At 60.7% G+C, this 48,405-nt stretch carries 48 protein-coding genes and 1 pseudogene (1 of these 49 cut by a window edge); 29 read left to right on the top strand and 20 right to left on the bottom strand.

Translation table 11 applies throughout. The features are described from left to right. The 6 genes and pseudogenes from C8K58_RS27820 to gspG all read right to left on the bottom strand — a co-directional run. Window positions 1-344, bottom strand: a pseudogene (locus C8K58_RS27820) (type II secretion system protein GspE); the annotation flags it as partial. Between the two features lie 157 nt (window positions 345-501). After that, window positions 502-2,832 (bottom strand): type II secretion system secretin GspD, encoded by a 2,331-nt coding sequence (gene gspD / locus C8K58_RS27815; protein ID WP_108574711.1) that lies wholly within the window; start codon window positions 2,830-2,832, stop codon window positions 502-504. After that, a complete protein-coding gene (gene gspM, locus C8K58_RS27810) occupies window positions 2,829-3,338 on the bottom strand; it encodes a type II secretion system protein GspM (protein ID WP_098479878.1) in 510 nt (169 codons plus the stop codon). The genes gspD and gspM overlap by 4 nt, the downstream gene beginning before the upstream one ends. Further along, window positions 3,331-4,470 carry a type II secretion system protein GspL gene (gene gspL, locus C8K58_RS27805; RefSeq protein WP_108574710.1) on the bottom strand — a complete coding sequence of 380 codons (1,140 nt, stop codon included), beginning with the start codon at window positions 4,468-4,470 and terminating at the stop codon, window positions 3,331-3,333. Before gspL ends, gspM begins: the two co-directional genes overlap by 8 nt. Further along, entirely contained in the window at window positions 4,467-5,390 is a 924-nt protein-coding gene (gspK, locus tag C8K58_RS27800; protein ID WP_027603443.1) for a type II secretion system minor pseudopilin GspK, read from the bottom strand. Before gspK ends, gspL begins: the two co-directional genes overlap by 4 nt. Before the next feature lie 8 nt (window positions 5,391-5,398). Further along, window positions 5,399-5,848: a type II secretion system major pseudopilin GspG gene (gspG, locus tag C8K58_RS27795; RefSeq protein ID WP_108574709.1), complete on the bottom strand. Its 450-nt coding sequence runs from the start codon at window positions 5,846-5,848 to the stop codon at window positions 5,399-5,401. Window positions 5,849-5,985: 137 nt separating this feature from the next. Between gspG and gspI the strand changes: the two genes are divergently transcribed. Next, a complete protein-coding gene (gene gspI / locus C8K58_RS27790; RefSeq protein ID WP_027603441.1) occupies window positions 5,986-6,372 on the top strand; it encodes a type II secretion system minor pseudopilin GspI in 387 nt (128 codons plus the stop codon). A gap of 4 nt (window positions 6,373-6,376) precedes the next feature. Here gspI and C8K58_RS27785 read toward each other — a convergent pair whose 3' ends face one another. Next, window positions 6,377-6,808, bottom strand: coding sequence for a type II secretion system protein N (locus C8K58_RS27785; RefSeq protein WP_027603440.1), 432 nt, complete (start codon window positions 6,806-6,808; stop codon window positions 6,377-6,379). Window positions 6,809-6,876: 68 nt separating this feature from the next. Here C8K58_RS27785 and gspH point away from each other — a divergent pair, with 68 nt between their 5' ends. Then, on the top strand, window positions 6,877-7,338 hold the full coding sequence (gspH, locus tag C8K58_RS27780; protein ID WP_027603439.1) for a type II secretion system minor pseudopilin GspH: 462 nt from the start codon (window positions 6,877-6,879) through the stop codon (window positions 7,336-7,338). Continuing rightward, window positions 7,335-7,940: a type II secretion system minor pseudopilin GspJ gene (gene gspJ / locus C8K58_RS27775; protein ID WP_027603438.1), complete on the top strand. Its 606-nt coding sequence runs from the start codon at window positions 7,335-7,337 to the stop codon at window positions 7,938-7,940. Before gspH ends, gspJ begins: the two co-directional genes overlap by 4 nt. A gap of 63 nt (window positions 7,941-8,003) precedes the next feature. Here the strand turns inward: gspJ and C8K58_RS27770 are convergent, their stop codons facing one another. Together C8K58_RS27770 and C8K58_RS27765 are read right to left on the bottom strand one after the other, a co-directional pair. Continuing rightward, window positions 8,004-8,747, bottom strand: coding sequence for a YkgJ family cysteine cluster protein (locus C8K58_RS27770; RefSeq protein ID WP_108574716.1), 744 nt, complete (start codon window positions 8,745-8,747; stop codon window positions 8,004-8,006). A gap of 274 nt (window positions 8,748-9,021) precedes the next feature. Further along, the gene (locus tag C8K58_RS27765; protein WP_108574708.1) at window positions 9,022-10,140 is read right to left on the bottom strand and encodes an NADH:flavin oxidoreductase; all 1,119 of its coding nucleotides are present in this window, start codon (window positions 10,138-10,140) and stop codon (window positions 9,022-9,024) included. 102 nt (window positions 10,141-10,242) lie between these two features. Between C8K58_RS27765 and C8K58_RS27760 the strand changes: the two genes are divergently transcribed. Next, complete coding sequence (locus C8K58_RS27760; RefSeq protein ID WP_027603435.1) at window positions 10,243-10,626, top strand: helix-turn-helix domain-containing protein; 384 nt, start codon at window positions 10,243-10,245, stop codon at window positions 10,624-10,626. A 254-nt stretch (window positions 10,627-10,880) separates the two neighbouring features. Next, complete coding sequence (locus C8K58_RS27755; RefSeq protein WP_108574715.1) at window positions 10,881-12,308, top strand: aldehyde dehydrogenase family protein; 1,428 nt, start codon at window positions 10,881-10,883, stop codon at window positions 12,306-12,308. A 221-nt stretch (window positions 12,309-12,529) separates the two neighbouring features. Here the strand turns inward: C8K58_RS27755 and C8K58_RS27750 are convergent, their stop codons facing one another. Continuing rightward, a complete protein-coding gene (locus C8K58_RS27750; protein WP_108574707.1) occupies window positions 12,530-13,138 on the bottom strand; it encodes a TetR/AcrR family transcriptional regulator in 609 nt (202 codons plus the stop codon). Between the two features lie 78 nt (window positions 13,139-13,216). Between C8K58_RS27750 and C8K58_RS27745 the strand changes: the two genes are divergently transcribed. After that, window positions 13,217-14,101, top strand: coding sequence for an NmrA family NAD(P)-binding protein (locus C8K58_RS27745; RefSeq protein ID WP_027603432.1), 885 nt, complete (start codon window positions 13,217-13,219; stop codon window positions 14,099-14,101). A 198-nt stretch (window positions 14,102-14,299) separates the two neighbouring features. Here the strand turns inward: C8K58_RS27745 and C8K58_RS27735 are convergent, their stop codons facing one another. Next, window positions 14,300-15,217: a LysR substrate-binding domain-containing protein gene (locus C8K58_RS27735; protein ID WP_027603431.1), complete on the bottom strand. Its 918-nt coding sequence runs from the start codon at window positions 15,215-15,217 to the stop codon at window positions 14,300-14,302. A gap of 187 nt (window positions 15,218-15,404) precedes the next feature. Here C8K58_RS27735 and C8K58_RS27730 point away from each other — a divergent pair, with 187 nt between their 5' ends. The 7 genes from C8K58_RS27730 (at window position 15,405) to C8K58_RS27700 (ending at window position 23,443) form a co-directional block, all read left to right on the top strand. Then, window positions 15,405-16,925 (top strand): ABC transporter substrate-binding protein, encoded by a 1,521-nt coding sequence (locus C8K58_RS27730; RefSeq protein WP_027603430.1) that lies wholly within the window; start codon window positions 15,405-15,407, stop codon window positions 16,923-16,925. An 81-nt stretch (window positions 16,926-17,006) separates the two neighbouring features. After that, entirely contained in the window at window positions 17,007-17,924 is a 918-nt protein-coding gene (locus C8K58_RS27725; RefSeq protein ID WP_027603429.1) for an ABC transporter permease, read from the top strand. A 9-nt stretch (window positions 17,925-17,933) separates the two neighbouring features. Continuing rightward, window positions 17,934-18,836, top strand: coding sequence for an ABC transporter permease (locus tag C8K58_RS27720; RefSeq protein WP_065926124.1), 903 nt, complete (start codon window positions 17,934-17,936; stop codon window positions 18,834-18,836). Window positions 18,837-18,868: 32 nt separating this feature from the next. Further along, window positions 18,869-19,885, top strand: a complete 1,017-nt coding sequence (locus tag C8K58_RS27715; protein ID WP_108574706.1) for an ABC transporter ATP-binding protein — start codon at window positions 18,869-18,871, stop codon at window positions 19,883-19,885. Then, entirely contained in the window at window positions 19,882-20,871 is a 990-nt protein-coding gene (locus tag C8K58_RS27710; RefSeq protein WP_108574705.1) for an ABC transporter ATP-binding protein, read from the top strand. The genes C8K58_RS27715 and C8K58_RS27710 overlap by 4 nt, the downstream gene beginning before the upstream one ends. Then, complete coding sequence (locus C8K58_RS27705) at window positions 20,868-22,292, top strand: M20 family metallopeptidase (RefSeq protein WP_108574704.1); 1,425 nt, start codon at window positions 20,868-20,870, stop codon at window positions 22,290-22,292. The genes C8K58_RS27710 and C8K58_RS27705 overlap by 4 nt, the downstream gene beginning before the upstream one ends. After that, window positions 22,289-23,443, top strand: coding sequence for a M20 family metallopeptidase (locus C8K58_RS27700; protein WP_108574703.1), 1,155 nt, complete (start codon window positions 22,289-22,291; stop codon window positions 23,441-23,443). The genes C8K58_RS27705 and C8K58_RS27700 overlap by 4 nt, the downstream gene beginning before the upstream one ends. A gap of 46 nt (window positions 23,444-23,489) precedes the next feature. Here C8K58_RS27700 and C8K58_RS27695 read toward each other — a convergent pair whose 3' ends face one another. The 3 genes from C8K58_RS27695 to C8K58_RS27685 all read right to left on the bottom strand — a co-directional run bounded on the left by C8K58_RS27695 (window position 23,490) and on the right by C8K58_RS27685 (window position 25,569). Continuing rightward, entirely contained in the window at window positions 23,490-23,912 is a 423-nt protein-coding gene (locus tag C8K58_RS27695) for a hypothetical protein (protein WP_108574702.1), read from the bottom strand. A 47-nt stretch (window positions 23,913-23,959) separates the two neighbouring features. Then, window positions 23,960-24,424, bottom strand: a complete 465-nt coding sequence (locus C8K58_RS27690; RefSeq protein ID WP_027603422.1) for a hypothetical protein — start codon at window positions 24,422-24,424, stop codon at window positions 23,960-23,962. Window positions 24,425-24,552: 128 nt separating this feature from the next. Further along, a complete protein-coding gene (locus C8K58_RS27685; RefSeq protein WP_027603421.1) occupies window positions 24,553-25,569 on the bottom strand; it encodes a 1-aminocyclopropane-1-carboxylate deaminase in 1,017 nt (338 codons plus the stop codon). Between the two features lie 198 nt (window positions 25,570-25,767). Between C8K58_RS27685 and C8K58_RS27680 the strand changes: the two genes are divergently transcribed. After that, entirely contained in the window at window positions 25,768-26,277 is a 510-nt protein-coding gene (locus C8K58_RS27680; RefSeq protein ID WP_108574701.1) for an Lrp/AsnC family transcriptional regulator, read from the top strand. Between the two features lie 7 nt (window positions 26,278-26,284). Here the strand turns inward: C8K58_RS27680 and C8K58_RS27675 are convergent, their stop codons facing one another. Then, window positions 26,285-27,265, bottom strand: a complete 981-nt coding sequence (locus C8K58_RS27675; protein ID WP_166655332.1) for an AraC family transcriptional regulator — start codon at window positions 27,263-27,265, stop codon at window positions 26,285-26,287. Between the two features lie 188 nt (window positions 27,266-27,453). On the opposite strand from C8K58_RS27675, the gene C8K58_RS27670 reads away from it, so the two are divergent. Beyond that, the gene (locus C8K58_RS27670; protein ID WP_108574700.1) at window positions 27,454-28,632 is read left to right on the top strand and encodes an aldo/keto reductase; all 1,179 of its coding nucleotides are present in this window, start codon (window positions 27,454-27,456) and stop codon (window positions 28,630-28,632) included. A 178-nt stretch (window positions 28,633-28,810) separates the two neighbouring features. After that, a complete protein-coding gene (locus tag C8K58_RS27665; protein ID WP_178087842.1) occupies window positions 28,811-29,521 on the top strand; it encodes a hypothetical protein in 711 nt (236 codons plus the stop codon). Between the two features lie 106 nt (window positions 29,522-29,627). Here C8K58_RS27665 and C8K58_RS27660 read toward each other — a convergent pair whose 3' ends face one another. Further along, on the bottom strand, window positions 29,628-30,038 hold the full coding sequence (locus C8K58_RS27660) for a helix-turn-helix domain-containing protein (protein WP_108574699.1): 411 nt from the start codon (window positions 30,036-30,038) through the stop codon (window positions 29,628-29,630). Window positions 30,039-30,126: 88 nt separating this feature from the next. Between C8K58_RS27660 and C8K58_RS27655 the strand changes: the two genes are divergently transcribed. Beyond that, the gene (locus C8K58_RS27655) at window positions 30,127-30,975 is read left to right on the top strand and encodes an SDR family oxidoreductase (RefSeq protein ID WP_108574698.1); all 849 of its coding nucleotides are present in this window, start codon (window positions 30,127-30,129) and stop codon (window positions 30,973-30,975) included. Window positions 30,976-31,140: 165 nt separating this feature from the next. Here the strand turns inward: C8K58_RS27655 and C8K58_RS27650 are convergent, their stop codons facing one another. Next, window positions 31,141-33,339: a TonB-dependent siderophore receptor gene (locus C8K58_RS27650; protein WP_108574697.1), complete on the bottom strand. Its 2,199-nt coding sequence runs from the start codon at window positions 33,337-33,339 to the stop codon at window positions 31,141-31,143. Window positions 33,340-33,514: 175 nt separating this feature from the next. On the opposite strand from C8K58_RS27650, the gene C8K58_RS27645 reads away from it, so the two are divergent. The 7 genes from C8K58_RS27645 to C8K58_RS27615 all read left to right on the top strand — a co-directional run bounded on the left by C8K58_RS27645 (window position 33,515) and on the right by C8K58_RS27615 (window position 41,912). Continuing rightward, window positions 33,515-34,744 carry an MFS transporter gene (locus C8K58_RS27645; protein WP_092359191.1) on the top strand — a complete coding sequence of 410 codons (1,230 nt, stop codon included), beginning with the start codon at window positions 33,515-33,517 and terminating at the stop codon, window positions 34,742-34,744. Between the two features lie 117 nt (window positions 34,745-34,861). Continuing rightward, the gene (locus tag C8K58_RS27640) at window positions 34,862-35,377 is read left to right on the top strand and encodes a sigma-70 family RNA polymerase sigma factor (protein ID WP_027603406.1); all 516 of its coding nucleotides are present in this window, start codon (window positions 34,862-34,864) and stop codon (window positions 35,375-35,377) included. Next, window positions 35,378-36,355 carry a FecR domain-containing protein gene (locus C8K58_RS27635; protein WP_092359193.1) on the top strand — a complete coding sequence of 326 codons (978 nt, stop codon included), beginning with the start codon at window positions 35,378-35,380 and terminating at the stop codon, window positions 36,353-36,355. A 101-nt stretch (window positions 36,356-36,456) separates the two neighbouring features. Further along, a complete protein-coding gene (locus C8K58_RS27630; RefSeq protein ID WP_108574696.1) occupies window positions 36,457-38,871 on the top strand; it encodes a TonB-dependent receptor in 2,415 nt (804 codons plus the stop codon). Between the two features lie 64 nt (window positions 38,872-38,935). Continuing rightward, window positions 38,936-40,090 (top strand): ABC transporter substrate-binding protein, encoded by a 1,155-nt coding sequence (locus C8K58_RS27625; RefSeq protein ID WP_092359198.1) that lies wholly within the window; start codon window positions 38,936-38,938, stop codon window positions 40,088-40,090. Beyond that, on the top strand, window positions 40,087-41,133 hold the full coding sequence (locus tag C8K58_RS27620) for an iron ABC transporter permease (RefSeq protein ID WP_108574695.1): 1,047 nt from the start codon (window positions 40,087-40,089) through the stop codon (window positions 41,131-41,133). The genes C8K58_RS27625 and C8K58_RS27620 overlap by 4 nt, the downstream gene beginning before the upstream one ends. Next, entirely contained in the window at window positions 41,127-41,912 is a 786-nt protein-coding gene (locus tag C8K58_RS27615; RefSeq protein WP_098479897.1) for an ABC transporter ATP-binding protein, read from the top strand. Before C8K58_RS27620 ends, C8K58_RS27615 begins: the two co-directional genes overlap by 7 nt. Before the next feature lie 31 nt (window positions 41,913-41,943). Here C8K58_RS27615 and C8K58_RS27610 read toward each other — a convergent pair whose 3' ends face one another. Further along, on the bottom strand, window positions 41,944-42,951 hold the full coding sequence (locus C8K58_RS27610; protein WP_027603400.1) for an aldo/keto reductase: 1,008 nt from the start codon (window positions 42,949-42,951) through the stop codon (window positions 41,944-41,946). 273 nt (window positions 42,952-43,224) lie between these two features. Between C8K58_RS27610 and C8K58_RS32830 the strand changes: the two genes are divergently transcribed. Both C8K58_RS32830 and C8K58_RS27605 read left to right on the top strand, forming a co-directional pair. Then, a complete protein-coding gene (locus C8K58_RS32830; RefSeq protein WP_256592558.1) occupies window positions 43,225-43,359 on the top strand; it encodes a hypothetical protein in 135 nt (44 codons plus the stop codon). 35 nt (window positions 43,360-43,394) lie between these two features. After that, window positions 43,395-44,381 carry an MDR family oxidoreductase gene (locus tag C8K58_RS27605; protein WP_108574694.1) on the top strand — a complete coding sequence of 329 codons (987 nt, stop codon included), beginning with the start codon at window positions 43,395-43,397 and terminating at the stop codon, window positions 44,379-44,381. A gap of 149 nt (window positions 44,382-44,530) precedes the next feature. Here C8K58_RS27605 and C8K58_RS27595 read toward each other — a convergent pair whose 3' ends face one another. Further along, complete coding sequence (locus tag C8K58_RS27595) at window positions 44,531-45,118, bottom strand: TetR/AcrR family transcriptional regulator (RefSeq protein WP_027603397.1); 588 nt, start codon at window positions 45,116-45,118, stop codon at window positions 44,531-44,533. A gap of 147 nt (window positions 45,119-45,265) precedes the next feature. On the opposite strand from C8K58_RS27595, the gene C8K58_RS27590 reads away from it, so the two are divergent. The 3 genes from C8K58_RS27590 to C8K58_RS27580 all read left to right on the top strand — a co-directional run bounded on the left by C8K58_RS27590 (window position 45,266) and on the right by C8K58_RS27580 (window position 48,239). Then, entirely contained in the window at window positions 45,266-46,366 is a 1,101-nt protein-coding gene (locus tag C8K58_RS27590; protein WP_108574693.1) for an alkene reductase, read from the top strand. Window positions 46,367-46,909: 543 nt separating this feature from the next. After that, window positions 46,910-47,755 carry an alpha/beta fold hydrolase gene (locus C8K58_RS27585; protein ID WP_108574692.1) on the top strand — a complete coding sequence of 282 codons (846 nt, stop codon included), beginning with the start codon at window positions 46,910-46,912 and terminating at the stop codon, window positions 47,753-47,755. Between the two features lie 22 nt (window positions 47,756-47,777). Beyond that, complete coding sequence (locus C8K58_RS27580; RefSeq protein ID WP_256592557.1) at window positions 47,778-48,239, top strand: SCP2 sterol-binding domain-containing protein; 462 nt, start codon at window positions 47,778-47,780, stop codon at window positions 48,237-48,239. Here the strand turns inward: C8K58_RS27580 and C8K58_RS27575 are convergent. Beyond that, window positions 48,139-48,405, bottom strand: the 3' portion of a protein-coding gene (locus tag C8K58_RS27575; protein WP_065926085.1) for an NAD(P)-dependent oxidoreductase. It continues 102 nt past the right edge of the window; the window shows 267 of its 369 coding nt (coding positions 103-369); its start codon lies off the right edge, out of view — the gene reads right to left on this strand; it ends in the stop codon at window positions 48,139-48,141. The genes C8K58_RS27580 and C8K58_RS27575 overlap by 101 nt on opposite strands.

Below are 48,405 nucleotides of genomic sequence, written 5' to 3'. Positions count from 1 at the left end.
TGGGTGAGCAAGGCGTTGATCATACGGATCACCGGCGCGCCGTCCTGGGTGTCGAGCAGGTCGGTGATCTCGGGCATGTCCTGCATCAGGCGGTCGAGGTCGACCTCGTTCTCTGCCGCGCCCACCACAGCGGCGGCGCTGCCCGTATCGGCGTAGGCACTGGCGAGGAGGCCGTCGAGTTCATCGTCGCGTACCTGCTCGAGATGGGCCTGGCCGAACTGGCGCCGTACTTCGCTGATGGACCAGCCGGGGGTGGAGGGGCAGACGGTCAGCAGCATGCCGTCGTCGCCGGGACGCAGGAGGATGCGTTGGGATTTGGCCCAGGCGTAAGGGAGAAGGCTCACAAGACATCTTCCTGACCGAGCGCGGTCCAAATGTGGGAGGGGGCTTGCCCCCGATAGCGGTGGGTCAGTTTGTACATCTGTGGCTGACACACCCTCATCGGGGGCAAGTCGAATCGTCGCACCGCCCCTCCCACATTTGGTCCTGCGTACAACAGGCTCACGGTCGTGCACCTACAGGCACCGCCCGAATCACCGCCCTCGGCCCCTGCTGCTGCCCGCCCGGAATCCCCTTCTCCACCACCGGCAACTGCGGCGCCTGCACATCCGGCATCGCCCAGCTGTGTTCCGGCTGGGAATGGCCCTGGGCACGGCGCATGTAGTCATAGCGGTTCAGGGTGATCGCGCGTCCGGCACCACTGTCGCGGATGATATACGGGCGCAGGAACACCATCAGGTTGGTCTTGGTGACCGCCCGGCGCTCATTGCGAAACAGCACACCCAGCCCCGGAATGCTCGACAGCCACGGCACGGCTTCATTGCTCTGGCTGTAACCGTCCTGGAGCAGGCCACCGAGGACCATGATCTGCCCGTCGTCGAGCAAAATACTGGTGTCGATCGCGCGCTTGTTGGTGACGATGCCGGCCGACACGGCGCTGCTGGACGCGCGCTCATCGATGCTGCTGACTTCCTGGTAAATATCGAGTTTGACCGTGCCACCCTCGGAGATTTGTGGGCGCACATTCAGCTTCAAGCCGACCTCTTCACGGGTGACCGTCTGGAACGGATTATTGCTGGTACCGCCGCCACCGGTCACGTAGCTGCCACTGACAAACGGAATAGTCTGGCCCACAAAAATACTGGCCGCCTCGTTATCCAGGGTCAGCAGGTTCGGCGTCGACAGGACGTTGCTGCCGCCTTTGCTTTTAAGCGCGCGGGCCAACACCTTGAGGTCCATGACCTTGCCAATGCCGGGCACATCCACAGTACCGTTGATGAAGCCGAGGCTGAGCCCGCCAGGCAGCACATCAACGCTGGTCTTGCCATTCAGGTTGAACCCCGCACCACCCAGGTTAGTCCCGCCGATCACGCCTTTGCCGGCCAGGTCGCCGCTCTGCCACTGCACGCCGAACTCATTGGCATCGTCCTCGCCGACTTCAACGATAAGGCTTTCAATCACCACTTGGGCGCGGCGCTGGTCGAGCATGTCGATGACTTCACGCAGGTTGCGGTACAGCGGCTCCGGGGCAGAAATCAGCAAGGTGTTGGTGGTCGAGTCGGCCTGGAGGGTCACGCCACCGGCGGTGAAGGCGACGTTTTGCTCACTCGTTTGCCCGCCGGGCTGGCTGCTCGAGCTGCCGGTCGTCTGCGCCGACTCATTGGCGCTGGTGGTACTGCCTTGGCCACTGCCCTGCCCGGTCTGGCTGCCGGAGATATTGGCACCCATTGTGCTGAGGGCCGACCGCGCATTGTCACCGCCACCGCTGTCGCTTTCACCGGTCAGCAAACCGCGTAACGACTGCGCCAGTTTCGCGGCCTGGGCGTTGCGCAGGTACACCACGTGCAAATTGCTTGGGTTGGCTTGGGCGTTATCCAGCTTGTAGATCAGGTTACGCGCCAACTCGGTCCGCTCCGGGCTGCCGGCACGAATCACGATCGCGTTGGAGCGCGGGTCGCCCACCACCGTGATTTTCTGCGTCGGATCGCTGCCCGGCTGCTCCAGCAGTTGCGAGACCATCTCGGCGATATCCACGGCGATCCCGTTTTGAACCTGCACCACGTCGGTGTCGATGGCGCTCGGGGTATCGATACCGTCGATAAGCTGCGCCACCCGCGCCAGGTTCTCGGCGTAGTCGGTGACAACGATGGTGTTGTTGCCCGGATAGGCGTTGATCGGGTTGTTCGGCGAAACGATCGGGCGCAGCACCGGGATCAGATTCACCGCGTTTTCGTATTGCAGGCGGAAGGTGCGCGTGAGCATGCCGCTGCCGCCCGGCTTGTCAGCACTGTAGATCGGCCCGCCGAGCAGCTTGGCATCGGCCTCGGGCACCACGTGCGCGATACCTCCTACATCCACCACGCTGAAGCCCTGCATGCGCAGTGCCGCCAGCAGCATGTCGTAGGCCTGATGCGCCGGCACCTGCCCTTCGGAAACCAGCGTGAGGGAGCCCTTGACGCGCGGGTCGACCAGGAACTGCTGCCCCGTCGCACGGGACAACGCCCGCACCACGGCTTGAATGTCGGCTTCGACGAAATTCAGCGTGACCGGTTGATCGCCCAAGGGTTTGTTCGGCGCCACGCCGCTGTGACCGGCACCGCCGCCACGTCCGGGATTGGTAACCTTGTGCAAGGGCCGCGACTGCCGTTCGATTTGCACTTGCGCACGCTGCCGGTCTACCAGTGCGTCGCCGCTGCGCTGGGTGGTGGCCAGGGGCAGGCCGAGCTCACTGTCCTGGGGTAAATCCGCCGTAGGCTGCGCGCTGCACGCACTCAGTGCGAGCAACAGAAACGGCGCAGCCGTGCGTACATAATGGGAACCTGACCACTTCATGATGCTTCCTTAGCGCCGTGCATCCGATCCATACGGACGGTTCCTGTGAGAGTGCCTGCCGTGTTGTCGGCCGAGGCTTCGCCGGCGCGTTGCAAACGGGCCTCCACCACGTCCAGCGAAAATTGCCTCGGGTCACTCAATAACCAGCCGAGCACCGCATCGGCGGGGGCCGCGTCCAGTGTCAGTTGCCAGGACAGATCCTGGGCCTGCAACCGGTAGTGTCCCGCCAGGCCGGCGGCGTCGAGGGATTGCCGCAATGAGTGCTCAAGGTCCAGCCCGACAGGCGTGGTGACCTCGCGAAGCAACAGCGCCAGTGCCTGGCTCTGGGCGCGCAGCTTCGGGGTTTCGACTTGCCAATAGTCAATGTTCTTGAGCGCTGGCTGGATCAGCGACAGCCAGACCAACAGGCTGGCAAGAAACACCGCCGCGCCGCTGAGCATGGTTTTTTCCCGCGGGGCCAGCGCTTTCCAGCGCCCTTTGAAGGCCATCAGCCGCGGATTATTCATCGTCGTTTTCCACGCTGGAATCACCCTCTCCCGACGCGGGTTCGGCCAGCGCGCTCAGCGTCCAGATACGCTCGTTGCGGTGGGCGGAAAGGCCCGCCTGGCTCAGCGCAGCCTGTACAGCGCCGTCGGCAGCGGGAGTGGCTTCGGCGGTCATCTGCAGCTGCAACTGGCGCTCGCTGAAGGTCAGCTGCTGGACGCTGCCAGCCATGAACGGCAGCGCCATGGCGGCTTGCTGCACCAGGTAAGCAAAGTCGTGATTGAGCTGCGCGGGCCCGCCCCCTTGCCGGATCGCCAACTGCTGGCGGGCCTGTTGCAGAGGGTTGAGAATCACCGGCAGCTCGGGAAATGCGTGCTTCACGCGCTGGCTCATCTGCTGCTTGAGCTGCTGCCCTTGCGCAACCTCGCGGGCGGCGTAAAGGTTGAGCCCGGCCACCCAGACACCCACGGCCAACGCACAACAGCCCAACGCCCGCCCCCAACCGGCCGCCGGTACAGTGCGCCGGCCGACCCCGGCGTGCAATCCCCAGCCAGGGGCAGCGCCGTTCCAGCGCTGGTGGTCCACGGGCCACAGCACACTTTCGCCGCTGGCGGCGAGCGCTTCCAGACGGTCCTCAACCAACGGTTCCACCGCCCCATGGGCGAGGCTGAAACGCAGCAGCAACTGGCCCTCTACCACACACCCATTGACCTGCCCGGCCGCTGGCACGGCTAAGCGGTAAGGCGCCGGATACAGGCCGCCCAGCTTCAATCCGTGCAGGCCAAGCAACTGACCGAGGCGATCCAGTACAGCCTTGGGCAGCCAGCTCAGGTGCACCTGTCCATCGGTATCGCGAGCGCTGTGCGCCACATGCATCTGCTCGCTGGGCCCCAGGATCAACGCCTGCGCAGCGCAGGTAACGGCCGCATCGATACGGGACGCTGACAGCGGCGGTAGCTCGATGCGAGTAAGTACCGTGTCCATGGGGTGAAGGAAACACTCGACAGCCTGAGACTTGGCCTGTTGTCCCAGCTGGCCAAGGGTGCTGATGCCGGTATGGCTGACGCGGCCCTTGCGGTCCAGTTGCGCGAACTCAAGCTCGGTGTCCGACGTCAAGGACTCCAGCGGCGGCAAGGCAAGGCGCAGGCGCGTCATACGCCCAGCCTCGACCAGATCACCCTGGGCATTGCGTCTTCCGGACGATGCAGCAGCGCAGCCAGGTGCACACGGCGCTGATTGCGGCGGGCCTGCCCCTGGAGCAGGAACCACTCACTGGTGATCCCGACGTTGAGGTGATCCACGTTCAAGTTGGGCAATCGCGCACGGTTAACGAAGTCGCCGCGGTTGATAAACCACTGGCCGCGATCGCGCTCGGCGACCAACGCCTTGGCCTGCGCCCAGGACAAACCCGGCACCACCGCGGCCAGCACCTCAGCGCTGGCCGTATTGCCGTTGACCCAGGTGTTGACCGGAAGAATGCTGACGTAACGCTCGAGCCGCGCCAGGACCCGCTCATTGAGGCCTTCGATACCGCGTAATTGATCAAGACTGCGCAGCATCGGCTGGGTGGCGGGTAATGGCGGGGGTGGCTGCCCCACTGTTGAGGCAACCGGCCTATGTGGGTAGGCTGCAATCACGCGTTGGCTGATGCGCTGCGCCAGGCGGGCCTCGACACCGATCATCTCGCACAACCGCTCAAAGCTGCGCATCTGCCCGAGATCAACAGACTCTTGGGCGATTAAATTGCGCAGGTTGAACTTGCCTTGCAGGTCCTCAAGGCGGCCTTCGAATTCGCCGTCCTGAGCGGTGTTGATCGGCCGGGCCCATGGCTGGTCAAGCCGCGTCAGCACATCCTGCTCACGGGCGTCCCGGAGCAATCGCCGGCTGACTTCCAGGCCGCCCAGCAGTGAGGCACTGCCCTGCACTCGCGCCTGCTCGGCCTCAAGCGAACGGGTAAAAACGCTCTGGCGGGTGAGCATGCCGGCGGCGAACACAGCGACCACCGCCGCGATCAGCATCGCGCTGATAATCGCCATGCCGCGCTGTTTCGCCCCGGTGGGCGAGTGTGATTTCATGGCCGCGCTTAGAGCTGCCAGGATCCGATATCGGCATTCACACCGTCGCCATCAGGCTGTGCGTCGGCACCGAGGGAGAAGATGTCGACTTCGCCGTTCGCGCCGGGATTCAAGTAATGGTAAGGACGGCCCCAGGGGTCGTTGGGCAGGCGCTCCAGGTAAGAACGCCAGTTGGTATTTTTTGCATCTGCCGGGCGCTCGACCAGTACCTTGAGGCCCTGGTTCATGTTGGGATAGGTGCCGTGGTCGAGGCGATAAAGCTTGAGCGCCTGCATCAGGCCGGCGACGTCCTGCTTGGCCGCAATCGCCCTGGCCTGGTCCGGACGGTCCAGCACTTTAGGCACGACAATCGCCGCCAGAATGCCGAGGATGACCACCACCACCATGATCTCGATCAGCGTGAACCCTTGCTGAGCGTGGCGGGCGCGAGGCCCATATTTGATGCGCGCGAAATCCATATCCACCATCCTTGGCTCGATCCTAATTCGGCGCGCAGTGTAACAAAACTAACTATCTGGATAGCAAAAATAATTGGCCGCTGCCCGCGGCTCCCTGAGTGCTACTCTACGGCGTGTTTTTACGCCAAGAGTGACCCATGGAGCTGTCGCGCAAGGAGCAGGGTTTTACATTGATCGAGGTGCTCGTGGCCTTGGCGATCATTGCCGTGGCGATGGCGGCGGCGGTCCGCGTTGCAGGCTTGATGACCCAGAGCAATGGGTTGCTGCGCGACCGCTCGATGGCGCTGCTGTCGGCCCAGGGCAGGCTCGCCGAACTGCGCCTGGAGGGACGCCTGCCCAGGGGGCACAAAGCGTTTGACTGTGATCAGGGCCGCTTGCTGTTGCGTTGCGAACAGAGCATCGCACCGAGCGCCGATGGACGCCTGATGCGCGTCACCCTGCTGGTGTCGGAGCGCAAGCGCGAGGCGCCGCCGCTGGCGCGGGTGGAAACGCTGCTCAACCCGCCGAAGGCAACGCCCCAATGAGCGTTCAGGGTCGGGTCAATCGCGGTAGCACCACCGAGTCCGGCAGCGTGCTGACCTTGATGCGGGTGTGCTGCGTGCCCCGCTCAATCACTACTGCATCGCCCTCGATCGCCGCCAGGCGCACCCCTTGGGCCAATGACTCGCCCACCCGAAAACTGCGCGGCGGCCCCTCGTTCAGGCTCAGGATCGCCACCGCCCCGCGCGCGCCCGCCATCAGGCCGGAGACCTTGATGTCCACCACCGCCGGCTGGTTGGAAAACCACTGCAACGCCGGTGTATCCGGGCGAGCGGCCAAAACCGGCGGCTCGACCGGCGGCACCTGGGACTCGGCCGATGTCAGCAACACGGAGGACCAGACCAGCACCCCCGCGAGCGCCGTGGCCAATGCCACTGCCTGCACCACTCGCGGCGCGGTCAAACGAAAAATAGCGACCAAGACAAAACCTCCTTGTTGTCCTGCCGGGCAGTCTACAGGAGAGACCCACGACGAAGGAGCGTTGTGTCATGACCAAGGCCAATCAACAAGGCTTCACCCTGATCGAATTAATGGTGGTGCTGGTGATCATCGGCATCGCCTCGGCGGCGATCAGCCTGAGCATCAAACCCGACCCGTTGCAATTGCTGCGCAAGGACGCCAACCGCGTGGTCCAGATGCTGCAGATCGCCCAGGCCGAAGCCCGGGCCGACGGCCGCCCCATCACGTGGCGGGCCGACACTAAAGGGTTTCGCTTCAGTCGGCGCCACGAGTCTGGCCAGGGCTGGGATCACTTCATGAGCGACCCGCAACTGCGTCCCCGTGCCTGGGAAACCCCCTCGATGAGCGTGCGGGTAACCCCCAGGCAATCGGTGGTGCTGAATGCCGAATGGTTTGCCTCGCCCTTGCAACTGCAGCTTTCGGATGGCCAGCACCGCCTCGACATTCAACGCACGGCGACCGGCCAGATACGCGTGGCAAATGCACCATGAAAACTCACCAGCGCGGCTTTACCCTCATCGAAGTCATGGTGGCGATCATGCTGATGGCCATTGTCAGCCTGATTGCCTGGCGCGGCCTCGACAGCGTGAGCCGTGCCGACAGCCATCTGCAGGCCAGCACTGAACAAACCGAAGCGTTGTTGCGCACACTCAACCAGCTGGACCGCGACCTGGCCCTGCGCGCCAGCGTTGAACTGAGAACGCCAGCCTTGAACGATGACGAACAGCCCGACGGTCTCGCCGCAATCAGCGTTCGCAGCTCCGACCAGCATGATTTTCAACTGAACGTGATTCGTAACGCAGCCCTTCCCGAAAACGGTCTGCAACGGGTGCGCTGGTGGCTGGAGGGTGACACGCTGTACCGCGCCACATCCGCAGCCAGTGATCGATACCCGTTACCTGCGCCCAAAAAAGCAGTGGCCGTCTTATCCGGTGTCAGCGACCTGCAAGTGCGCATCTGGGAACCGGGCCAAGGCTGGCGTCAGCTGGCCGGCAACCGTAAAGCCGATCCCATCGGCCTGGAAATCAGCCTGACCCGCCAGACACCACAGGGGGAAGAACGTTATCGGCAAGTGGTGGGGCCGCTGCAATAAGCGAGTCAGCGACGACCAAGGTATCCCCACGCCCTGGAGCGGGCAAAGCACTGAGCTCTCCGACTAAAGCGAGTGAAAGATGTATTCAGTCTGTGCACGAAGATCCAGTTCAACACCTGCCCCCTGCAGACGAGTGTGAAGGTCTGCATCATCGACGCGGACTTTCCAGGACACATTGGCCGGTACGTCGCCTCCCGCGCGAACGAGACTGATGGCCTGCTGCAACTGCGCACGGTCGGCTAAGTAAACAGCCAGCGCGTTGCCTTTCCAAGCGGCAACACTTATCCCCAGCGCCGCGCAGACTGAAACTTTTGCCTTGGCATCGTCGCGGTCAGCCTGCCGGGAGCGTTGAATCTGATCCTCCAGGACAGGATCAACTACACGGTCAGACCATAGTACCTCTCCCGACTCCCAGACTTCCGGCGGGCAGACCTTTTCTTCGGGGCGTAGGGTCAGAAATGGATTGATTTCCATCGGGTAGATTCGACAGACCAGCGGTCGATCTTCGTAGATCGTGCAGTGGTTATCCTCGCCTAAACTTGGACACTGGGTCAGTGCGTTACCCGCAAAAATGGCAATGACCTGAATACGTGCCTCTCCACTGGCCACATCGACCGCGCGTTGCACGCTGTGGTTGTAGTGCCCTGGCAACGGGAAGACTGATGTGTCGAAAGCTTCGAGTATGACTGCGACGTTACCACCGCGATTTAACCATTCCTCGGCCTCTTGAAGCGTCAGAGGGATAAGACGTTCTTTACAGCAAGTTCCACACCCATTGCAGGTAAACCGCGTGACGTTGTTTTTCATGGGCGTCACTGATTGGCTTATAGGTGTCATGATCAATCCTGTTTCTCGCTTCCAAACTTCCAGTAGAGGCGATGGTTAAAGAAACCAATGATATAGGCTGTATACCTGGCTTCAATCAGGCACTGAATCCCTACCTGGTATACTTGAACACCCCTTCCCATGACAGGTCGCCACCGCTTGCCAGAACGCTCGGCATCATCCGTGGCGACGCCGTATCACCCGGATTCCGGGCCTCTACGACTCGCACGTAGATGCCCTGAATCCGGTCCAAGGCTTAAACCAATTCGGCTAAAGAGGCCGGATTGAAGCCCTTCAGATCTGCGTAATCGCCTTTTTCCACTTTGGCGACCCAATCCTTGTCACTCAGCAGAACACGCCCTACTGCGATCAGATCAAACTCTTCGCGCTCCATTCGCTCGACGAGCCGATCCAGGCTCGCAGGGGTCGATCCCTTGCCGGCGAATGCGTGAGTAACATCATTATCCAGCCCGACCGAACCGACGCTGATGGTCGTGGCGCCAGTGACTTTCTTCGCCCAGCCCGCGCAGTTCAGCCCGTTCTCACCATCAATTTCGGGGAACTCAGGGTCCCAGAAGCGTCGCTGCGAGCAATGCAGAACATCCACACCCGCTTCAACCAGCGGCAGCAGCCAGTCTTCCATCAGTGCAGGCGTCTCGGCGAGGCGCACCCCGAAGTCCTGCTGCTTCCATTGACTGACGCGCATGATGATGGGGAATTCGGGCCCGACCGCATGACGCACAGCAGACACGATCTCAGCGGCAAAACGGGAGCGCTCTTTGATCGTCGCTCCGCCATAACGATCGGTGCGCAGATTGGTGCCGGCCCAGAAGAACTGATCGATCAAATAACCATGCGCCCCATGGATCTCAACGGTGTCGAAACCCAGGCGCCTGGCATCCGCCGCCGCCTGGGCGAACGCAGCAACTGCGTCTGCAATATCCTCCTCGCTCATCGCCACACCGCGAGGGACGTTTGGCGAATCGAGGCCAGACGGGCTTTCAACCGGCGCATCAGGCTCCCAGCCGCTGACGTCACGCACTGCGCCGGTGTGCCAGAGTTGCGGCCCCATACGGCCCCCGGCAGCGTGAACAGAATCGATCACGTTCTTCCATCCGGCCAGCGCTGCTTCACCGTGAAAAAAAGGAATACCGGGACCGTTACGTGAAGCGGGACGATTAATGACGGTGCCTTCTGACAAAATCAATCCGACTCGACCCTCAGCCCGCCGCCGGTAGTAGGCAGCGCTACCTTCACCAGGGATGCCCTCTGGGGAAAATTGCCTGGTCATCGGCGACATGACAATCCGGTTTTTCAGTTCAAGCGAGCGGATGGAAAGAGGACGAAATAAAACGCTGGTATCTGGGTTTGACATTGGATGGACTCCATTTGCTTTTGGAAACCATATAAGTATATTTTGTAAACTAAATGTCAATTAGGCACCTAGAATCGCCTAGGTATACATGAGGAAACTTCGATGCTGGAATTAAAGCCGCAATGTTTTTCGTCGGAGTGCCCAAGCCGGGCGCTGTTCGACCAAATCGCAGACAAGTGGTCGATGATGGTTCTGGCGGTACTTGATGACGGGCCGCATCGCTTTAACGCCATCAAGCGTCGCCTCGAGGGCGTCACTCAGAAGGCCCTGACACAGTGCCTGCGGCGACTGGAACGAAATGGTCTTGTCTCGCGCCAGGTCATCTCGTTTTCGCCCGTGGCAGTCCAGTATGAGATCACCCAACTGGGTCGAACACTGCAGCAGCCATTTCGCGAATTGCATAAATGGACGCTCGACAAATTGCCTGAGGTTGAAACGGCCCGGTTGAAGTTTGACGAGGCCGCGCAGGTAAGCCTGGCGGAGTGAATGCCTTCGCAGGTTTGCCCGCGGTATCCCTGAACCTACCAACGCTACTTTAAGTGCCTAATTGACTCCAGGTTTATCGCGTATACCTTGTAAGGGTCGCCCAAGATGGCCGCATTTCGATGCCTTATTGCGACCTTTGATCAACGCCTCTCTGCGACTCTCGACGATTGGCCAAGCGCCTTCGATATCGACGCGGCAGCGCTGATCCCAACGGCCTGACCTGTTTTGGAAAGCCCAATATGACGAGGACTAAAATGCGCGAAAATCTTCAGTTTTACATCGATGGCTCGTGGGTGGAGCCCGCTGGCAATATCGTAATGGATGTCATTAATCCGGCTGACGAAACGGTTGCCGGCCAGGTTGCGCTCGGCGGCCCCCTCGATGTCGATAAAGCGGTCGCGGCGGCAAGAGCCGCCTTCCAGACGTTCTCGCAAATATCGGTTGAGGAGCGTCTTGCACTCTTTGATCGAATCATCGCGGCCTACCAGTTGCGCGCACAGGATCTTGCGACAGCAGTGTCCGACGAAATGGGCGCACCGCTATGGCTTGCCGAGCAATTGCAAGTCACGGCCGGCCTGGCCCACATTCAAATCGCTCGCGCCGCGTTAGCCAAATACAGCTTCGAACACGAGATGGGCACCACTGAGATCGTACGCGAGCCGATTGGCGTTTGTGCGTTGATCACGCCATGGAATTGGCCGCTCAACCAGTTGACCTGCAAGGTGGCCGCAGCGTTGGCGACAGGCTGCACGATGGTGGTGAAGCCTTCTGAAGTGTCGCCCTTCTCGGCGACGATCTTTACCGAAATCATGCATGATGCCGGTGTACCAGCCGGTGTTTTTAATCTGGTACATGGAGACGGCAAAGGTGTTGGCGACGCACTGACGGGCCATCCTGAAGTCGATCTCGTCTCGTTTACTGGATCCACCCCCGCCGGCATCCAGGTAGCGCGCAATGCTGCACTGACGGTGAAACGCGTACACCAGGAACTGGGCGGAAAGTCGCCGAACATCCTTTTGCCGAGTGCCGATTTTCCGTCAGCCGTGGCGGCAGGCGTGGCTCAAATGATGCTCAACAGCGGTCAATCATGTAATGCGCCGTCACGGATGCTTGTTCCATTTACACGAATGGATGAGGTAGCCAATCTCGCGCGCACGGTGGCAGCGCAGTGGGTTGTCGGACACCCGGCAAGTAACGCGAAAATGGGTCCGGTCGCCTCCGAGGCACAGTGGCGCAAGATCCAGAACCTGATCCAGGTCGGCATCGAAGAAGGTGCAACGCTGATAACAGGTGGTCTCGGCCGACCCGAAGGGCTCGACACCGGTTTCTATGTGCAGCCGACCGTCTTCTCCAACGTGACGAATGACATGACTATCGCCCGCGAGGAGATCTTCGGCCCGGTGCTTGTCATCATCGGTTATGCCGATGAAGCCGACGCCGTGGCGATCGCCAATGACACCGTATTCGGCCTTGCCGCTTATGTTCAAGGCGAACATGCAGCCGCCGAGGCAGTGGCGCGTAAACTTCGGGCCGGACAAGTCACGCTCAATTATGCCGACATGGATTTGGCGGCCCCGTTCGGGGGATACAAGCAGTCGGGTAACGGTCGTGAATGGGGAGAAGTTGCGTTCGGCGATTTTCTCGAAACCAAAGCGATCGTCGGCTTTCGCCGGGCGGTGTGACATGCCTGCTGCTGGCCATGCGGCCATGGGCAGAGTAACCGTCAAACACCAACCAACCATGCCAGGACATTCGGTTACGCTTTATAAATCGGCACCTATGGCTTAGATGACGTAGCGGTATGATCACGTACCGCTACTCACCGTTATTGAGCACGGGGCAGACTTATCAGATGCCCAGGCGCGACTGCGGAAAAGATACCCCTACCATCGGGGTTACTCACTCATATCGTCTCAATACCCGAACTATCTTGGCTCTCAGGCCATGCTGACATCGCGACATCAATGAGGCCGCCAAGTACCTGGTTAGTCGCCCCGACTGAAGGCAGATTTACCACAGCCTGCAGTATTCCGAAGTAATACCAAGCCAGTAGATCCAAATCGACATGCTGCCCTATCTCACCCTCCAACCGGCCATGAGTCAAAATATCCACAAAAATCTGTCGCTGCTGACAAGCCGCAAAATTCGCGGTTTTCTTTCCTGTGGCAGTGAGGTCTTCTTGCTCAGCGTTACTGCGAGATATCAGGCAACCAGGCGGACGCTCCACGCCAAATTCCTTCGGAAGAAACTCTCGTAGCAGCGCGTCTATGCTCGCCCTGGAGGTCTGTGCCCGGGTCGATCTCATTCGCGTTAATACACGGTCGGTATATAGCTGAAGCGTCTCGTTGAAGAGCCCATCCTTATCATGGAACCGCTGGTACAGGCTTGATCGAGACAACCCCGTTGCCTCAGTCAGATCGCTGACCGATGCGTTTGCGTACCCATGCCGCCAGAAAACAGCCGTCGCCGCCTTCAGGACTGCACGTTCGTCATATTGCGGTTTACCGCTCATAAATCCTCCGTTGACAACATGGAACGATCAGACCAGGATACTTGGACTGATCGTTCCACCATATAGGAAGATTTCATCATGCTCAATCAATCGACCAAACGGACGCAATCACTGAGCATCGCCGTTGCTGGCGCGACAGGCCGCGTAGGCAGGCGATTGATCAGTCAGTTAGCGCAAGACCCAGTCACCCTGCTGGCGCTCACACGGCAAAAATCATCCACCGCTTTTGCCCCAGGGGTGGTCGCTGCCGAGTTGGATTTTGATCAGCCGGCAACGCTCAGAAAAGCGCTTGCCGGTGTCGAGAAACTGTTCATTGCTCACGGCACTTCACCCCAACAAGTCGCCAACGAGATTGCCCTTATTGACGCTGCCGTAGAAATGGGCGTGCAGCACATCGTAAAGCTTTCGGTCATGGGACCATCGACCCCTATCAATCCATTTGCCTGGCATTCATTGATAGAAGCCCACCTGGGTCAACAACCTATCGCCTCTACCGTATTGAGACCTACCACGTTCATGGACGTGCTCAAGCGTGCTGGCAACGCTGTTGCAACGGGCACTTGGGCCGGCGCCGCAGGCCATGGAAGTGTGAACCTGATAGACACTCGAGATGTAGCGGACTCGGCGCGCATAGCATTACTGGAGGAGGTAGCAGAAGGCTCACAACGTGCGTATCACCTGACAGGGCCGCGAAACTGGACAATGCCGCAAGTTGCCGAGGAATTATCCAGTCTGTTAGGCCACACAGTCGCCTATACCCATCGGTCTCCAGCCGCACAGCATTCAGCGCTAGTTGCCGATGGACTCTCCCCGTTTGTAGCCGAGATTCTCGTGGGGCTTGATCGCATCTTCCATGATTCCATACTGACAGAACGAACCTTTACGGTTGAAGACCTCACGGGTACCCCACCCCGTTCGCTGTCCGCCTGGCTCCGTGAAAACCTTGAGGCCTTCAAGAAATAGGAACTACCGAGCATTAGAACTCGATAGCAGACGCACACCTTTTAAATCTCAAACTAGAGGTTGCTGTTCATGAGGGCATTCAAACATCCGGAAGCCAGGGAGTTCATCCTTGAGCGTGTTCTCTATGCGTTAAGCATCAGTCAGCACAGAAAAACTCGCTGATCTTCCAAGGCGGAAGATGGGAGTAACCTCATCTTTTCAAAGCCGCTTCGCCTTCGCCAGCTCAGCGATCAGAAAATCCCTGAACGCCGAAACCGCCGCCGGTAGATTGCGCCCAGCCATGCTTTGCAGTTCGATGCGCCGCGCCTGCATGCCTTCATCAAGGATCGGCAAGCATTGCAACTGCTTGTCCGCCACCTGTTGGTGCAAGGTCATTTCGCTGGCCAGGCTGATGCCTCCCTCTTCACGGACGAAACTGTAGAGCGCGGCAACGTAATTGGTGGTCAATACCGGGTCGAACAACAACCCCTGGACGCCGCAACAGATGTCGAAGAGTTGCCGTATCGTAGTGTCGGCCTTGGGTAACGCAATGGGCCAGGGTTGCAACTCGGCGAGGTTGACAGACTCCCGCCCGGCCAAGGGATGGGCATTGGAGACCACGGCAAAAATCGCCCCGCTCAGGACATGCTCGACCTTGATTTCCTTTTGCGGCGTCAGGCTGAACGTCATCGCCAGGTCGGCTTCACCGGAGCGAACCTTCTCGGTCGCTTCAGCGGGCGCACAGACCTCCAACGTAAAATGAATGCCCTGATACTCACGCCTGAACGCGCTGATGCTCCTGGGCATGTATTCCAAGGCAAATCCTTCCGAACAGGCAACATGCACATGACCGCGCTGCAAGCCATGCAACTCGGTAATTTCCAGCACCACCTGCTCGGCCTCAAGCTGCGACTTGCGCGCATAAGCCGCCAGTCGCGCCCCCGCCTCGCTGAGCACCATGCCGCGGGCACGACGCTCAAACAGGCTGGCATCCAGGGCCAACTCAAGCTTGGAAATTTGTCGACTCACCGCTGATGCCGCCACATTCAGCCGCATTGAGGCCTCGCTGATCGATCCGCATCGCGCGACCTCAAGAAAATAGCGCAGTGCCGTGGACTGCACGCCATACAGCTGCATCGGAGCCTCCAAGGATTGCCTTTTCGGCAAAGGAAGTATCGAAATATTGTGCTTGTGGCATTGATAGCCCTTCCCTACATTCGTGTCCAGACCAAAAAAAACAGCGCCCGACCTTTTCCTCCTCCTTCTACGCATTTGCGATTCGCTGCCCTTTGATTCAACCACTCTCGCCAACGGAGACGACGGCATGGGCATCAAAGGTTTCGCCTGCAGTATCGCGCTGATGGGCCTTATCAGCAGCTTTCCGGCACATGCCGGCAAAGCCAACGACACCCTGGTTTACGCTTCCGACAGCGAGCCTGAAAACATCAGCCCCTATCACAACGATTTACGCGAAGGCGTGATTCTCGGCCGGCTGATCTGGGACAACCTGATCTACCGCGATCCCAAAAGCGGCGAATACAAACCCATGCTGGCCACCAGCTGGAAGCAGGTCGACGACACCACCCTCGACTTTGAGCTGCGCAAGGGCGTCAAATTTCACAACGGCGACGCCTTCACCGCCGACGACGTGGTGTTCACCCTCAACTACGTGGTGTCGCCCGAAGCGAAAGTCGTTACCGTGCAAAACGTAGACTGGATCAAGGGCGCCGAAAAAACCGGTGACTACAGCGTCCGCTTGTATTTGAAGAAGCCTTTCCCGCCGGCACTGGAATACCTGTCCAACGCCGTTCCGATGTTTCCCAAGCAGTACTTCGAGAAGGTCGGCCTGGCCGAATTCAGTCGCAAGCCCATTGGCACCGGGCCGTATAAAGCCGTGTCGGTGGTGGCCGGCGAAGGCGTGACCATGGAGATCAACAAGGACTACTTCCCGGACAGCCCACAAGGCAAGCCCCATATCAGCCACCTCAAGTTCCGCGTGATCCCGGATGCAGAAACCCGTCTGGCCGAGTTGATGACCGACGGTGTCGACTGGACCTGGCGTGTGACCTCGGATCAGGCGGTCGACCTCAAGGGTATGCCGAACCTGACCGTGACCAGTGGCGAAACCATGCGCATCGGTTTCCTGATTCTTGATGCACGGGGCACCTCCACTGAAAACTCACCGATGAAGAACCTCAAGGTGCGCCAGGCCATCAACCATGCGATCAACCGCAATGCGCTGGCCACGCAATTGGTGGGGGGCGAAGCCAAGCCCTTGCAGGTTGCCTGTTATCCCGGTCAGTTCGGTTGCGATACCACTGCGGCCACGGTCTACGACTATGACCCCGCCAAGGCCAAGGCGCTGCTCGCCGAAGCCGGTTACCCAAATGGCTTCGAGACAGAAATCTTCGCTTATCGCGACCGTGATTACGTCGAAGCCATCATCGGCAACCTGCGCGCAGTGGGCATCAACGCCAAGCTGCGCTACTTGAAGTACGCCGCCCTGCGCGATCAGCAACGTGGCGGCAAGGTGCCCATGTCGTTTCAGGCCTGGGGCTCGTTCTCGATCCTCGACACCTCGGCGTCGGCCGGTACCTGGTTCAAGGGCAATCCGGACGACAATATCAAGGACCCACAAGTCCAGGGCTGGTTGCAGACCGCCGACAATGCCCTCGACCCGCAAGTGCGCAAGGACAACTACCGCAAGGCCTTGCAGCGCATCAGCGAGCAGGCCTACTGGGCGCCGCTGTTCAACTACTCGATGAACTACGCCTACACCTCGGAACTCGCGTTCACACCGTACCCGGATGAGCTGCCGCGTTTCGTCGAGTCCACGTGGAAGTAATACGTAACCGGGCGCACGGAATCTCGTGCGCCACGGACACGTCCTCACACTTGTCATTCATTGGATATGAGGAAACTTGCCATGCTTGGATTCCTTCTGCGCCGCCTGGGCATCGCCATTTGCGTTGCCATTACCGTGTCGGTGATCAGCTTTTCTCTTTTGCACCTGTCCGGCGACCTCGCTACTGCCATTGGCGGACCGGAAGCCACCAGCGAACAGATCGAACAGATTCGCGTGCAGTACGGCTTGAACAAACCGCTGCCGACCCAGTACTTCAACTGGCTGGGCGATTTGCTGCGGCTGGACCTGGGCAACTCGTTTTTCTTTCAGGAATCGGTCTACAACCTCGTCGCCAGCCGCTTGCCGATTACCCTGGGGCTGGGTGCCATGGCGCTGGGGATCGCCTTGCTGGTGGCCATTCCACTGGGCGTGCTGGCCGCGGTCAAACGCGACACCTGGGTTGACCGGCTGGCCTTGAGCATCGCGGTGCTGGGTCAGGCGATGCCAAGTTTCTGGTTTGCGCTGATGCTGATCGTGGTGTTCGCGGTGACGCTCAAGTGGCTGCCGGTGTCCGGCAATGCGACCCTGCTGCACTTCGTCATGCCGGCCATTGCCCTGGGCTACTACGCGACGCCGGCAATCATGCGCCTGACCCGCGCCGGCATGCTTGATGTGCTCAGTTCCGATTACATCCGCACCGCCCGCGCCAAGGGCCTGCGCCCTGCCCGCGTGCTGTTCAAGCATGCGCTGCGCAACGCGCTGATTCCGGTCGTCGCGCTGGCGGCGGTGGAGTTCGGCTTCATGCTCGGCGGCTCGGTGGTGATCGAAACCGTATTCTCCCTGCAAGGCATCGGGCAACTTGCCTGGGACGCCATCGCCCGTGACGACTTTCCGGTGGTACAGGCCGTGGTCCTGTTGATTGCGGTGATCTACATCATCCTCACGTTGCTGGCCGATGTGCTCAACGCACTGCTCGACCCGCGTATTCGCGTGCGCTAGGAGGCCTACATGAGCACCCCCACTACCCTCGCGATCAATGACTACCTGCCACCACCGAGCAGCCTGAGCCGAGTGCTTGGCAAGAGCTTGCGGCATCGGGGTTTCGCCATCGGCGCGGTGTTGTTGCTGATTATCTTCGCAGGTGCACTGTTCGCGCCGTGGCTGGCACCTTACGACCCTTATGCGCAAGACGTGATGCTGCGCATGAAACCACCGGTATGGATGGCCAACGGCACCTGGGAATACGTGCTCGGCACCGACAAGCTGGGCCGTGACTACCTGTCGAGGCTGCTCTACGGCGCACGTATTTCGCTGTTCATCGGCATTGCAGCAGCGCTGATTTCCGGCTTTATCGGCACGCTCATGGGGCTGTTGGCGGGCTACTACGGCGGCAAGGTCGATGGGTTTATCAGCTACCTGATCACCACCCGGCTGGCGATGCCGGTGGTGATGGTCGCGCTGGCCTCGGCCTCGCTGATGGGCGGCTCACTGAAAGTGGTGATCGTGCTGCTCGGCTGCCTGTTATGGGATCGCTTCGCGGTGGTGGTCAGGGCCTCGGTGCAACAGATTCGCGATGCTGAATATGTGGCATCGGCCCAGGCGCTCGGCTGCTCGACCCTGCGCATTCTGGTCAGTGAAATCCTGCCCAATCTGGTCGGCGCACTGATCGTTGTCGCGACGCTGGAAATGGCCCACGCGATCCTGCTGGAGTCAGCACTGTCGTTCCTCGGGGTTGGCGTGCAGCCACCGACGCCGTCCTGGGGCCTGATGATCGCGGAAGGCAAGCCCTACATGTTCTTTTCCCCGTGGGTCATCGCCATTCCCGGCGTCGCCCTGATGATTCTGGTGCTGGGCATCAACCTCGTCGGCGATGGCCTGCGCGATCTGATCCTGCCCGACGGCCGTAACTGATAGACCGCCGTAACTGATAGAGGGAACCGAACATGGCACTACTCCATGTGGAAAACCTGCGCGTGGACATCCCCATGGGCAACAGCCCGACGCCGGATGACATGCTGCATGCCGTACGCGGCCTGAGTTTTGAAGTCGAGCGCGGTGAAATGCTGTGCATCGTCGGGGAATCCGGCTGCGGCAAATCCCTGACCTCGCTGGCGTTGATGGACCTGTTGCCACGCAAGGCCAAACGCACCGCGTCCCGGCTGACGCTGGACGGCATCGACATGCTCGGCCAGAGCGAGCGGCGCATGTGCGACCTGCGCGGCAACCGCCTGGCGATGATCTTCCAGGAGCCGATGACCTCGCTGAACCCGGCCTACAGCATTGGCGATCAACTCAGCGAGGTACTGACCCAGCATCGCAAGGTCTCAAGCAAGGAGGCCCTGGGGCGCGCCGCGCAGATGCTGGAGAAGGTCGGGATCAGCAATGCCACCGAGCGCCTGCGCCAGTATCCGCATCAACTTTCCGGCGGGCTGCGCCAGCGGGTGATCATCGCCATGGCGTTGATGTGCGAACCGGACCTGATCATCGCTGATGAGCCCACCACGGCGCTGGACGTGACCATTCAAGCGCAGATCCTGCGCTTGATCCGCGACATCCAGAAAGAACTCGGCCTGGCGGTGATCTTCATCACCCACGACCTTGGGCTGGTGGCACGGATCGCCGACCGGGTCGCCGTGATGTATGCCGGGGAAATCGTCGAAACCGCCCCTGCCCTGCAACTGTTCGAGAATCCGCAGCATCCGTACACCCGGGGGCTGCTGGCGAGTATTCCAATCCCTGGCCGGACCAAACCGGGTGAGGCGCTGGGTTCGATTCCAGGCCTGGTGCCGAGCCTGGTCGGCGAACAGCAAGGGTGTGCGTTCCGCAATCGTTGCGGTCAGGCGATCCCGGCCTGCGCGCAACACATCCCCGAAGTCGAACAGGACGGGCACATGGCGCGCTGCCTGTTCGCCGCACCGGCCCCGGCACCGATTCGCCTTCAGGAGCGTGCAAGGTCATGAAAAAAGACATCGCTTTGGAGCTGTGTGACATCCGCCGTGAGTTTCGGATCAACCAGGGCTTTTTCAAACCCGCCGCCACCCTGAAGGCCGTGGATGGTGTTTCCCTGCGCCTGATGCGTGGCGAGACCCTCGGTCTGGTGGGCGAGTCCGGTTGCGGCAAAAGTACCCTGGCCAAGATGCTGCTCGGCCTGTTGCCGCCCACCAGCGGCGACGTGTTGGTCAATGGCAAACACCTGGCGACGACTGATCGCAAGGAAATGTCCCGGCATATCCAGCCGATTTTCCAGGACCCGTATTCCTCGCTGAATCCACGCAAGACCCTGCGCGAAATCGTTACCCTGCCGCTGATCGTGCATGACATCGGCAGTACCGCCGAGCGCCGCAGGAAGACCGAAGCGATGCTTGATGTGGTCGGCCTGCCCAAGCGGGTGATCGACAGCTATCCGAGCCAGCTGTCCGGCGGGCAACGCCAGCGGGTGGCGATTGCCCGGGCGCTGATCATGCGCCCTGACGTGTTGATCTGCGACGAGCCCACCTCAGCGCTGGATGTGTCGGTGCAGGCGCAGATTCTCAACCTGCTGCAGGACCTCAAGCGCGAATTCGGCCTGACCTATCTGCTGATCAGCCATAACCTGGCGGTCATCGAACACCTCGCCGACCGGGTCGCCGTGATGTACCTGGGGCGCATCGTCGAAGAACGCACGCGCGAATCGTTGTTCGCTCAACCCGGTCACCCTTATACCCGTGCCTTGCTGGATTCGGTGCTCACGCCCGATCCGCGCCTGGGCATTCCCGAGATCGGCCTGCACGGCACCTTCCCCAACCCCATGTCACCGCCGCCCGGTTGCGCCTTCCACCCGCGCTGCCCGAGCTGCTTCGCCCCCTGCAAAACGGCCTACCCGGCCAATGGTCCGCTTATCGGCGGCAACGTGCGTTGCCACCTTCACGACACTTCTGCCCAAACACTGGAGCTTGTCCACTCATGAGTCGTTCACTGGCTATCAGCAACACCACAGCGCAATTCGACAATGGCGAATTCTTCAATCTGCTCCAACGCAGCGTCGCCCTGCACACCGAAAGCCAGGCAGCGGACAGCCAGCCCGAGCTGTATCGCTACCTCAATGAGTTCATCACCCCGCATGTCGAGGCGATGGGTTTCAGCGTCAAGATCTATGACAACCCGGTGGCCGAGCGCGGCCCCTTCATGATCGCCACGCGCATTGAACACCCGGACCTGCCGACCGTGCTCAGCTACGGCCACGGTGATGTGGTGCGCGGCTATGAGGCGCAATGGCGCGAAGGCCTGTCGCCGTGGCACGTCATTGCCGAAGGCGATCGCTGGTACGGCCGCGGCACGGCGGATAACAAAGGCCAGCACCTGATCAACCTGACCGCCCTGGAACAAACGCTCAAGGCGCGCGATGGCCAGCTGGGTTTCAACGTCAAGCTGTTGCTGGAAATGGGCGAAGAAGAAGGCTCGCCGGGCTTGAACGCATTCTGTGCCGCCCACAGCAAAGAGCTTGCGGCGGATATCTTCATCGCCTCGGACGGCCCACGCCTGGCGGCATCACGCCCGACGATTTTTCTTGGCTCGCGCGGGGTCTTCAATTTCGAGCTGGTGGTCGATTTACGTGAAGGCGCCCACCACTCCGGCAACTGGGGCGGGTTGCTGGCCAATCCCGGCATCATCCTGGCCAATGCCATCGCGAGCATGGTCGATGAACACGGTCGGGTGAAAGTGGCGGGCCTGATGCCCGAGACACTGCCGGAGCCGGTTCGGCAGGCGCTGGCCGATATTGCCGTGGGTGGCGGACCGGGCGATCCGGACATCGACGCCAATTGGGGTAACCCGCAGCTCTCGCTGAGCGAAAAGGTGTTCGGCTGGAACACCCTCGACGTCATCGCCTTCAAGACCGGCAACCCAGACGCCCCGGTGCATGCGATTCCCGGCAAGGCTAACGCCCACTGCCATATCCGCTTCGTGGTCGACAGCGACTACACGACCTTTATCCCGGCGGTACGTACCCACCTGGATGCGCATGGCTTCAGCAATGTCGAGGTCAAGCAAAGCCGCATCGATGTGATGCATGCCACTCGGCTGGACCCGCAGAGCCCTTGGGTCGATTGGGCGCTCGGCTCCCTGGCACAGACCACCGGCAAAAAACCTGCGCTGCTGCCAAACCTCGGTGGTTCGCTGCCCAACGATGTGTTCGCGGACGTGCTGGGCCTGCCGACATTGTGGGTACCGCACTCGTACCCGGCCTGTTCACAGCATGCACCGAACGAACACTTGCTGGCGCCGGTGGTCAAGGAAAGCCTGCAAATCATGGCCGGGCTGTTCTGGGACCTGGGCAACGACGCGGCACGCCTGACCCGGGAACATCAGTTACGGGAGCAGGCGCAATGAGCGCCACGCCACAACAGGCCCTGGACTGGCTTGCCGACCAGCGCCCAGCCATGGAGGCGCTGCTGCGGCGCATCGTCGACACCGACTCCAACAGCTATGACAAGGCGGGTGTCGATGCGGTGGGCGCGCTGCTCGCGGCTGAACTGGAGGCCGACGGCATCCTGCTCAAGCGCATACCGGTCGAGGGTTTTGGTGACGTACTGCTCGCCGAAGTGCCAGGCGATCCTGGAAAACCGGTGCTGTTGCTGGGCCATCGCGACACGGTCTTTCCCAAGGGCACCACCACGACTCGCGGCTACAGCCGCGACGCCAACCTCGCCTACGGCCCCGGCGTCGCCGACATGAAAGGCGGCCTGGTGCTCAATTGCTTCGCGCTCAAAGCACTCAAGCGCGCCGGCCGGTTGCCCTATCCGGTGCAGGTCCTGTACACCGGCGACGAAGAAATCGGCTCCGGCAGCGCCAGGCCCCATATCGAAAACGCCGCCCGTGCCGCCCGTGCCGTGCTCAACACCGAACCTGGCCGGGCCAGCGGCAACGTGGTCAGCGCACGCAAAGGCGGGGCCACGCTGATCATCGAAGTCAGCGGCCGCGCGGCGCATGCCGGGGTCAACCATGCCGACGGGGCCAGTGCCATCGAGGCCCTGGCACGCAAGATCGTCAAGCTGCATGCCTTGACCGATTACCCGGCCGGCATCACCACTAACGTTGGGCTGATATCCGGTGGTACGTCGAGCAATACCGTCGCGCCCAGCGCCTGCGCGCGGCTGGACGTGCGCTTCATCGAACTCAAGCACTGGGATCGGATCTTCAGCGCAATCCAGGCCATCGTCGCCGAAGAAGAACTGATCGGCACCCGCGCCGTCCTCAAGGAAGCGACGACCTTTCTACCGATGGAAGCACGCCACAGCGAACGACTGCTGCACCTCTACCAACAAAAAGCACGGGCATTGGGTTTCAGCGTCGAAGGCGAATTCACCGGCGGTTGCGCCGACTCCGGCTTTACCGCCAGCCTGGGCGTTCCAACCCTGTGCGGGCTCGGCCCGGTGGGTGGCAAGGTCCACACCGATCGTGAATACCTGGAGTTGGACACCCTGGTACCTCGCGCCCTGGCCCTGGTGGCGACCATTCTGGCGGTCGGCGACAGCGTTTGAGGTCATGGGTTTCTACGCGTCGCCGAGGTGAGGGTATCCGACAGGTTCACAGGCAGCTCCTGGCGCTGTCGGGTATCGTTTCAAGGTGACGGGAATGGCTCACTCGGGCGAAGTTTTTGACCTGTTCTACTGCTGCAATCACCGAGCATTCGGCCGACCCGTCTGGTGCTATGGAGTAAAGGCATCGCTTACCCATGGAAAAGCTATGCAATACACGTTCATCCAGTTCACCGAGCACGACAAAAGAACAGTCACTCCTGGCCACTTGCACATCAACATGCTTGCCAGGCACGGTGTCCACCGCATCGACATGGAGCAGCGCAACATTGTCAAAACAGCTGAACCCTTGATGAATCAAGTCAATATGAGCGCTATCAAGTCCGCACACGATGACCACGATGCGCGTGCAACTTGATGGCTCGCGCATCCACTTCATAGCGTTGGGACGACAATCGACAGTTTGGCTCATAAGCGATGCCTTTATGGTTCCAACCGGCGAATGGACCAGGTCATTGGTTAAATGACGCCGCGTGCCTGCAACACGCTTTTCGCCAGGCTTCGGGTCGCCGCTAACACCGCCTCCACCTGTTGATCCATCTGTGCAGTGGAGGAGGCTACTTCTCCAAGCTCGACCACGCGCAGCGGATGACCAAAGACGGACCCCAGCCACGTCATGCCGCAATTCGTGCCAGTTTCGACATCCAGTAAAAAGCTGCCGTGGGAGACGCCGCGCAACAGTTGGCTGGCATGGCACGCGTAGGCCCCGTCGGACGGCTCCGGGCTGGACCCGACCTGCAACCAATCGAGCCTCAACGCCTCGGACTGTTTGACGGCTAGATAAGCCACCTGGTCCCACTCATCTATCGCCACATGCAGCTTGTCGATCATGTACGGGGGCAACGCGGCGCTGGTAACGATCACCACTCCGGCATCCGCCGAAGGCTCCTTGATCCAGACTGCGGATTGCGTTATCGCATGCATGGCGGTACTCCCGGCGGTTGGATAGGAGCAACGTGCTCCGGGTGGCGATTCGACGATGGGATCGTGACATTCAATATTGATGCCGACTCACCCATCGCGTCGTGAGCTCCCTGGTTTTTTGGCGTTAATCAGCCGTTGCGAAACAGGAAGCTGTAGGCATTCAGCGCAGGCGCCCCACCCAAGTGCGCATACAGCACTTTGGAGCCTTCGGGGAACTCACCACGGCGGACCATTTCAATCATCCCGTGCATGGATTTGCCCTCGTACACCGGATCGGTCAGCACGCCTTCCAGGCTCCCGCACAAACGAATGGCTTCCAGCGTGCCTTCGTTGGGCAAACCGTATTCCGGGTAGGCAAAACGTGTATCGAGCACCACGTCGTCTTCGGTGATCTCACGGCCCAGTTCCACCAACTCTGCGGTGTGCCGGGCGATACGCAGGATCTGCGCCTTGGTTTGCTCCGGCTTGGCCGAGGCATCAATGCCGATAACGTTCTTCGAACGGCCGTCCGCGGCGAAACCGACGACCATGCCGGCCTGGGTACTGCCGGTCACAGAGCAGACCACGATGTAGTCGAACGTGAACCCCAGTTGTTTTTCCTGCTCACGCACTTCTTCGGCAAAGCCGACGAACCCAAGGCCGCCGTAGGGGTGTTCGGAACACCCGGCAGGGATTGGAAACGGTTTGCCACCCCGCTCCACCACATCGTCCATGGCCTTCTGCCAACTGGGCCGGATGCCAATGTCGAACCCGGCGGCGTCCAGTCGTACGTCGGCGCCCATGATGCGCGACATCTCGATATTGCCAACGCGGTCATACACCGCATCGGAGTAGTTCACCCAGTTTTCCTGCACCAGCACACACTTCATGCCCAGGTGAGCGGCAACGGCGGCCACCTGGCGGGTCTGGTTCGACTGGATACCGCCAATGGAAACCAAGGTATCGCAGCCTTGCTCGAGCGCTTCGGGAATCAAGTATTCGAGCTTGCGCGTTTTGTTCCCGCCGAAGGCCAGGCCACTGTTGCAGTCTTCACGTTTGGCATACAGCTCGACCTTGCCACCCAGGTGTTCACTGAGGCGCTTCAAGGGCGTGATGGGAGAAGGACCGAAGGTCAACGGATAACGTTTAAAACGATTCAGGTTCATGACGCTGCTCCTTGATTACTGGACATCAAAGCGCCAGACCGAAAGGCAAAGGTTGCCTTCCAGGTTCTTTCAGTCGGGCTTCGATGAGTTCAATATTAAGAAGTTTTCCAAAAAGATGTGTTGCAAACTTCTAGCACTTAAAGAACTATAATTTCTCGCTATAAATATCTAACATACTTTAATTGCGAATAAACAGTCATGAACGCAACAAACACTCGCAAGAAGCCAAGCGTATCAGCCCCGGTGCCGCAGCCGCTGGATCGAACCGACCGCGCCATTCTCAAGGCCCTGCAACGAGATGCCTCCATCTCCAATGTGGCGCTGGCAGAGAAGGTGAAATTGAGTGCACCGGCGTGCCTCAGGCGCGTCGAGCGGCTCAAGCAGGTCGGCCTGATCAAAGGCATAGTCGCGCTGCTCGACAATGTCGCGCTGGATGCGGGGATGGTGGTGTTGATCGGCGTGGTGCTGGACCGCTCCACACCGGAATCCTTCGCCGCATTCGAGGCAGCCGCACAAAAAGTGTCCGGCTGCATGGAGTGCCATGTGGTGACGGGGGAGTTCGACTACTTCATGTTGATACGAACCAAGGACAGCAACAGTTTCAACCGGCTCCACGCGGAACAGTTGCTTTACCTGCCTGGGGTTCGCCAGATTCGATCGTTCATGGGCTTGCGTCAGGTCGTGTCGACCACCCACATTCCCCTTTGAAGCGTCGCTAGTCGAGCAGTCCGCCCTGCTCCCGTACGTGCTTGATGTCTCTCGAGGGCGGGGCTCCGAAACGCCGGGCATATTCACGGCTGAATTGAGCGACACTTTCATAGCCGACGCGCAACGCGGCGGTGTTCACGTCAACACGATCGGTCAACATCAGGCTGCGTGCGGCTTGCAGCCGTAACGCCTTTTGATACTGAACGGGGCTGGTGCCTGTCAGCTTGCGAAAACTGTGATGCAGCGTAGAGCTGGCCATTCCTGATCGTTCGGCGAGATCGGCCACGTGCAGCGGTTTGTCGTAGTGATGTTTCAGCCATTCAATGGCTCTCACGATGCCCTTGTCTCGGTAACCGTCGCGGGTGACGCTGCGCAACCACTGCCCTGCACCACTTAACAACAGCCGAACGCATATTTCCCGCTTGATCAGATCCGACATCAAGCCTGCTTCAAGCGGCCGTTCGATCAGCGTAGCGAGTCGAGCGAATGCATCGAGCATCTCACTCGACGCCGCACCGGATACGAAGCCCCGCGCTTCTGTAGCTATTTCCTGCGCGGGGGGGGCCAAGGTCTGGATCACCTCGTTGAGCATGGAGAGGTTGAGCTTCAACACCACGGATAAATAGGGGGTTGCCTCGCTGGCGGCGGTAACGCGGGCCAATGTGGGGATGTCGACCGACGTGACGAAGAACGCCCCCGGCCCGAACTCACAGGCCTCCTCGCCGAACGTGATCTCCTTCGCCCCCTGCAGAATGATCGCCACGCAAGGCTCATAAATGCAGTAAGTGGGCGTACCCAGCTCAGCCATTCGATAAAAGGCCAGGCCTGGAATCGATGTCTTGCAGACCTCGTTCAAACCAATCTGCCGGGTGACTTTTTCGATCAGCCGTCCCAGTGCCTGGAGACGCTCGTTGGGCTGTATGGGATCGCGCAACGTCAGAGAATGCAGGTGGCCGGAACCGAACTGCGAGAAGGAACCGCTCGTCATCACATGCGCCCCTGTTTACGGAATGTTCGAGTCTGCTGAGAGTGCGTGACCAACACAAGCGCATCGGCAGGATTGTGCAAAAAATATGGCGTATTAGGGTCACCCGGCCACCCCTCGTTGTTCTAACTTCCAGTACGAATACCGGCTTCGATGATCCCGTGAAACCTCGGTCGCGAAAGGAACGTTGGATGGACAGACGAGATTTTCTTACTTACTCGGCAGTGGGCACTGTTGCAGCCGCTTTGCTGCCAGTCTCGAGTGTCGCCAGTTCGACAGCCCCAGCGCCCTCTTTACTGACAGAGCGCGGGAGCGTGATGCGTACGGAAGGCCGGCCAGTGCGCACAGGCCTGCCCCTCAATTCACCCTCGCCTACCCTGCGATACATGACGCCTCAACGCTTTGGCATGGGCGGGACACAGATTGGCAATATCTTTGCGCCGCTCAGCGACGAGCAGGCGGGCCTGGTTCTACAGGCCGCCTGGGACGCGGGTGTAAGGCTTTACGACACGTCGCCGTTCTACGGGTTTGGTTTGAGTGAATATCGGGTAGGCCGCTTTCTGCACGGCAAAAATCCGAACGACTATGTGGTCTCCACCAAGGTAGGACGGGTTTTGACTGCTGCGGGTGGCCCGCGCGCGGACCATGCCATCTGGAAGTCACCCGCGCCCTTCAACTACCGGTATGACTACACCGCAGCAGGCGCACGGCGTTCCGTGGAAGACAGCCTGCAGCGGCTGGGGCTGCCGCGTATCGATATCGTCTTTATCCATGACATCTCGCCCGATAACAGCGAACTGGAAGGCGGTTGGGAAGCGGCGTATCGCATTGCGCGCACAGGGGCGATGGTCGAGCTTGAAAAGATGCGTGATGAGGGCCTCATCAAGGCTTGGGGCTTCGGCGTCAATACGCCGAATGCTGTGGTCCAGGCAATGGCCGGTGATGACCCGACTCCCGACATCGTGTTGCTTGCCTGCCAGTATTCCCTGCTCGAGCACGGCGATGCGTTGCGCAACACCTTTCCGGCGTTGAGCAGGAAGGGCACCAGCGTTGTGGTTGGAACACCACTGAACGATGGATTCCTGGGAGGACGCAGCCGATACAACTTCAGTTTTGATCTGCCTGCCGGAGCGGTGGAAAAGCGCGCGCGAATCATGGCGGTTGCCAAACGACATGGCATCGACATTCATACTGCCGCCCTGCAGTTCGCGGCAGCACATCCGCAAGTGTCAGCGATCATTCCGGGTGCCCGCACGCCGGGGCAGATCGTTTCCAATGTGCAGGCGATGAAGGTCGGCATCCCGGCAGCCTTTTGGGAGGAGCTCAAGAGCCGGAACCTGATCGATGCCCAAGCACCGGTCCCTTCCTGAGCAGGGTCTACGCCCGTGCAACCTGCTGATGTGGCGCTAGCGTCGCTGGCCTCATTTAACCCGAAACCTATCTTCCTGGTTGCAGCAACGCTGCAGATAGCAGCCGCTTGATCCGCCTGTTCCAGTAAACAAACTGCGCACGCGTCCAACTAAAAACACTCGTCCAAGGCCGCAATAAATGAAGATACGCACGTCTTTCATGATTTTAGGCGGCCTGCTTGCGCTGTCCGGCAGTGGCTACTTACTCGCCGACACACTCGCGCTGAGCGTTCCATTGCCGGCTCCACTCCCACAGCTAAAAGTGCTGACACTCCTTATAGGTATACACCTGCTCGGCATGTGCTTCGGTCTCGGTGGGGCGACGATGCTGGACCTCTGGATCTTGCGTTGGATGCGCCGGGGCAGCCTCCCGGTTGAAATCGGACGCACCTTCCACTTCATCAGCGACGCGGTCACTATTGGACTCTGCCTCCTGTGGCTTTCAGGCCTTGGTTTCCTTGCCCTTTACGCGATGGAGTCGCCGGAAAAGTTTGAAAACCCCAAACTCTGGGCGAAAGTCATTGTGGTGATCGTGCTGACTATCAATGGAGTAATCATCCACGCGCTTGTGCTGCCAGAAGCCCTACGCGACCTGAGTCGCCCCCTGCTCTTTGGCGTGTCCCGCAAAAGAGCGGCCTTGTTTCTCGCCTCCGGTGCAGTTTCGGGGGTGTCTTGGTACACGGCTTTTGCCTTCGGCATTTTTCGTGAGTTAAACAACAGTGTCACCTTCACCCTGCTGGTCATCATGTGGCTTACGCTGATAGTCGCCGCCTCTCTCGCCGCAATGCTGCTCTGGTTAAACTCTGCCGCGGGAACCAGAAAACCTCCGTCGCTCAGTCATCCGACGTGAAGATAAAGACCCGCTTGGGCATTGCGTGTAACTGCAACGCTTGCCAATCACGGCAAAGCGGCCGGGTCGTCCTCACGCATAGCCTTACCTGTAGCTCGCAAGCCCGTTATGAAATCTGGCGAGAGCGTTGTTCCTCCAGAATCTTTGGCAGATTGCCTTCGATCCAGTCAACCAGGCCTTCGACATGGCGGGCTACTTCAGTTCCCATAGGGGTGAGGCTGTACTCAACGTGGGGCGGCACGACCGGATAGGATTTGCGCAGGACGAAACCATCGAGTTCCAAAAACTGGAGGGTCTGCGCAAGCATCTTTTCGCTGACGCCTCCAATCTTGCGACGCAGATCGCTGAAGCGATGCGTACCCGCGAGCAAGGCCACCAATACTAATACTCCCCAGCGGCTGCTGACGTGCTGGAGCACGACCCTCGAGGGACAATCCGGGTCGAATAATTCACCGCTGCGCAGTCGGTCGGCCACTGTTGCGGGACGGGTTGCTCCAGAGGGCTCGAAATCCGGCATGCTTACTTACCTTTAGGTACGTACTTACGAAAAGTTAGTTAAGGCCTTACTCTGCCTGCTTTATCACTTTTTGTAAAAGGATCCCCTCATGATCGCCGTCACCGGAGCCACCGGCCAACTTGGCCGCCTCGTTGTCCAGCAACTCAAGCAAAAAGTACCCGCGTCCAACCTGGTCGCGCTGGTGCGCAGCCCTGACAAGGCGAGTGATCTAGGCGTGGAGGCACGTGTTGCCGACTACGACAATCCGCAAACCCTGGTCGCGGCGCTCAGCGGAGTCGACACGCTTCTACTCATTTCCTCAAGCGAAATAGGTAAGCGACTCTCACAGCATCGAAATGTCATCAACGCAGCAAGGCAGGCCGGTGTGGGTCGCGTCGTTTATACCAGTGTACTGCACGCGGATACCTCTTCATTGAGCCTCGCCGAGGAGCATCGGCAAACGGAAGCCGAGCTCACAGCATCGGGGTTGGCATTCACGATATTGCGTCATGGTTGGTATACCGAGAACTACACCGGCTTTATCGCTGGCGCGTTATCGGCCGGTGAATTTATAGGCAGCGCAGGTGACGGAAAGATTGCCGCGGCGACACGGGAAGATTTCGCCCAGGCCGCTGCCGTCGTGCTCACCCGCGACGATCAAGAGGGGAAGGTCTACGAGTTGGCGGGTGACAGCGCCTGGACGTTATCGGAACTCGCAGCCGAGGTTTCTCGGCAAACGGGCAGGAACATTCCCTACAAGAACTTGCCTGAAACTGACTACGCCTCTGCGTTAATCAATTTCGGCCTCCCGGAGCCACTCGCACAGGCCCTGGCTGGCTACGATGTCAACGCATCCCAAGGCGCACTTTTCGATGATAGCCATCAGCTTTCAATGCTGATCGGCAGGGCCACGACTTCACTTTCAGCAGCAGTGGCAATCGCGCTCAAAGGGCAATGATCGCAGGACACCGTGGCGCCGCCGAGCAGCCACGCCAACAAAGAGCGCAAGGGCTGTAAACCCCTGTGTACCTTTGAGCAATGGCGAATTCGGGTCATTGACGATCGGGTGGCCAGCCAGGCTTAAGGTTATTGCTGGTGCATGATTGCTCCATACCGGCGCCCGTCAAAAATCGACGGTCGCCGATAGTTGCAAGGTACGCGGATACCCCGGGGAAAACGCACCATAGGAGGCCACGCCGGACCAGTACTCACGGTCGAACACGTTCTGCACCGTGGCGCGGAATGTCGTCGGCCGCCCTTCTATCTTGGTGGCGTAACGCGCACCGGCGTCAATGCGGGTCCAGGCGTCGAGTTCCTGGGTGTTGGCCTGGTTGACGTATTGGCTGTCGGTGTAGATCGCACCACCCGTGAGGGTGAAACCTTCCAGCCAGGGGGTGTCGTATTCCGCCCACAGATTGGCCTGGATATCGGGCACGCCGACCGGCTTGTTGCCCTGGTTAGCGGCAGTCGCCGACTGGGTCAGCTCGCCATCGAGGAAGGTCACGCCCCCCATCAAACGGGTGCCGGTGGCCACTTCGCCGAACACGCTGAGTTCCAGGCCACGGTTGCGCTGTTCGGCCTGCACCGAATACACGCCATTGGCGCCCAGTTCGCCGGCAGGTTTTTCGATCTGGAACAGCGCCAGTGTGGTCATGAAGGTGCCGTGTTCATACTTCACCCCCAGTTCGTGCTGCTTGGACTCATACGGCGCAAAGGTTTCCCCGGCATTGCTCGCCGTGCCCGGTGCCGCATCGCCTTTGCTCAGCCCTTCGACGTAGTTGTAGTAGAGGGAGACGTCCTCCCAGGGCTTGACCACCACACCCAGCAACGGCGTGGTGGCGTTGGCGCTGTAACGCGAGCTGACGGTGCCGGCGGCATTGTAGTTACGCGACTCGATAAACTGCCGGCGTACGCCCAGGCTCAGTTGGAGACGGTCGTCCAGCATCCCCAAGGTGTCGGTCAACGCCACGCCGGACAGCTCCGACTCGGAGATTCGCAGCACCTTGGGCGTGTTGATGTATTGCTTGGGCGTGTCCACCGGGTGGTAGATATTGGAGAGGATTGTGGTGCCGTTGTTGATGCCCCGCGACAGCTCATCCTGGTAACGGGTCGCCATCAGCGTGGTGGTATGGGTTACCGGCCCGGTGGCGAAGAGCCCGCGCATCCCCACATCGGCGGTAGAACGGTCGACGTTGAATTTGTAATAGCCCGGGACGTTGCTGGTGTCGCCCGCGTCATTGAGGATGCGCGGCACCTGGTCGGACATGCGTTTCACATCCGACCTGCCGCCCCCTGCATGGGCGAAAACGGTGAGGTTGTCGCTCAGATCATATTCACCGCCGAGCAATGCGGACTGTTCCTTGGTATCCGACCAACCCCACTTTTGCGGCAGGCTGGTGCGGCCATTGGGGGCGGATGGCACGTCAACGCCCGGCGCGATGGTGAACGGGCGTGAGGCACCGTCGAAGCTTTCTTTCTGGCTGATGTAGTCCAGGTTCAGGCGCAGTCGCTCGCCACGATAATCCAGGGCAATCGCACCGATGCCTACGTCGCGATGCTGGTCGTTCACCGCCGTGTCGCCGCCCTGCAGGCTGCCGTTAAAGCGCACGCCGAACTGGTTTTCCTCACCAAAACGCCGACTGATATCCAGGTGCCCGCCCGTCTGGGAGTCCGACGCGTAGCTGCCGGTGAACCGGGTCAGGTCTTCCTCCAGCGGCCGTTTGGGAACGATGTTGATGACCCCACCCACACCACTGTTGGGCGAGATGCCATACATCAAGGCACCCGGCCCCTTGAGCACTTCGACACGCTCGGCGTACTCGGTAAAGACCCGGTAATTGGGGGCCACGCCATACACACCGTCGTAGGCCAGCTCACCCAGGTTGCCTTCGCCGATGGCAAAACCGCGAATGAAAAACGAATCGACGATACCGCCGGTCTGGCCGGTCGAGCGCACCGACGGGTCGCGTTCCAGGGCATCGGCAACGGTGACGGTTTGCAGGTCGGCGAGGGTTTTGGCGGTGTAGCTGGTGACGCTGAACGGCGTGTCCATCACGTCTTTGTTGCCCATCATGCCCAGCCGCGCGCCGCGCGCCACCTGTCCACCGGGGAGGACTTCGGGCAACGCCGTCGGGCCGTTGTAGCGGCCGTCGATCGTGGTGGTGTCGAGGGTCAGGCTGGGCGTGCTGTCATCCGTGGCGGCAGGCGTTGGTGTCTCAGCCCAGGCATTGGCGCCCGCTGCGACCATGACGAAATTCAACAGGGCGGTTCGAATGGCGAGGGTTAACGCGCGTTCACCGCAGGGCCGACTGGCAACAGGCATGACGAGAGGATCCTTTCAACGAGGGAAAATGGGAATTACTCCTAATGCCAGTCGACGTGCGAAAAGGTATCACCCCCCCGTATGATTTTTTTTGCACGGTGCGCAGGGTTGTGCTGAACGCCGCGTTCCTCACACACTGGCATGAAATGGCCCTGTGGCTGACCAAGGAGTACGCATGTCCCAAGCAGGTGCCATCCCGGGTTCCCATGTAAGAATCCTCATTTATCTTCTGTTCGCGATCCAGTTGGTCTCCATGGGTGCGATGGAAATGAGCGGGCCGTTCTGGCCCGTGCACCTGCGCGGGCTGGCCTCTTCGGAGTCGGTATTCAGCTTCGCCAGCATCGCCGTGTACGTCGGGCCGATGCTGGGCATCATGCTGACCAGTGCATTCTGGGGCCGTATCGGCGATCGCTGCGGCCACAAACTGATGATGATCCGCGCACTCGCGGGGTTGTCCCTGACCCAGCTCGGACTGGCGTTTTTCAGTGACATCTGGGTCATCCTGATCCTGCGTTTTCTACAGGGCGCCTTTGCCGGCTATATAGCCCCGGCGCAGGCTTACGGGGTCAGTATCGAAGCGCCGTCGCGACGGGCGCGGTTATTCGCGATCCTGCAGATATCGACCAATGTCGGCTCACTGCTGGGTGCGGTCGCAGGCGGCCTGATCCTCGATTACGGGACGTTTTTCTGGATCAACATCGTCGCCTCGGTGCTCTGTGCACTCTGTACCGTCATCGCCGCCGTGACGTTGCCGGATGTACCTCCCGTACCGAAAAAACCGGCGGTGGCCACCCGCGCGCCGGCCGCAGGCACCGAAAGCCTATGGCGCGGCTCTCCCCTGCTGTCGCTGCTGTGCGTCATGGGGATCCTGCTGCTGGCGCGCATGCTGCCGCAGACATCCTTCTCGCTGTACGTGAGCTCGACCTTCGAGGTCAGCCACTCAATCGTGGGCCTGTGCTACGGGTTGCTGGCGCTGGGCTTTATTCTGTCGGCAACGGCATGGTCGCGCTACTTCGAGCATCGTTCCCAGGCAGAAACCCTGCAACGCATCACGTATATCGTCATGGCCTGCATCGCCCTGACTGCCGTGGCGGGCGTAACGCGCAGCCCCGGGGTATTTATCCTCGCCTACTTCATTTGGGGAGTCCTGCTGGGGGCGACCACCCCCGTGCTGATGGCGCTGGTCTCGAAAACCGCCGACAGCTCGCGACAAGGCTACGTACTGGGTATTACCCAAAGTACCGCGCAGTTCGCCTCGATTGCCGGCATCTCCATCGGTGGCTTGTTGAGCCAGGTCTACGGCCTGCCATACACCTATCTTTTCGTATGCCTGGCCTATGCCGTGGCGCTGGTTCCCATGGTGGCGTTGCGGTACTGGTGGGCGTCCGCGCCGTCCAATCGCTGATTAGCGCCTTGATACGCCTGTCACACGCCTGATCACCGGACATGATCGCGCTTGCGCTCACGTCGGTTTGTCAACTAGCATTGGGAATACTTCTCAATTACAAACAAATCTGCCGCCATGAGCGAAACCTCTTCCGCGAATCACCTCAATCACCTGCGCGCCATCGAGGCCCTGTACAGCGGGCATCACGGCTGGCTGTATGCCACGCTGAAGAGAAAACTGGGTAACGCCATGGATGCGGCGGATCTGGCGCAGGACACCTTCACCCGGATCCTCGCCTCACAGGTCACGGTGATTGACCAGCCACGGGCGTACCTGAGCTGCGTGGCCAAGGGCATCCTGGTCAACTGGTACCAGCGCAAGGCACTGGAACGCGCCTACCTGGATGCGCTGGCGAACGTGCCCACCCACGAAGCACCGTCGCCCGAGGCGCACTTCATGGTGCTGGAAACCCTGCACGAAATCGACGCCATGCTCGATACTCTGGCGCCCCTGGTCAAGCGCGCCTTCCTGTTGTCGCAGATCAACGGCCTCAAGTACGACGACATCGCCGAGCAACTGGGTGTATCGCTGATCACCGTCAAGCGCTACATGAAACAGGCCTTCGTACAGTGCCTGATGCTGGTGGAGTGAATGCTCGGTCTGCGCAGGGAACCGCCGCTGGACCCGCAGGTACTCGAAGAAGCCGCCGAGTGGCTGATGCGCTTGAGCGAACGCGAACTGAGCGAGCACGAGCGCGCCGAATGGGAGCGTTGGAAGGTCAGCAGCCCGGAGCGGGATCGCGCCTGGTCCCGTGCGCAATTGCTGCAGAGCAAGTTCGGCGGCCTGCCGCCCGCCCTGGCGATGTCGGCGCTCGACCGGCCAGACAGCCCTGAACGTCGTGCAGCACTGGGCAAGCTGGCGATCCTGCTGGCGCTGGCGCCCGCGGGTTGGGGGAGCTGGAAGCTGGCGCAATCGCAGCAATGGTCAGCGGACTATCGCACCGACGTTGGCCAGCGCCGCGAACTGACCCTGGCCGATGGCTCGCGCATCACCCTGAACACCGCTACCGCCATCGACGTCGTATTCGACGACCGTCAACGGCTTATTCACCTGCGCGAGGGCGAAATCCTGGTGCAGACCGCCGTGGACACCGCCCCCCTGCCCCGGCCGTTCCTGATCAGCACCCGTCAGGGAAGCATGCAGGCGCTGGGCACACGGTTTACCGTGCGTGAAGTCAGCCCCCGCACCCATCTTGCGGTCATCGACGGCGCGGTGAGGGTGATATTGGCCGATAACCGCCAGACCCCGCCGCTCATCGTCAATGCAGGGCAGCGCACCGACTTCTCCTCACAGACCTTTGGTGACCTGGCGCCGACCGATCGCTACATCGGTTCATGGACCCAGGGCATGTTGATGGCCGACAAGATGCGCCTGGCGGATTTCGTCGCGGAACTGACGCGCTACCGCCGAGGTTTCCTGCGCTGTGATCCGGCCATCGCCGACTTGCGCATTTCCGGGGCCTTTCCGATCAGTGATACCGATCGCACCTTGAGCATGCTGGTGCACACTTATCCCGTGCTGGCGAACAGTCATTTGCGCGGTTACTGGGTCACCCTGTCGCCCGCCTGACTCCCACGCAAAAATAAACGGCGGCCGGGGTGATACTTTTTTCGATCTCGACTGGCAAAGACAGGAACAGCCTTTTCCTCTCGTCCATGGGTCATCCTTTCATGCTCGTAGCACGGCCCCTGCGTCCGGCTCGTCCGCTCAAACCGATGGTGCACGGCGTCGTGCTCAGCCTGCTGCTGGCCGGTGCCATGTGCCCGGTGGCATTGGCGGAGGCACCGGCCCAATTGGATTCGGTCGCCGTGCAGGCCTACCACATCGCCCCCGGCCCGCTCGGCGCGACGCTCTCGAACTTTGCCGTGGACGCCGGTATCGCCCTGTCGTTCCAGCCGTCGATCACGGAGGGGTTGACCAGCCCCGAACTGAACGGCACCTACTCCACGCAGGAGGCCGTCACGCGTTTGCTCGAAGGCAGCGGCCTGGAGATGGTGTTGCGCAGCGATGGCAGCTACACCCTGGTACTGCGCCGGCTGACGCTGTCGACCACCACGGTGGAGGCGGCGCAAAAACACGCCGATAGCCTGCCGCCGGTGTACCCGGGCGGCCAGGTGGCCGAGGGCGGGCGTCTCGGTCTGCTGGGCAATACGGATGTGATGGACGCGCCGTTCAGCATCAGCACCTATACCGCGTCATTGATCAAAGACCAGCAGGCGACCACCGTGGGCGACGTGCTGGAGCGCGACTCTTCGGTCCGCTCCACCGGCCAGACGGGGGGGATCGTCGACTCATTCTTTATCCGCGGCTTTCCGGTGGGCGAAGGCAACCTCGGGGAACTGGCGTTCGACGGTGTGTACGGCGTGGCCTCCAATTACCGGGTATTCACCGACTACGCCGAACGCATCGAAGTGGTCAAAGGCCCTGGCGCCCTCCTCTACGGCATGTCCCCCAACAGCGCCGTCGGTGGCGTGATCAACGTGGTCCCCAAGCGCGCCCTGGACGAGGACCTGACCCGCGTCACGGCCACCTATGCCCAGGACCGACAACTGGGCACCCATATCGACCTGAGTCGGCGGTTTGGCGAGGACCGGCGATTCGGCATGCGCGTCAACGGCCGCGTGCAGCAGGGTGACACTGTCATCGACAAGCAATCGCGGGATGTCGGGGTCAGTGCCATCGCCCTGGATTACCAGGGCGATCGCCTGCGCACCAGCCTGGACCTGATCAACCAGCAAGAGCAATTCGACGCGGCGTCACGGCCCTTCCTGATCGCGCCCGGCGTGCCGATTCCCCACGCCGCCAACGGGCGTACCAACGTCAGCCAGGCGTGGGGCTGGTCCAAGACCCGCGACAAGTCGGCATTGCTGGGGGGCGAGTATGATGTGAGCGACGCACTGACCCTGTTTGCCCATGCCGGCGGTGGGAAGTCGAACGTGGCACGCCTTTCCGACCAGACCCCGACCATCATCAACACCGCCGGCGACACCTCGTCGATCCCCGGCTATTACAAATTTAAAGTACGGCGCTACACGGTCGACACCGGTGCCCGACTGCGTTTCGACACCGGGCCGATCAGCCACAGCACCACGCTGCAAGTCACGCGCTATCGCGATGAGTTGTCGCGCGGCATTATTTCCGGCCCGCCGATCCTGTCGAACATTTACCACCCTGTCTCACGACCCGAGGTCGACATTGCCACGCCCGCCACGCCGAAAGTCTCGGCGACCGAATTGTCCGGCGTCGCGGTTGCCGACACCTTGTCGATGCTCGATCAGCGCCTGCAGGTGACGACCGGCCTGCGCAAACAGACCATCCGCTCCAACAACTACGACGCGGCGGGTACGGTGACCACGGCTTACGACGACGGCAGGACCACGCCGCTGTTCGGCGCAGTTGTCCGGCCCTGGGAGCATGTGTCGTTCTACTACAACTACCTGGAAGGCTTGAGCAAAGGCGATATCGCTCCCGCCACGGCCTCGAACGCGGGCCAGATCTTTGCCCCCTACGTCTCACGCCAGCATGAGGTGGGGGTCAAGCTCGACTACGGCACGGTCATGTCCACACTCGCGCTGTTCCAGATCACCAAACCCAGTGGCGAGCTGTCAGGCACCACCTTTGCGGTACAAGGCGAACAGCGCAACCGGGGCCTGGAGCTGAACGTATCCGGTGAGGCCGGCCAAGGCACACGCCTGCTCGGCGGGGTGACGCTGCTGGATGCGCAACTGACCAAAAGCGCGGTTGCGGCCAACCGGGGCAACACCCCGGTGGGGGTGCCGAAGGTGCAAGCCAACCTCTGGGCCGAGTGGGACGTGCCCTGGGTCGAGGGGCTGACGCTAACCAGCGGGGCGTTGTACACCGGCAGCCAATATGTGAACCAGGCCAACACCCAGCAGTTGGACCCCTGGACCCGCTTCGACATGGGCGTGCGCTACAGCACGCGCATCGCCCAGCGGCCGACGACCTTTCGCGCCACGGTACAGAACGTGTTCGACCGTGAGTATTGGTCGGGGGTCGCTTCCTATGGTGCGTTCTCTCAAGGCTCGCCACGCACCCTTCTACTGTCGACCACGGTCGATTTCTGAAACCTTCGGCCCGGCACGGCAAGCTGCACCGCCACCCGGCCCGACCACTGCAAAGGCTTTAACCATGGTTACCATTGTTCGACGCAGCCACGCCTTCGCCGGGCTGCTGCTTGCGGGTTTGTTGGGATGGGCGCTGCCGTCGACGGCCGCCGAGCCGCAGGCACCACGCAGCACCGTCACCGATTTGCTCGGGCGCCAGGTCAAGGTGCACCTGCCGGTCCGGCGCGTGATTCTCGGGGAAGGCCGTCAGTTGTACCTGGTTGCCGCGCTGGATACGCAAAACCCCATCGAGCGAATCGTCGGCTGGCGCAAGGACCTGATCCAGTCCGACCCGGACACCTATGGCGCTTACCTGCGTAAATTTCCCGCCATCGCCAAAATCCCCACCTTTGGCGGCTTTGAAGACGGCACCTTCGATATCGAGCAGGCCATCTCCCAGCGCCCGGACGTGATCATCCTCAATATCGAGGCCCAGCACGCGACCGAGGACGCCCGCTATATCGAGAAGCTCGATGCCCTGGGGATTCCAGTGGTGTACGTCGACTTTCGCAACCACCCGATGCAGAACACCGAACCGACCATGCGCCTGTTCGGCCAGTTGTTCGGCAAAGAGGCGCGTGCCGAAGCGTTTATCGACTTTCGCAACCAGCAGATCCGCCGCGTCACCGACGTGATCAACGCGCAACACCCTTCGCGCCCCAACGTGTTCATCGAGCGTATCGGTGGCTACACCGACGATTGCTGCCTGAGTTTCGGCAATGAAAACTTCGGTCTGTTCGTCGATATGGCGGGGGGCAATAACATCGCCAGAGGCGTTATTCCCACCACCTTTGGCCAGCTGAATCCCGAGCAGGTGATCGTCGCCAACCCGGAACAGGTGGTGGTCACCAGTGCCAACTGGGAAGCCTTTGCCCCCGGTGGCCACTGGGTCGGTGTGGGTCCCGGTGCCGACATGGCCCAAGCCCGGCGCAAACTGGCCTGGTATACCCAGCGCCCGGCCTATGCCGGGATCAAGGCCCAGGATGACCAGGCGTTCCATGCCATCTGGCACCAGTTCTACAACAGCCCTTATCAGTTCGTGGCCATCCAGCAGTTGGCCAAGTGGTTTCATCCGACACTGTTTACCGACCTGGACCCTGAAGCCTCGTTTCGCCAATTGCACGAGCGATTCCTGCCGGTGCCCTATGAGCCGGGTTACTTCGTGAGCCTCAAGCCATGAGTGCCGTGATCCAACGCGACACCTACCGGGCCCTGGTGCTGCGCAAACGCCTGATCCTCGGTGGCCTGCTCTTGCTGCTGTTGTGCAGTGTGCTGCTTGACCTGGCCCTGGGGCCGGCGCGTTACAGCTTCCATGAAGTACTCGGTGCACTGTTTGCGCCGGACAGTGCGCCGGCACAGGTTCGCGTGGTGATGTGGGACATCCGCCTGCCGATCGCCCTGATGGCCGTTGCCGTGGGTGCGGCGTTGTCACTGGCCGGCGCGCAGATGCAGACCATCCTCAACAACCCGCTGGCCAGCCCCTTCACCTTGGGCATTTCCGCCGCCGCCAGTTTTGGTGCAGCCATGGGGCTGGCGTTTGGTGTGGCGCTGTTTCCGTTGGCGGCGCAGTACATGGTGCCGGTCAACGCGTTCATCATGGCCATGCTGTCGGCGTTGCTGATTCACTTCCTGAGCATGCGTCGCGGGGTCACCGCGGAAACCATCGTGCTGCTGGGCATCGCCCTGGTCTTCACGTTTAACGCGTTATTGGCCCTGGTGCAGTTTTTCGCCACCGAGCAAGCCGTGGCGGCCGTGGTGTTCTGGACCATGGGCAGCCTGACCAAAGCCACCTGGCCCAAACTCGGGGTGATCTGCCTGGTGATCGCGATCACCCTGCCGATCTTTGCCAAGCGCGCCTGGGCCCTGACCGCACTGCGACTGGGTGACGACAAGGCCGCCAGCTTCGGGATCAATGTACGCAGCCTGCGCTTTCAGACGCTGATCATGGTCAGCCTGCTCGCCTCGTTCCCCGTGGCCTTTGTAGGCACCATCGGCTTTATCGGGCTGGTCGGCCCGCATATTGCGCGGATGTTGATCGGCGAGGACCAACGCTTCTTCCTGCCGGCCTCGCTGCTCACCGGCGCACTGATTCTGTCCGCCAGTTCAGTGGTGAGCAAAACCCTGATCCCCGGCGCCATCTTCCCGATCGGGGTGGTCACTTCGCTGATCGGCGTGCCGTTCTTCATATCACTGATCCTCAGCGGGAAGAAAAACACATGGTGAAGATTCAGCTGCAAGACCTGGGTGCCCGCTATGGCCAGCGCACGATCATCCGTGGCGTTACCACCGCCGCGTTCACCGGCGGCCAGGTGGTCGCGGTGGTGGGGCCCAATGCGGCGGGCAAGTCGACCCTGTTCAAACGCATGGCCGGGCTGATCGACGGGCCTGGACAGGTGATCCTGCAGGACTCGAAAAAGGGCCGGCAGGGCATCTGCTACATGCCCCAGGGCTTGAATGCCAGTGCGCGGTTGACGGTCTACGAATCGGTACTCCTGGCCCGCAAGCAACTGTCGCCGCAATGGACCGTCCACGATGACGAGTTGAACCTGGTGGAGGAAATGCTCGAGGCCCTTGGCATCAGCGACTTGTCATTTCGCAACCTCGGCGAACTCAGCGGCGGCCAGCAGCAACTGGTGTCCATCGCCCAGACCTTGGTGCGCGAACCGGAAATCCTGCTGATGGACGAACCCACCAGCGCCCTCGACATGCATCGCCAGGTGCAAGTGTTGAACTTCATGGGCGCACTGGCCCGCCAACAGCAGGTCATCGTGTTTATTGCCCTGCATGACCTGAACCAGGCGTTGCGCTTTGCCGACCAGGTATTGGTGATTGCCGACGGCACCGCCCAGGGCAGCGGCGCGAGTCATGAGGTGATCACCGAACGCATGCTGCGCGAGGTGTACCAGGTTGAGGCGCGGATCGAGCAGTGCAGTCGGGGACAACGGCATATTTTGATCGACGGCATAAACTTGACCGCGTACCCAAGGCGAACCACAGCTTGATGCGAGAAACCGATATATGCACCTTCACGGGTCAGGCAACGACACGCTCTGGAGCGCCGTCAGCCCAAGCAACAGGGACCCTGGCCACTGCCGACGGCGCCAGGTCACTCACGCTGTCAAGTCGACCAATTTGCTCCGCAGAGAGCTGCAGTGTCAGCGCTCCAAGGTTATCGGTAAGTTGACCAAGTGAGCGCGGGCCGATGATGGGAACCGCACCATGCGTGCCTGCCCAAGCAATGGCAACCTGGCCCGGGCTGACGCCGTGTTCACCCGCTATAGCGACTACCGCGTCCAGTGTCTGCGTGCGCTGTGCCGAGTTCTCCGGCTGGAACACACGGCCTGCGAACCCTTCAGCACGCCCCGTTTCACCTTGCCGGTACTTTCCGGTCAACATACCGCCCCCCAGGGGCGACCACGTCACGATGCCGAGACCGAGCGCATGCGATGCCTTGAACAAATCGGCCTCGGGCTCGCGATGCACCAAGCTATGTTCGAACTGCGCAGCCGCAATCGGAACGGCATGGGACAGTTCGGCCAGCGTGACCGCACGGGCGAGGCGCCAGGCGGGGAAGTTCGACAGGCCCGCGTACAGGATCTTGCCGGCACGCGCCAGGTCCTCGAAGCCTCGGACGATTTCCTCAAGGGGCGTGGTGCCATCCGGGTGATGCGCCCAGTAAATATCAATCCGATCGGTTTTGAGCCGTTTCAGGCTTGCCTCCACGGAAGCCACCATGGCCTTACGGCTGTTGCCGGTGACCAGTCGGTTCGCATTCTGCACTGCGCCACTGCTGAACTTGGTGGCGAGCACAAAATCCTCACGCCGCCCTTCCAGCAATGTACCGAGCAGTTCTTCGGATTGCCCGAATTGGTAGACGTCAGCCGAATCGATGAAGTTGCCGCCAGCTTCGGCATAAGCGTTGAACACAGCTTTGCTGGCGTCGGGATCGGCGCCATAACCCCAGCCTGTGCCGAAGTTGCCCGTGCCGAGCGCCACCTGTGAAACCTGCAAACCGGTCTTTCCAAATGATGTGTACTTCATGCTGTGCTCCGTCAATTGAATCGGCCCTGTTGTCGCGATCGACTGGGCGCATGACCGCCTTGATAGCGTTCCCCTGCGCTTTAGTGACTTTCATCTTCAAGATCTGTGTAGATAGACCAGCAGTGAAGCCTACAGCCCTCATTGATGTCAATCGCAATCAAAGATCTTGACGACGAAGATTATGATCGACATCATTGAAGTACTTGCCTCGCAAGGGTGCTGGCAATTCGCGCGCCCATCTGACCGCGCCCACCTGCTTTCGTCGAGGCGGGCTTGGCCTTCGAGTTTGCCGCCATGGTCCAGGAAAACCTCGCCGGGACGCGCAAGGACAAGGGCATCGTCACCTTCAACGACCCTCAGGTGGGTCGCAGGCGAACCCAAGGTTTCCAGCTGGGTCAACTGATTTAGCGCAACGCACGTGGTCACCTGACCAGGAGAAGACGATGACATTCAAGGCACTGCTCGCCAGCAAGACCGGTGACACCCTTTCAACTCGCTTGGTTGACTTTGAGGACGAGGATTTGATGCCGGGCGACGTCACCGTCGCGGTCGAATACTCAACGGTGAACTACAAGGACGCGATGGCGCTCAGTGGCCGGTCACCGATCATCCGCAGGTTTCCGCTGATTCCGGGGATCGACTTTGCCGGTGTCGTAGAGTCGTCGACCTATCCCGGCATTGTGGCCGGCGACCGTGTGCTGGCCAACGGCTGGGGACTCAGCCAGACTCACCACGGCGGCTTCGCCCAGAGGGCACGGGTGAGCGGTGATTGGCTGGTCAAGATTCCCGCAGCGTTTTCGGCCCGGGATGCCATGGCCATCGGCACAGCGGGGTACACCGCAATGCTGTCCGTGCTGGCACTGGAACATGGCGGTCTGACGCCCGCGCGCGGCGACATCCTGGTGACCGGCGCCAATGGCGGCTCTGGATCGGTGGCGATTGCCCTGCTGTCCAAACTGGGCTATCGCGTGATCGCATCGACCGGGCGGCTTGATGAAGCCGATTACCTGCGCGCGCTCGGCGCGAACGAAATCATCGACCGCCACACCCTGTCCTCACCGGGCGCACCGATTTCCGAAGAGCGCTGGGCGGGCGCCATTGACTCTGTCGGCAGCCATACGTTGGCTAACGTGCTGGCGCATACCCGGTATCGTGGCGTGGTCGCGGCCTTCGGACTTGCACAAGGCGCGGATCTGCCCGCCTCTGTGCTCCCCTTCATCCTGCGCAACATCACCCTTGCTGGTATTGATTCGGTCAATGCGCCTCAGCAGATACGGCAGCAGGCTTGGTCGCGCCTTGCCAGCGACCTGGATCTGGACAAGCTTGCCCGAACCTCAAAGGTGGTTGGCCTCGGCGATGTTCCTGACATCGCCAGCCGCGTGCTCGCAGGGAAAATTCAGGGGCGCACCATCGTTGACGTGAACGCGTGACGGGGCGGCGGGGTTTTCCAGTGCCACCACGCGCTGTTGTCCGAGGCGCTGCCTCTGCTGGCGAAAATCGATGATCAACCGAGGATCGACCGCTTGCTCTCTCGCACGCCCATGAAGCGCATCGGCAGGCGCGCTTGAGGTCTCCCGGACTATTGCTCGCTGCCTGGCGATACCGGCAAGGAAGCCGATATCCGGGCGTGGCAAACCTCGAGTATTTCATCGGCGAGCGGCGAATCATCCGGACACGCTCGCGACAACACCACCGCGCCAACGGCATGAGCCAGTACGTCGATCATCTTCGCTCTCGTCTCGCCCGGCGCAGCGTCTTCGACGGTCGGAGACTTTTGCACCAGCGCTTGCAGCATGCGGTCTATGCCTTCGGCGAATGCACGCTTCAGCTCATCCGACTGACGCGCCGCGTCTCCACACAGGGCCGCCATGGTGCAGCCCTCGCCACGCCGGTCACGGTGATCCCTCGACACGTAGATATCGATGAACGTCTGAATATCAAGCGCCTCGGTGCCGGCGAGCGACCGGGAAAGACTGCTGGCTGCAGCCTCGGCCATCAAATCGGCCTTTGAGCCGAAATGTTTGTAGAAACCTCCGTGGGTGAACCCGGCGGCCCCCATGAGATCCACCAAACCTACGCCGTCAAACCCCCGCTCACGAAACAACACGGAGGCCGTCTCGACGATGTGCTCGCGATTTGCCTGCGCCTGCGCTTTGGTCACTTTCACCTGCGATACCTCGAACTTGCACAAAAAACCTACGCCCATAGTACATAGATGTTGATTGCAATCAAAATAATTGACAGTTTTGATTATGACCACCATCATAAAGACAAGCCAATCCCTCTTCCGCCACAGCCACAGAAGACACCTCACATGACCGATCAAAATCTGTTTACTGCCTATACCCTTGGCTCACTGACCCTCGCCAACCGCATCGTGCTCGCGCCCCTGACGCGCAATCGCGCCGGCACTGGACTGGTGCCCAGCGAGTTCGCCCCCACTTACTACAGCCAGCGCGCTTCAGCCGGGCTGCTGATCACCGAGGCCACCCAGATTTCGGCGCAGGCCCAGGGTTACCAAGACACACCCGGTCTTTACACCCAGGCGCAGATCGACGGCTGGCGCCGGGTCACCGAAGCGGTGCATGCCAAGGGCGGCAAGATTTTTGTGCAACTGTGGCACGTTGGCCGGGTTTCCCATGTGGACCTGCAACCGGGCGGTGCCGCCCCAGTAGCGCCGTCGGCCATCCGTGCCCAGACCAAGACCTTCGTCAATAACGGCTTTGCCGACGTGTCCGAGCCACGCGCGCTCGAACTCGACGAACTGCCAGGCATCGTCAACGATTTCCGCCAAGCAGCGGCAAACGCCATTGCGGCCGGCTTCGACGGCGTGGAACTCCACGGTGCAAACGGTTATTTACTCGATCAATTCATCAAGGACGGCGCCAACCAGCGTACCGATGCCTACGGCGGCTCGATCGAAAATCGTGCGCGCCTGTTGCTGGAAGTGACCGCTGCCGTGGTCGCCGAGATTGGCGCGGACCGCACGGGCATTCGCCTGTCGCCGGTCTCGCCCGCCAATGGTGTGTCGAGCAGTGAGCCGCAGGCTCAGTTCGATTACATCGTCGACCAACTCAATGCGCTCGACATCGTTTACCTGCACGTCGTCGAAGGCGCGACCGGTGGGCCACGCGACGTGGCGCCGTTTGATTTCGATGCGTTGCGCCAGCGCTTCCAGAACACCTACATCGCCAACAATGGCTACGACCAAAACCTGGCCAACTCGCGGCTTGCGCAGGACAAGGCTGACCTCATCGCCTTTGGCCGCCCGTTTATCGGCAACCCGGATCTGGTGGAGCGGCTCAAGGCCGGTGCGCCGCTGTCCGCCTTCGACCCCACCACCCTCTACGGCGGCGGTGCGACGGGCTACATCGACTACCCGACACTGGCCGAAGCCAGCGCTGCCGCCAACTAGGCAGTGCCCGACCGGGCCAGGTTTTATTTGTGCACCCCTCTCACTGAGTGACCGAAGCTTGTATCCGGGAAGGTCCAGGTAACTCCGTATAAATGGCGTGCTTGGTGTCGTTACCTGTGTTCTGGCACCAAACGAGCCAGCGTCGATTACAGAACGACCACGACTGGGGGCACAAGGGGTAAGGCAGGAGTGCGCAAAAGGCTGGAAAGATGAAGTTGAATAACGATAAGTGCGACATCAATGAGTGCGTTGAATCAACCGCAGCCGCACCGCCCGATACAGGACACACAGGCCCACATCAGGATCAAGCGACACCCGCGAAATCACCGACCAGCAAAGTACCTGAAGACGCGGCTCAGCCTGTAATCGTCTGGCGTAGCTTGATGTTGCAGCAGTAACACTGCGAAGTCGCATTGCTCCGTCAACACCCGTCGCCGTGCAACCAGACATCGAGCCCGGAGCGGCCAACCCGCGCGGGTGCAATCTGTACCCAAACAGCCATGGTTTGCTGCATCAGATGACAACCCCTTGGAGGACTTCAAAATGAGCCATAGCCATTTAACCGCCCCTACCCTGTATATCGACGTCGATGGCGAGACATTTGCCTATCGCCGCTGGGGCAATGACAAGACAGATCAGCCTCCGCTGTTCCTCCTCCAGCATTTCCGTGGCGGCATGGATCATTGGGACCCCATCATGACGGATGGGCTGGCGGCAGGGCGCGAGGTCATCCTCTACAACGGTCGCGGCATTGCCTCTTCTTCCGGAGAGCCGCGTAACCGAATTGAGCTGATGGCCGACGACGCTGCCGCAGTGATCCGCGCACTCGGTCTATCAACAGTCGATGCGTTGGGTTTCTCGCTTGGCGGTTTTATCGCCCAGGACCTGACACGACGCCATCCCGACCTCGTGCGCAAACTGATGCTGCTGGGTACCGGGCCTCGTGGCGGTAATCCGGACTCAGACCCCGGTGTGCTGGAGGCCGCACCACGGCCCATTCCCACAGTGGACGATTTTCTGTTTCTGTTTTTCGGTCGCTCCGAGACGGCGCGGCAGGCAGGGCTCGAGTTCTGGGAGCGCCGTCATCAGCGTGTCGACCAGGATCCACCCAGCTCTGTGCAGGTGATGCAGGCACAGATCGAAGCCCACATGCACTTTATGCCCAAGCTGGACCCAAATGATCCCTTCAATCATCTGCGCACTATCAAACAGCCAACGTTCATCCTGAACGGCATGAATGACGTCATGATTCCAACAGTCAACTCCTGGTACATGGCCCAGAACATCCCGAACGCCCAGTTATTCCTGTACCCGGATGCGGGCCACGGCGCCCAATTCCAATGCCCTGAGCGCTTTCTGAAACACGCCATCGCGTTCCTCAGCGAATGACAACTTACGGAGCCAGCACATCATGCTGAAGTTTAAATTTTTGTTGTGGGCGCTGACCAAGCTGTTACAGCGGGCCATCAAGAAAAACCCCGGCTGCGCAAAATTTGTTAAAGGCAAGTCGTTGGTCTTTCAGATTCGAACAGAGGATGGCGTGGGTCGCTACTTCACCGTTGCGAACGGAAAGATAAAATCCGCCGCAGGTTTAACGCAAAAGCCGGCATTCACGCTGTCGTTCAGAAACACAGAAAGAGGCTTCGCCATTCTGTCGGCTAAAGACAGCAAGGATGAATTCCTGACGGGCTTGCGTACAGGCGATCTGAAAATCAGCGGTGATTTTGTCGAGGTGATGTGGTTCCAGGGATTAACAGAATACTTGCAGCCGGCTAAAGACCCCGCGCAGGTCTTTTCACGACGCCTTGCATCGTGCGGCTGCCGATCATCACGATTCGGGCGCCGGGGTGCAGCCTGGCGTGCAGGGTGTTGACCAAATGGCTCGCCGCCGCCACGTGAACCTGCCACATGGCTTGGCCATCCTGCGGCTGCAACTGCCCCAACGGGGCGGTGCGCATGAAACCTGCCGCGTGGACGATGGCATCCACCGTTTCGATGGGCTGCAAGGCTTGATCCAAGGCCTGCAAGTCACTCAGATC

The sequence above is a fragment of the Pseudomonas sp. GV047 genome (genome assembly GCF_003058245.1).
GTDB classification, from domain to species: Bacteria; Pseudomonadota; Gammaproteobacteria; order Pseudomonadales; family Pseudomonadaceae; genus Aquipseudomonas; species Aquipseudomonas marginalis.
The sequence above is the reverse complement of the archived record's forward strand: the minus strand, read 5'-3'. Positions and strand labels throughout refer to the sequence as shown.

Bases quoted from the DNA above. Each gene is read 5' to 3' on its own strand.
- gspD (WP_108574711.1), bottom strand. From the start codon at position 2,832: ATGAAGTGGTCAGGTTCCCATTATGTACGCACGGCTGCGCCGTTTCTG.
- gspM (WP_098479878.1), bottom strand. From the start codon at position 3,338: ATGAATAATCCGCGGCTGATGGCCTTCAAAGGGCGCTGGAAAGCGCTG.
- gspL (WP_108574710.1), bottom strand. From the start codon at position 4,470: ATGACGCGCCTGCGCCTTGCCTTGCCGCCGCTGGAGTCCTTGACGTCG.
- gspK (WP_027603443.1), bottom strand. From the start codon at position 5,390: ATGAAATCACACTCGCCCACCGGGGCGAAACAGCGCGGCATGGCGATT.
- gspG (WP_108574709.1), bottom strand. From the start codon at position 5,848: ATGGATTTCGCGCGCATCAAATATGGGCCTCGCGCCCGCCACGCTCAG.
- gspI (WP_027603441.1), top strand. From the start codon at position 5,986: ATGGAGCTGTCGCGCAAGGAGCAGGGTTTTACATTGATCGAGGTGCTC.
- gspH (WP_027603439.1), top strand. From the start codon at position 6,877: ATGACCAAGGCCAATCAACAAGGCTTCACCCTGATCGAATTAATGGTG.
- gspJ (WP_027603438.1), top strand. From the start codon at position 7,335: ATGAAAACTCACCAGCGCGGCTTTACCCTCATCGAAGTCATGGTGGCG.
- C8K58_RS27770 (WP_108574716.1), bottom strand. From the start codon at position 8,747: ATGAAAAACAACGTCACGCGGTTTACCTGCAATGGGTGTGGAACTTGC.
- C8K58_RS27765 (WP_108574708.1), bottom strand. From the start codon at position 10,140: ATGTCAAACCCAGATACCAGCGTTTTATTTCGTCCTCTTTCCATCCGC.
- C8K58_RS27760 (WP_027603435.1), top strand. From the start codon at position 10,243: ATGCTGGAATTAAAGCCGCAATGTTTTTCGTCGGAGTGCCCAAGCCGG.
- C8K58_RS27755 (WP_108574715.1), top strand. From the start codon at position 10,881: ATGCGCGAAAATCTTCAGTTTTACATCGATGGCTCGTGGGTGGAGCCC.
- C8K58_RS27750 (WP_108574707.1), bottom strand. From the start codon at position 13,138: ATGAGCGGTAAACCGCAATATGACGAACGTGCAGTCCTGAAGGCGGCG.
- C8K58_RS27745 (WP_027603432.1), top strand. From the start codon at position 13,217: ATGCTCAATCAATCGACCAAACGGACGCAATCACTGAGCATCGCCGTT.
- C8K58_RS27735 (WP_027603431.1), bottom strand. From the start codon at position 15,217: ATGCAGCTGTATGGCGTGCAGTCCACGGCACTGCGCTATTTTCTTGAG.
- C8K58_RS27730 (WP_027603430.1), top strand. From the start codon at position 15,405: ATGGGCATCAAAGGTTTCGCCTGCAGTATCGCGCTGATGGGCCTTATC.
- C8K58_RS27725 (WP_027603429.1), top strand. From the start codon at position 17,007: ATGCTTGGATTCCTTCTGCGCCGCCTGGGCATCGCCATTTGCGTTGCC.
- C8K58_RS27720 (WP_065926124.1), top strand. From the start codon at position 17,934: ATGAGCACCCCCACTACCCTCGCGATCAATGACTACCTGCCACCACCG.
- C8K58_RS27715 (WP_108574706.1), top strand. From the start codon at position 18,869: ATGGCACTACTCCATGTGGAAAACCTGCGCGTGGACATCCCCATGGGC.
- C8K58_RS27710 (WP_108574705.1), top strand. From the start codon at position 19,882: ATGAAAAAAGACATCGCTTTGGAGCTGTGTGACATCCGCCGTGAGTTT.
- C8K58_RS27705 (WP_108574704.1), top strand. From the start codon at position 20,868: ATGAGTCGTTCACTGGCTATCAGCAACACCACAGCGCAATTCGACAAT.
- C8K58_RS27700 (WP_108574703.1), top strand. From the start codon at position 22,289: ATGAGCGCCACGCCACAACAGGCCCTGGACTGGCTTGCCGACCAGCGC.
- C8K58_RS27695 (WP_108574702.1), bottom strand. From the start codon at position 23,912: ATGAGCCAAACTGTCGATTGTCGTCCCAACGCTATGAAGTGGATGCGC.
- C8K58_RS27690 (WP_027603422.1), bottom strand. From the start codon at position 24,424: ATGCATGCGATAACGCAATCCGCAGTCTGGATCAAGGAGCCTTCGGCG.
- C8K58_RS27685 (WP_027603421.1), bottom strand. From the start codon at position 25,569: ATGAACCTGAATCGTTTTAAACGTTATCCGTTGACCTTCGGTCCTTCT.
- C8K58_RS27680 (WP_108574701.1), top strand. From the start codon at position 25,768: ATGAACGCAACAAACACTCGCAAGAAGCCAAGCGTATCAGCCCCGGTG.
- C8K58_RS27675 (WP_166655332.1), bottom strand. From the start codon at position 27,265: ATGACGAGCGGTTCCTTCTCGCAGTTCGGTTCCGGCCACCTGCATTCT.
- C8K58_RS27670 (WP_108574700.1), top strand. From the start codon at position 27,454: ATGGACAGACGAGATTTTCTTACTTACTCGGCAGTGGGCACTGTTGCA.
- C8K58_RS27665 (WP_178087842.1), top strand. From the start codon at position 28,811: ATGAAGATACGCACGTCTTTCATGATTTTAGGCGGCCTGCTTGCGCTG.
- C8K58_RS27660 (WP_108574699.1), bottom strand. From the start codon at position 30,038: ATGCCGGATTTCGAGCCCTCTGGAGCAACCCGTCCCGCAACAGTGGCC.
- C8K58_RS27655 (WP_108574698.1), top strand. From the start codon at position 30,127: ATGATCGCCGTCACCGGAGCCACCGGCCAACTTGGCCGCCTCGTTGTC.
- C8K58_RS27650 (WP_108574697.1), bottom strand. From the start codon at position 33,339: ATGCCTGTTGCCAGTCGGCCCTGCGGTGAACGCGCGTTAACCCTCGCC.
- C8K58_RS27645 (WP_092359191.1), top strand. From the start codon at position 33,515: ATGTCCCAAGCAGGTGCCATCCCGGGTTCCCATGTAAGAATCCTCATT.
- C8K58_RS27640 (WP_027603406.1), top strand. From the start codon at position 34,862: ATGAGCGAAACCTCTTCCGCGAATCACCTCAATCACCTGCGCGCCATC.
- C8K58_RS27635 (WP_092359193.1), top strand. From the start codon at position 35,378: ATGCTCGGTCTGCGCAGGGAACCGCCGCTGGACCCGCAGGTACTCGAA.
- C8K58_RS27630 (WP_108574696.1), top strand. From the start codon at position 36,457: ATGCTCGTAGCACGGCCCCTGCGTCCGGCTCGTCCGCTCAAACCGATG.
- C8K58_RS27625 (WP_092359198.1), top strand. From the start codon at position 38,936: ATGGTTACCATTGTTCGACGCAGCCACGCCTTCGCCGGGCTGCTGCTT.
- C8K58_RS27620 (WP_108574695.1), top strand. From the start codon at position 40,087: ATGAGTGCCGTGATCCAACGCGACACCTACCGGGCCCTGGTGCTGCGC.
- C8K58_RS27615 (WP_098479897.1), top strand. From the start codon at position 41,127: ATGGTGAAGATTCAGCTGCAAGACCTGGGTGCCCGCTATGGCCAGCGC.
- C8K58_RS27610 (WP_027603400.1), bottom strand. From the start codon at position 42,951: ATGAAGTACACATCATTTGGAAAGACCGGTTTGCAGGTTTCACAGGTG.
- C8K58_RS27605 (WP_108574694.1), top strand. From the start codon at position 43,395: ATGACATTCAAGGCACTGCTCGCCAGCAAGACCGGTGACACCCTTTCA.
- C8K58_RS27590 (WP_108574693.1), top strand. From the start codon at position 45,266: ATGACCGATCAAAATCTGTTTACTGCCTATACCCTTGGCTCACTGACC.
- C8K58_RS27585 (WP_108574692.1), top strand. From the start codon at position 46,910: ATGAGCCATAGCCATTTAACCGCCCCTACCCTGTATATCGACGTCGAT.
- C8K58_RS27580 (WP_256592557.1), top strand. From the start codon at position 47,778: ATGCTGAAGTTTAAATTTTTGTTGTGGGCGCTGACCAAGCTGTTACAG.